The sequence below is a fragment of the Actinotignum timonense genome, from assembly GCF_030216305.1.
Lineage (GTDB): Bacteria > Actinomycetota > Actinomycetes > Actinomycetales > Actinomycetaceae > Actinotignum > Actinotignum timonense_A.
Map to the genome: position 1 here is coordinate 1 of NZ_JASOKT010000011.1, position 57671 is coordinate 57671.

The window sequence follows — 57671 nt, forward strand, 5'->3', positions numbered from 1 at the left end:
CGACCAGGCCAAGGTGAAGGTTGGCCAGCAGCCCTGGGCGACGGTTAATGAGGATGGGACAATTTCCCTTGCTCCGACCGCTGGAAATGCTGAAGTTGGCGAATACCTCATCCCGGTCAAGATGACTACCCCGACGGGTGAAAAGATTCTTCTTGCTCCGATTACGGTGCGTGATCCGAACGCCGATGGTGATAACGACGGCACTCCGGACCTGAAGGATCAGTGTCCTGCTGTTGCTGGGCCGGCTTCTAATAATGGTTGCCCCGCTTGGGGTGATGGTGATGGTAAGCCCGGCGCTGAAGTGACGCTGGAGAAGGACCCTGCTAATGGCAAGGTTCCGGATACTGCATCATGCGAGGCGACTGGTGGTGCCACCTGCGCCATTGGCCCCGATGGCAACGTCGTCGTCAAGATCCCTGGTGACGCCAAGGATAAGGACGAGATTACTGTCACGATCAAGGATGGCGATAAGACGTTTGATACGTCGAAGGTGACCGTCACTGATCCGGATACCGATGGCGATACTGTCCCAGATTCTTTGGATAAGTGCCCGGATGTTGCTGGGCCGGCTTCCAATAATGGTTGCCCTGCGTGGGGTGATGGTGATGGTAAGCCTGGCGCGGATGTGACCTTGGAGAAGGATCCGGCTAACGGCGATATCCCGAACACCGCTACCTGTGAAGCCGGCAATGGTGCTACCTGCACCATTGGCCCGGATGGCAACGTCGTCGTCAAGGTTCCGGAAGACGCTGCCCCCGGTACTGAGATTCCGGTGACCATTAAGGATGGCGACACGACTCTGGACACCTCCAAGGTGACCGTTGTTCCCGCGGACAACCCGATCTGGAATGACACGACCACCGAGCCTTCCGCACCGGTTAAGCTGCCTAATGAGGGTGGTCCTGTCCCGGCTGGCTCCACGGTTGAGGTGACCGGGCCGGGTACGGCAACCCTGAACGAAGACGGCTCGATCACCGTCACTCCGAACGCGAACGCCAAGGATAAGGACCAGATCGTCGTCAAGGTCAAGGACCCGAACGGTAAGGATCTTGACTCCGCTACCGTGACCATTGCTGACCCCGACACCGACGGCGACAATGTCCCCGATGGCAAGGATCAGTGCCCGACCATCGCTGGGCCGGCTTCCAATAACGGTTGCCCTGCGTGGGGTGATGGTGATGGTAAGCCCGGCACTGATGTGACGCTGGAGAAGGATCCTGCTAATGGTCCGATCCCGTCCTCGGCCACATGCGAAGCAACCGGTGGTGCCACCTGCACTATTGGCGGGGATGGCAACGTCGTCGTCAAGGTTCCTGGGGATGCTAAGGATAAGGACGAGATCACCGTGACCATCAAGGATGGTGACAAGGTCCTCGACACCTCCAAGGTGACCGTCACCGATCCGGATACTGATGGCGATACCGTCCCGGATGCGCTTGATCAGTGCCCGGATATTGCCGGTCCGGCTTCCAATAACGGTTGCCCTGCGTGGGGTGATGGTGATGGTAAGCCCGGCACTGATGTGACGCTGGAGAAGGATCCTGCTAATGGTCCGATTCCGTCCTCGGCCACATGCGAAGCAACCGGTGGTGCCACCTGCACTATTGGCGGGGATGGCAACGTCGTCGTCAAGGTTCCTGGTGACGCGACCCCTGGCACTGAAATCACAGTAACCATTAAGGACGGCGATAAGACACTCGATACCTCCAAGGTGACGGTTACCGAGCCGGAAAAGCCTGTGTGGAACGACGGAAACAGTAAGCCGGGTGTTCCAGTTGACCTTCCTAATACCGGCGGGCCGGTACCCGACGGCACAACGGTGGAAGTGAACGGTCCGGGTACCGCGACCCTCAATCCTGATGGTTCAATCACGGTTACCCCGAATCCGGATGCTAAGGACAAGGACGAAGTTGTCGTCACGGTCAAGGATCGCGATGGCAAGGAACTCGATACCGTAACCGTGACGGTCAATGATCCTGATACTGACGGCGATGGCCTGACCGATTCCGAAGAAGAAAAGATCGGAACCGACCCGAATAACCCCGATACCGACGGCGATGGCATCAATGACGGTGACGAGGTCAATGGCACCAAGAACCCGTTCAAGGACGATAAGTTCAATAAGGACGGTAAGCCTGGTAACACTGACCCGCTCAACCCCGACTCGGATGGCGATGGTGTGAATGACGGTGACGAAGTGACCGGTAAGCACAACAATGGCAATCCGACTAATCCGAATAAGGCCGACTCTGATGGTGACGGCGTGACGGATGGGGATGAGAAGAAGGACGGCACCGATCCGAATAACCCGGACACTGACGGTGATGGCATCAATGATGGTGACGAGAAGAAGATCGGGACTGATCCGAAGAACCCCGATACCGACGGCGATGGCATCAATGACGGTGACGAGGTCAATGGCACCAAGAACCCGTTCCAGGATGACAAGTCTGATCCGAATGGGAAGCCTGGTAACACTGACCCGCTCAACCCTGACTCGGATGGCGATGGTGTGAATGACGGTGACGAAGTGACCGGTAAGCACAACAATGGCAATCCGACTAATCCGAATAAGGCCGACTCTGATGGTGACGGCGTGACGGATGGGGATGAGAAGAAGGACGGCACCGATCCGAATAACCCGGACACTGACGGTGATGGCATCAATGATGGTGACGAGAAGAAGATTGGTACTGATCCGAAGAACCCCGATACCGACGGTGACGGGATCAATGACGGTGATGAGGTGAACGGCACCAAGAATCCGTTCCAGGATGACAAGTCTGATCCGAATGGGAAGCCTGGTAACACTGACCCGCTCAACCCTGACTCGGATGGCGATGGTGTGAATGACGGTGACGAAGTGACCGGTAAGCACAACAATGGCAATCCGACTAATCCGAATAAGGCCGACTCTGATGGTGACGGCGTGAACGACGGGGACGAGAAGAAGGACGGCACTGATCCGAATAACCCGGACACTGACGGTGACGGCGTGAACGACGGTGACGAGAAGAAGGACGGGACCGACCCGAAGAACCCGGACACTGACGGTGACGGTGTGACTGACGGTCGTGAAAAGGACCTGGGCACCGACCCGAAGAACCCGGATACTGATGGGGATGGCCTGACCGATGGTGAGGAAGCCGGTACGGATATCGACGAGAACGGCAAGCCTGCTCGCAACGAGGATGGCACCCCGAAGGTTGATGACTCCAAGGCCACCAAGACCGACCCGAAGAACCCTGACACCGACGGTGACGGTATCAACGACGGCGACGAAGTCAACGGCACCAAGAACCCGTTCAAGGACGACAAGTCCGATCCGAATGGGAAGCCTGGTAACACCGACCCGCTCAACCCTGACACTGATGGTGACGGCGTGAATGATGGTGACGAGGTGACGGGTGCGAAGAATGGTGGCAAGCCGACTAACCCGAACAAGGCCGATACCGATGGTGACGGCGTCACCGACGCTGACGAAATCAAGGACGGTACGGACCCGAATAAGGGTGATACCGATGGTGATGGCCTGACCGATGGTGACGAGAAGAAGATTGGTACTGATCCGAAGAACCCGGACACCGACGGTGACGGCATCACGGACGGTGATGAGGTGAACGGCACCAAGAACCCGTTCCAGGACGATAAGTTCAATAAGGACGGCAAGCCTGGTAACACTGACCCACTCAACCCTGACACCGACGGTGATGGGCTCACCGATGGTGACGAGGTAACCGGCGCGAAGAACGGTGGTAAGCCGACTAACCCGAATAAGGCCGACACGGATGGTGACGGTATTAACGATGGTGACGAGATTAAGAACGGCACCGACCCGTTGAACCCGAACGACCCGGGCAAGCCTGCACCGAAGACCAAGAAGGTCAAGAAGACTCTTCAGGTCACTGGTGCAACGAGCGTGGGTCTTGCTGGTACGGCGGCATTCTTGCTGCTTGCTGGCGGGCTCGTGGTGACGCGGCGCCGCAAGGCATAAGTGCTGAACTGATCGCGTAACGCAAGAGAGGGGCTGGCAGACGAACCTTCACAAGGACAGTCTGCCAGCCCCTCATCCATGTAGAAATACATTCAATCCACGGCTCTAAACGGTGGATTTACCCAGAAAACTTAGGCAGTCACGCGGATATGCGAGGTGCCGTCGTCCCGTGGGATAACTGCGATGCGTTCGCTGATCATCTGTTTCATTTCCGACACGTGGGAGACAACCCCTACGGTGCGCCCGTTTTTCCCTAGGCCGTGCAGCACTCCCATGACCTGATCAAGTGCTCCATCCGACAGCGAGCCGAAGCCTTCGTCAATGAGGAGGGTATCGAGGTGAATCCCTCCATTTTCCGCGCGCACTACTTCCGCTAAGGCGAGTGCCAGGGAGATAGATACGTAGAATGTTTCCCCACCCGAGAGCGTGCGAACGGAACGTTGGACCGGTTCGGGACCGGCGTGGTCAATAACAGCCAGCCCGAGGCCGGTTTTCGACTGGTGACTGCCCTTCTCCTTTTCGTCCGTCCGGATGAGCTCAAAACGCCCGAGGGAAATATCCGCGAGCTGCTCATTAGCAACATCAACAACCTGCTCAAAACGGTGTTGCAGCACGAAGGTTTCCAGGGGAACTTTCGTTACTGATTCGGGGCCCGCGGTAGCCAGGGAAGCTAAACGCACAACCGCTCCGGAATGCTCACGAACTTCCCGCCATGCCTGGAGATCCCGCTGTGCGGTGCGCAAGCGTTCCCCGCCGGAGCGGGCCTGGTTCTCCGCCCTCGTAGCCTGCGCCCGTGCTTCTTGAGCGGCGTGGCGTGCCAGCGCGCTGGCTTCCTCCGCCCTCGCGACATCAGCCTGAGCATCTTCGGGAAGTTCCGCGAGTTCCGGTTCTGCAAGTTCGCGCTTCACATCGCGGCATTCCTCATCAAAAGCGGTGATGGAATCCTGGAGCTGTGCCTCTTCCACTTTGTTGAGCATGGCAGCATTCACCGCCTGGGCATCCGCGAACTCAGTGCCGGCCAGAGCCGCAGCGAGCTCATCACCGTGGGCCTGTTCATCTTCGCGCGCAGCGAGTACCCCACTCGCGGCGGTGTTCCAGGCATCCTGGGCTTCGCGTAGTTCATCAAGAGCCGTGCGGCGCGCTGCGATAGAAGAAAAGCCGGCGTACTCGGCGCTGAGGCGGGTGAGCTGGGTACTGATCTCACGTGCGAGAGAGGTGTTTTCAGCCTCTAATTGCGCCACTTCGGTGCGCAATTGCTCTAGGGAGGTTTCCCGTGTGCGGGCTTTCTCGGCAAGTTGCGCGAGCCGCTTCTCCAAGTTTGTTACGCGCAAAGCTGCCTGCTGTGCCGCACTCAAATCAGCGCGGGCAGCAGCTAATTCCGTACTGGCCGCTTCCGTGGTGGCATCCCCGGCCACGGCCCGTTGCTCAGCAAGCTGGGCTTTTATTTTCTCCACATGAGCTAGGCAGGTGCTGTAGTGCTCGCGGGCGGTGCTGGCAGCCGCCTGGGCGGCCTTCACCTGCGCCGCAGTGGCACGCACATCTTCCGGTGGGGCAGGCGCCGGGTGGGTACAGGACCCACACACCGGACAGGGCTCATTCTCACGTAGCTGCCCCGCTAATTCACCTGCGGTGGACTGTACCCACGCGTCGGTGATTTCCCTGGCGGAGCTTTCCTTTTCCTGAACCTGGGCAAGAGCATCTGCAAGCTTGGCCCGGGCTTCTGCTTGCGCATTTTCACTGGTGGCTACCCGATCCAATACTTCAAGGAGCTCGGTGGCGCTGCGCACCCGCTGCCCGGCAGCAGCCTCACCGCTGGCGGTGGTGCGGGCAGTTTCGAGCTTTCCCTCCACTTCCTCGCGTTCAGTGGCCGCGGTAGTTGCTTCCTCACGCAGCTCTTCCACCGCGCTCTGGCGCTCGGCGAGCTGTTCGGTGGCGCGGGCAGCTTCCTGTTGTTTGCGCTCCACCTCCTGTTCTGAGCGCTCCAATTCGGTCAAGCGCCCGCTAGCTTCGCTCAGCTCGGTGACCAGACGGCGCCCGGATTCCACCCCGGCAGGGCTGAGATCAGTAACGGGACCGTGTTTGCCTCCGGTGCCCGTGCCGAATTCTGCAAAAACAGCCACGAGATGGGCGTGGGCTTCTGTGCAGGCGCCGGCACAGTCGCGGCTCTCTTGGCGAGCCCGGTCAAGGGCATGTACATGTGGCAGGAGTGGGGCTGCGGCGCGGTGGGCAGCGAGGCGTGCACGATCCACGGCGATCACGGCTTCGCGTTCCCGGAGCTGGCCGGCCCGGGCGTGCAGAACCCGGCGACGTTCAATGCGGGCAGCCAAAGCGCGTTGCGCGTTTTCGGCTTCGCGAGCCAGCTCTAACGCGGCCTCGGCTTTTTCAGCTTGGGCGAGTGCATCGCTAGCACACCCAACGGTGGTAGCGAGCGCCTGTTCGAGACTAGCGACTACAGCTTCGCCTTCAGCTGGTAGATCCACGCCTTGAGCGGCGGCGGTGAGGGACTCACTTTCCTCAGGGGGGAGCTCCAAGGCGGTTGCGGTGTTCGATACGGCCCGCACGAAAGTTTCCTGAGCGCTCGCAATAGCTCCGCGTGCCGCCCGGGCGTGATCCGTGAGCCACTGGGTGACCGAACCAAAAACCCGGGTATCGAAAATCTGGGTGAGCAGCTTGGTGCGCTCCTGGCTTTCCAGCCGCAGAAATTCAGCAAACTTTCCTTGCGGAAGCACGATAGTTTGCAAGAACTGTTCCGCATTGAGGCCGAGGAGGTTGCTGATATACACCCCGACATCGCGAGCTTTGGTAGCAATCGGGGTACCGCCATCTATATCTCCGAGGTCCACCGCAGTTTCGGAAAGCTTCCATAATTTTGCGGTAGCAGCGGTGGGGGAGGAATTGCCCGGTTTGGTGAAGCTAGGGGTGCGACGCACCCGGAATGTGCCCGCTTCGATGGTGAAAATAACGTTCGCGTAGCTGATGGTGGAGGGATCAACATACGTGGAGCGCAGGCGCTCGGTTGAGCTTTCTTTCCCGCCCGCGACCGTACCGAAAAGCCCGAAAACGACGGCGTCAATAATGGTTGATTTGCCAGCTCCGGTGGGCCCTTCCACCAGGAAAAGCCCAGAAGCTCCCAGGGCGTCAAAATCAATAACTTCCCGCCCCGCGAAGGAGCCGATACCTTGAAGTTCTAAGCGGCGCAGCTGCATGAGTCCCTACTCCTTCTCCCCGGTGCGGACGGCTTCCCATGCCGCCACCATGACCTGGTTTTCTTCTTCCGTGAGATCCCGGTGCCCACTTTCCGTCATGAATTGGCGTAGCACGCTCAGGGAATCAAGGCGGCGAGTATCCGCTGTGCTGTGGCGGGTGGCGGCCGGATCCACCACGTGGCGAATTTCCAAAGCGTGCGGGAAAGCGGCCCGCACCCGGGTGGTGAGATCCGCCGGGCGGGCCGGATCGGTTACCAGAATACGCGCGAATTTATCCCGATCGTCACGGTGTGCGGGGCTGAGTACCTCGGCTAGCGGTGCTTCGATGGTGACGATGGGGCGCCATACCGGAGCCGGAATGAGTTCTTCTTCCACCAGGGTCCCGCCTTCAAAGGTGAGAAGAACAGAAGATTTGGGCCGGGTTTCCGAGAAAGAAAAAGCGATAGGCGAACCCGAGTACCGCATAGGCGGCAGCCTGCTAGCTTCAGAAGTACCCGGTTCTGGCGCACCGCCCACCCGCTGTGGGGAATGCAGGTGGCCCAGTGCCACGTAGCTCAGGCCCGCCGTGGCGCTTGCCCCTGCGCTTCCCAGGGCGAAAAGCGCGGCGGGAACAACTTCCACTCCGCCCACCGAAATATCGCGTTCGGATTCGCTGGCCGCCCCGCCGGCAACGAAAGCGTGTGCCATAGCGATACGTGCCACCGGCTTGCCAGCGTGCGGGCCGTGCTGAATATCTGCGGCAATACGCTCCAAAGCTGCGTGCATGACCGCGGTGTGCGAGCGTTCCAACAGCTCTGCGCCATCGTTGCGATCAACGTGATCAGCGTGATCAACGTGATGAACATGATCGATACGATCCGCATTATCCGCACCTTCCAAGTGATCCGCGCCAGCGTAACCAGCGTGAGCAGCACCGCCTGCCAGGCGGCGGCGTTCCACATCGGGATCCAAATAGGGAATGGGGTAAACCAGTGCGCCAAGATTACCGGCGCGATCACGCACTTCTACCGGCTGGGCGCAGCGCAGCGGATCGGTGCGAATGACAATGCGCTCCTGGAAAAGTTCCGCCCCGAATCCTAGGCGCTGCGGGGAATCATGGTTCCCGGAAATCAAAATGACCGTGGTGAGTTGCGCGAGCCGGCGCAGGGTGCGCGAAAAAAGCTCAACCATGGGAGCGGGTGGGACGCTGCGATCATAGACATCCCCGCTAATCAGAAGGGCATCTACACCGCGTTCCCGCACGGTATCCACCACGTGATCCACCCACATTTCAAAGGCCGGCGTGAGATCCGCCCGGTGCAGGGTGCGCCCGAGGTGCCAATCGGAGGTGTGCAAGATCTTCATGGCTTCAGCCTACTGTGGGGCTACGACAAAAATTTTGGCCCGATGAGGTTCCGGCCCACGGAATGCACCGGCCCGCGAACGTCCAGCGCACCCCATTCTGCTTTAGGCTTCCGCCTGGCCTCCATTGACCGGGTCCTTATCCGACCACGGGAAGGCAATCCACGCGTCGGTGTGCAGATAGGCGTAATCGGGTTTGAGCACCGAGCGTGACTTTTCGTAGAGGACCGCCACCCGAATCTCGGTAGCGTACTCTTCGCAGAGTTCCTTCACGAAGCGTAAAGTCCGCCCTGAGTCAGCGACGTCGTCGACAATTAAAACCTTTTTGCCGGCCATTCCACGCACGTCACCGGACGGTTCCACCAGGCGCGGATCCTTGAGCGTGACCCCGATGCCGGTGTAAAACTCGACGTTGAGGACGAGCATGCTTTTGAGGTCTAAAGCGTAGGCAATTGCGCCGGCGGGAAGCAGCCCGCCGCGGGCCACGCTCACGATAATTTCCGGGCGGTAGCCGGAATCCCAGATGTCGCGGGCGAGTTCGCGGGTGACCTCGCCGAAACGGTCCCAGGTGAGGACCTCGCGCGCGGGCGTGTTGGCGGGCGCATGCGCGGGTGCGTTGACCGGCGCGTTTGTGGGCGCACTACCCGGTGTACCAGTGGGCGCACTAGCCGGCCCGCTGCCGGGAAGACCCTCGTTCTCGATCAACGGCTCGGCCTTATCACTGCTTCCCACGGCTCCTCCTTCGATTTAGTTCCGGCTACCCGGCTGGATCTGTTCCCGGCTGTGCGGGTAAGTCTCGTCCTCGCTATCCGGTCGGCTAGTCGCGGCTACCCGGCTGGACATGTGTCTCATTAATAATTGCTTGGGCGGCGGCGTGCAACTTTCCGTTGGTGACCAGTGCGCTTCCCCACCACGGCCCCGGTTTGCCCTCCATAGAGGTGAAGGTTCCCCCGGCCTCTTCCACGATCGGTACCAGCGCCGCCATATCGTAAACATCCAGGCCCGGCTGCGCGGCAATATCGAAGGCTCCCTCGGCCAGCAGCATATAGGGCCAGAAAGCCCCGTAGGCGCGGGTGCCCCAGGTGGCGCGGGCGAAGGCGATGAGGGTGGCCATGCGCCCGGTTTCGTCCCAGCTCGAGAGGGACGAAAAACCGAAAGCGGCCCGGTCCATCCGATCAATATCGGAGACGCGCAGGCGCTGGGGCTCGCCCCCGTTTTCACTCAGCCACGCCCCGCCGCCGCGACTCGCCCACCAGCGCCGCCCGAGCGCGGGCGCGGACGCCATACCGGCCACCATCTGGCCGTTTTCTTCCACGCCGATGAGCGTGGCCCACACCGGGTTGTGGCGCACGTAGTTGCGGGTGCCGTCAATCGGGTCGATAATCCAGCGCCGCGGGGCGTGCTCCAGGCTGCCGCCCTCCTCTTCCCCGTACACGGCATCCCCGGGGAAATCCCGCTCCAGGTACTCGCGGATAAGTCGTTCGGCCGCCCGATCCGCATCGGATACCGGCGAATTATCGGGCTTCGTATCCACGGTGAGGCGGCGGCGCTCATAACGCTCCAGGGTGAGGGCGTCCACGGCATCCGCAACGGTGTGCAGAAAAGCGATAGTGGAGCTGGCATCCATTTATTTCTCCCATTCTTCGAAGCCGCGCGAGGCGAGCACGCGGCGCAATGAACTCACCCGCTCGCGCAGGCGTGGATCGGTGAGGCTATCGAGGGCACATTCGGGTTCGGTGGCCTCATGGCTGCACCCGCGCGGGCATTCCAGCGCGGTTTCTTCTAGGTCGGGGAAGCCCCGGAGGATATCGGCGGCGTCCAGATGAGCCAGGCCGAAGCTGCGCACCCCCGGCGTATCAATGAGTTGCCCGCCGCCGGGCAGCGGAAATGCGATAGCGGAGGTGGAGGTGTGCCGGCCCTTTCCGGTCACCTCGTTGACGTGCCCGGTTTCGCGCGCCGCGGCCGGCACCAGCGCATTGAGCAGGGTGGATTTGCCCACCCCGGAATGCCCCACGAGCACCGTGGTGCGCCCGCGCAGCGCCGCGCGCACGGCCTCCAAGCCCGAGTGCGTGGTCGCTTCTCCGGGTGCGGGCACCGTGTCAGAACCCGCTTGCGTGGCTGCGTCCCCGGCTGCGGGAGCTGCGCCGTCGTACCCCAAAGCCGTTGCGAGAATCGGCACCCCGAGCGGTTCGTAATACGCGCGCAAGGCGTCCGGGCGCGCCAGGTCCGCTTTGGTGAGGATGAGGAGCGGATCCATGCCGGCGTCGCGCGCGGCCACCAGGCAGCGGTCAATCATGCCGCGCCGCGGTTCGGGTTGCGCGAGCGCCGCCACAATCGCCATCTGGTCCGCGTTCGCCACGATGGTGCGCTCGCGTTCGTTGCCTTCGTCCGTGGAACGCGTGAGTTGCGAACTGCGTTCCTCGATAAAAACGATGCGGGCCAGGGTGTCCTTACGCCCGGAAAGGTCACCGGTCAGGCGTACTTTATCTCCAACAACGACGGCGCCCCGGCCCAATTCCCGCGCTTTGACCGCAATCACGCGGGTGCCTTCGTTCATGAGCACGGTATAGCGCCCGCGGTCGATGGTGATGACCTGGCCGAGGGGCCGGTCGGAGTAATCGGGCCGAATCTTCGTGCGCGGCCGCGAGCCCTTTCCGGGCCGCACTCGCACGCGGGGATCGTCGGTGCCGATATCCCTCATCGGCCCACCAGGTCTGTCCACATCTGGGCGAAACGCGGCATGGTTTTCCCGGTGGTCGCAATATTTTCCACCCGCAGCCCGGGGATGCGCAGGCCGAGGATCGCCCCGAAGGTTGCCATGCGGTGATCCTCGTAGCTGCGGATAACCGGGGTGTTTAGCGCGGGCGCCGCGGGCTGTGCGCCTGCGGCCGCGCCGCCCGCCGCCGCACCCGAAACCGCCGCCGCGCCGCCCGCCGCCGCGCCCCGCCCAGCCGGCGGGGTGATGATAATGTCATCGCCTTCTTCGCGGGCGGGGATCCCCACGCCCCTCAGCTCCGCGGTGATGGCGGCCAGGCGGTTGGTTTCATGCCCGCGCAGCTGCCCGATATTGCGCAGCGCGCTCGGGCCGGTGGCGAAGGCCGCCACCGCGGCAACCGTGGGCGTGAGCTCCCCAACATCGCTGAGATCGGTATCGAGGGGGGCAATATCCCGCGGCCCGGTCAGCTCAAGGACGCCGTCATCGCGCAGCTGGGCGCGCGCCCCCATGGCCGTGAAAATATCGACGATTTGCGCGCCGGGCTGGGTGGTGCGTGCCGGCCAGCGCGGAATTTCCACCGTTCCGCCCGTCACCATAGCGGCGGCCAGGAAGGGGGAAGCGTTGGAAAGATCCGGTTCCAGCACCACTGTTCCCAGCTGCGGGGTGCCCGGATGCACATGCCATTCCACCGCCGGGTGTTCGCGATCCGCGGGCGCCCCGCCGGCCGCGAATTCTTCCACCTGAATACCGGCCCGGCGCAGCACGTCCACCGTCATGGCCAGGTGGAAAGCGGAAGGAACCTTCGGCCCCACCGAACGCAGCACCAGCCCGCCCTCGCAGCGCGGGCCGGCCAGCAGCAGCGCGGAAATGAATTGCGAGGAGGCGGAAGAATCAATCTCCACCGTTCCTCCGGCCAGGCGCCCCTGGCCGTGCACTCGCACCGGGAGGACCGCCCGCCCGGCGCTATCGCTGGCGGCATCAACCTCCACTCCCAGATCACGAAGAGCCCGCACCACCGGGTCCATGGGGCGCACGCGGGCGGCGTCGTCGCCATCAATAACGACCTCACCACGCGCGAACGCGGCCAACGGCGGCACGAAACGCATGACCGTGCCGGCGAGCCCCGCGTCAATGGTGGCGCCGTGGAGCGGGGCGGGGGAAATATCGAGGACGTCCTCAGCTTCGGTGGTGCCGCGCTGCCAGGCGACCCCCACGCCCATGCTCGCGAGGGCGCGGGCCATGAGCTCGGTATCGCGGGCGCGCAGGGGCGCGAGGATTCGGCCCGTGGTGCCGGGCCCGCCCAGCGCGGCGGTGATGAGGAAGCGTGCCATGAGCGATTTGGACCCGGGAACGGCCACGCTGCCGCGCACGGGGGAGGGGTGGAACGGTGCTGGCCACAGGTCAGTCATTTAGGAACGCTTCGCCTCTCTGATTTGTTCGCGTGCGTGAGCGCGCACATCCGCGAGCTCATTGCGCTGATCGCGCCATTCGGACACACGGTACCCCAGGGAGGGCTTGCCTTTGCGATCCGTCCACGCCAGGGCGGCGCCGCCGGCCAACCCGAGCGCGCCGAGCAGCCCGCCCAGCACCTCACGCCGCTCGCTCTTCTCCGCCGCCCAGACCGGGTGATTGGCCAGGGCCACCGGGATTTGGGTGAGGGCGAGAGCCGCGCCGGACAGGCGCTGGAATTTTCCGATGGAAAGGAAAGCCCCGCCGATGAGCTGGACGGTGCCCAGCGCGCGGGTGAGGGTGGTGGTGTCAACGGATTCAAGATCAACCCCGGCCATTCCGGCCAGCCCGGCGATGTTCTCAGCCCGTTCCTGGTGGTCCTCGGGGTGGCGTACCGCGGACAACCCCTGTGCAATAAAGGGCGCGGCAAGCAGGGGCCGCGCGAGGAATCGAATCATACCCATACCTATATTGTTACACTAAATCGGGGAATATACCCGCGTTTTCCGGGCGTTATACCCATGTCAGTCCTGCAGACGGACTAGGCTAGACCATGATGAGCACAGACCTAATGAGAAGCGCCCCCGATGAAACCGCAGCCGAACGCGCCGCGCGGTTTGAACGGGATGCTCTTCCGTATCTCGACCAGTTATACGGGGCCGCGATGCGCCTCACGCGCAATCCCACCGACGCCGAAGATTTGGTTCAGGAGGCCTACGCCAAAGCCTTTTCGGCCTTCCACCAGTACCGGCCGGGCACGAATTTGAAGGCGTGGCTCTACCGCATCCTCAATAACACCTTTATTTCTAATTACCGCAAGGCGCAGCGCCAGCCCAAGCAGGCTGACTCCTCGGAGGTGGAGGATTGGCAGGAGTATCGGGCGGCTTCGCATGCTTCCTCGGGGATGATGTCCGCGGAAGCGGAGGCCCTGGAGAATCTGCCGCAATCGGAAATTCGCGATGCTTTGAGCGCGCTGCCGGAAGACCGCCGCATGGCTGTCTACCTGGCGGATATTGAAGGCTTCTCCTACCAGGAGATCGCGGACATCATGGAAACGCCGATCGGAACGGTGATGTCCCGTCTGCATCGCGGGCGTAAACAGCTGCGGGAATTACTCGCGGATTACGCGCGTGAACTCGGCTATGGGAAGAAGGAGAAGAAGTGAGCGGTGAGGATAGGTTGCAGCGCGGGGTAGAAGACTCGTTCCGGAACCGCGGGATTGAATTGGATAGTGCCGCGGGGGAGTGTTCCTGCCGGGATATTACTGATTATCTTTTCGAGTATCTGGATCACCAGCTTTCCGCGGTGCAAAGCGAGCGCTTGCAGGCCCATATTTCGGGGTGCTCGCGGTGTACGGAACGGGCGGAAGCGGAAACCCACGTGCGCGATATTTTGCGAGCCTCGTGCCGGGAGGTCGCGCCGGCGACGCTGCGGGTGCGGATCGCCCAGCAGATTTCGGTGTACCGGCGTACCACTCGCGATTTCGGGTAGCGCGCGTGGCGCGTTGCGGCGTTGCCTACGATGTAGCGCGCGTTACGCTTCGCGCGGGTGCCGCGCCGGTTGTTGCACGCGCCGTTTCGGGTAGTTTCGCCACATTGTGCCGGTTTTATTTACCTGACCGGTCGCCCTTGGTAAGCTAATGTGGTTGCTCGTTTACGAGCTGAGAAAACGTTACGTGAGGAGAGAACATGAGCCAGCGTGGTCGTAAGCGCAAGGATCGCCGCAAGAAGAAGGCGAACCACGGCAAGCGCCCCAATTCCTAAAGTGGTGCGCTCGCTGTTGCGAGATGTGTAGAGGGTCCGGTTTTCCGGGCCCTTTATTTTTTACGACGACGCCGCCAGCTGGCGGGATGGGCTTTGGCGGGGTACGCCGCCGCTTCCGCGCCTGAGCTAAGTGACATGCATAGTGACAAAAATGTCACTATGCAGAAAGTATGCAGGCGGAGAAGGCGCGATTCGCGCGGCGATCTGCAAGCGGAAGCTGTGGGCTGCGGGGTGGGATCAGCCACCTCTGCCGAGAACTCCTGGCCGGTCATCTATATTTTCCTTATGGGGAAACGTGTATTGGAAACTAGTGGCGACCACGGCGTGCAGGGATCTTTGCATCGATATGGTTCTGGCCGGCACAGTGTCGCGTTTCCGGGCTACCGCATCTTCGACGAGGGGCAAACTGGCGTTACCTTCGATTTGCTATTTGCCTCTTATCTGCGGGGATGTACGGATGTTGAATTGCACGACCCGTTCATCAGCTATTCCTATCAGGGGCGTAACCTCGTTGAGTTCATGGCGGTTGTGGCTCTGGTGAAAAATCCTGAAAAGCGATGCCGCTTTCGGTTGTTCACACTCAGGGCGAAGAAGAATGAGCATCACGAAATTCAGGTTCGGATGCTCGATAAGATCACGAAAAATGCCTCTGAGCAGGGCATTGACCTCGACGTGATTTTCGATTCGCGTGCGCACGACCGCTGGTTGCGTACCGATACGGGATGGCTTATCTTCTTGGGCCGGGGCCTCGATATCTACCACAACTTCGAGGGTGGCCACTATGCCTTCCCTACCTCGCGTCAAGAATTCCGAAAGGTTCGGGGTTTTAGCATCGCCTATTCCCTGGATAAGAAGTAAGGGAATCCGTGGGAGAGTGGGTGGAAACGGGGGCTAGCCTCCAAACTCCTCCGCGGATAGAGGATCAGCCCACACCGAGGAACCTCGGGCGGGCTGAACTATTGACGCAATAATAGCAGAGAAACAACTGGATTTCTCATATCCTGAAAACTTGCTGCGCTACTGGGCTATCCCTACTACTATGTGATGCATACAAGCGGTGCAAACGTGCTCGCACGGCACCTGCACCGCGGTGACTAAAGGGGGGAGTGGTGGCTGATTCCCAGCTTCGTAAAGGCGTGCTTGAACTCATCGTGCTCGCCTCGCTTTCCAGGGCGCCGGCCTACGGCGGGGCGTTGCTCCAGCGCCTGGAAAATGCGGGTATGGCGGTATCGGCCGGTACTCTCTACCCGCTTCTTAACCGTCTCAAAAAGGCCGGCCACCTGGCCATTCATTGGGAGGAATCCCCGGCCGGGCCCCCGCGCAAGATCTACACGATCACCGCGGCTGGCCGCAGCTACGGGGAACGACTCGCCGGCGAATGGCGCAATCTTGCCGCCGTCGTCACATCCCATCTCACCGCTCTCACAACCGACCGAGGTGATAACAATGCCGGAGCCTAACTCGCCCACAACCCCCACAATCTTCGGAATCCCCGCTTCCCTGGAAGCCCTGCGCTCCCGCGAAGCTCGCTCGCGCTGGTTCGAACCGGAAAATCCCCGGGTTTTTGTGCCGCGTAGCTTCGGGATCGGCTGGGATATTAATATGGGCGCGCTCGCGGTACGCCTGGGAATGATTCGCCCGGATGATTCCCTCCCGGACCTGGAAGACTATATTCCTCCCCGAACCCGCAGCGCCCTCAGCATCGCGCCCGCACTTGGCGGAGCTCTTGCCGTGGGAGCGGCCGCCCTGGTGGCCCGTCGCCACCGGCTCCTTCCCTCCGGTTTTCGTGCCAATCTGCGCCCGCGCGGCATAGTTCCGGCGGCACGGGCCGTGGCGCCCGCCGCGCTCCTCGGAGCTGCCGGCACGGCGCTCGCGGCCTGGGGTAATCGCGAACGCGTGGATGTTCCGGCTACCGCGCTCGCCGCCGGATTACAGGCCACGGCCCTCCTCTCGCTTGCAGCACAGGACCGCTACGCCAGCCATCGCCAAGCCTCGGCATCCCTCCTGGCTGGATGTACCGCGGTGGCACTTCCCGCGGTGGCAGCTGGCGTCGTCGTCGCTACTACGCGCGGAGCGCTACGGAATCTGGACCGTTTGCTTAAACGCAAGCACTCGGAAAACTCGGACGCATCCGCAGGCGCCGCCGATGCCGCGCACGGCACCACAACCTCACCCGATACGAAAGAAACTGAATAACCATGGAAGATTTTCTTGCTTTGCCCGCGGCGGCGCAGATCGCCCTGGGAATCGTGGCACTGATTCAACTCGCCCTGCTCATCACGAGCCTGGTGCTGCTGTCGCGGTGGCCGGAGCGGCAGCTCGCCGGGGTGCCGCGCCTGGGATGGGTGGTGATTGTTCTGCTCGGCTCGCTAGTGGGGACCTTGCTGTTCCTCTTTATGTACGCGCGGGCGCGTAAGGCATTGGCGCAGCGGCAGGCCTGGGAAGAACGGCGGGCCGGCGGCGCTCCCGGGGTAACCGGTGCCGGCACGCAAGCACCCGGAACCCGCGCCGCCGCGGCGCAAGCACCCGCAACTCAAGCTGCCAACGCGAGTGGAACGGTGCGTGAGCTCTATGGATAAGACGTACGCGGTTCGCACCGAAAATCTTAGTAAGAATTTCGCGGGGCTCGCCGCCCTCACGGATGTCAATCTGCACGTGCCCGAGGGCTCGGTGTACGGGCTGATCGGCGGGAACGGCGCCGGGAAAACTACCACAATTAAAATTTTGCTGGGGCTTATCGCCGCCAGTTCTGGCACGGCGCGAGTGCTTGGGTATGAGCGGGGCACGCTGCCGGCTGCCCCGGTGCCCGGCATCGCCTACCTGCCGGACGTACCCAGCCTGCCGGGATGGATGAGCGCGCCGCAGGCCCTCGAATTTTTCGGCGAGGTGTCCGGGGTGCAGCGCGCGGTGGCTCGCCGCCGGGCCGCCAATCTGCTCGAGCTGGTGGGCCTGACCCGCGCCCCGGGGAATATTGGCGGGTTTTCCCGCGGCATGGCGCAGCGCCTGGGAATTGCCCTGGCGCTGGTGGGTGCCCCGCGGCTCCTGGTGCTGGATGAACCGACGAGCGCCCTCGATCCGCTCGGCCGCGCCGATGTGCTGAATATTATTCGCGAGCTGGCCGGGCGTACCACGGTGCTTCTCACCTCGCATCTGCTCGCGGATGTGCAGCAGGTATGCGACCACGTGGGGATGCTGCACGAGGGCACGCTCCTCGCCGAAGGGACCCTCGATGAGGTGCTCGCGCTCTACCGGCCCGAACGCGCAACGGTGCAGGTCAGCGTGGCGCACGCGGATACCGAAGTGGCGCGCAGCGCCATCGCGGCGGCGTGCGGGGAGGCGGGTGTGGATGCGCAGCTCGATGTCGCCCCGCCCTCGCTCCAGCATGTATACGAATACCTCTCGCGCGGAAAGGTAAGCCAATGAGTTCTGCTGATACTCGCGTTACGGGCAGTCGCGCTACGGATCGCCCCGCCGCGCGCACTAACGCCACGCACATCCGCACCGGCAACCGCGCGATGCTGCGCTACGACCTGCGCCGCCTGCTGCGGGTGCCCAGCACCTGGGTGGTCCTCGGCCTGGCGCTGCTGCTCGCGGTGGTCTCCCCGCTGACGGCGCTCTACGCCCCCGATATTATTGCCGCGCTGGCCGGGCCGGATACCGCGGCGGCGCTCGGCGCGGCCATGCCCGAGCCCACCTGGATCCAGGCGCACGCGCAATGGGTGAAAAACCTCCACCAGATTTTCGGGATGCTTTTCGTGATGCTCGGCGCCTACCAGATCGTCACCGGGATGCTCGGCGGCCCGGTGGTATTGATCGTGACGCGCTCGGTGAGCCGCACGGCCGTTTTCGCCGGGAAAATGCTGAGCACGGTGCTCTTGGTGGCAGCGGTGGCTTTCGGCGGCAGCACAGTGGCCGGCATCCTCACCCGCATTCTTTTCGACGACGGCGCCGTGCTCGCGCTCCTGGGAGCCGCGGCACTCTGGCTGCTCGCGATTATTTTCTTGCTTTCCGTGGTGGTGCTGGCCGCGGTGGCAACGGGAAATATGCTAGCCAGCGCCGGTATCGGTTTCGTTGCCTACCTCGTGCTGGCTTTCGGTGGCATGTGGGAGGCGGGCGCGCGCTACAGCCCGCTCGGTTTGAATGATGCGGTGGGCGCCGTGGCGAGTGGTGCTGAGGTTCCGGGTCTGTGGTGGATAGGTACGACGACGGCGCTCGCGGCCTGCGCGCTCCTCTGGCTCGCACTGCGCCTCTACCAGCGCCGCCCGCTCGGGTGAGTTGGCGCGACCGGGGTGAGCTCGGTTGTGGGAATCGGCTACTGCCCTCGCCCCGGCTTATTCCTTTGCGTAGACTCGCGGTATGGACGTTATCTCCGCCACCGCAGCGCAGGAAAATCTGCCGGAGCTCATCGAGGCCGTGAATGAACGCAGCGCGCCGGTTATTATTGCCGGCCGGGCAGTTAACGCCGTTTTGGTGAGCGAGGATAACTGGCTGGCCCTCCACGAAACTCTGCGCTTAGTGAGCACTCCCGGCTTCGCTGAATCCGTTAAGGCGACCCGTCACGAGGGCGGCACAAGCGATCCGCTTGAATGGTAGGAACTAAGCGGCTCCCGCATTATGTTCAGTGCGGGAGCTGCTTTGCTGCCGGCTAGTCCCGGTGCTCGTTACCGTACAAAAGCACCGCTTCGCTCACCCGAGCTTGGGAATCCGGGCTGAGCCGCAAGAGGCTGAATTCTTTGAGAATACGGCGCACGAAATCCTCATCAGGATATTCGCCCCACCGGTATTCTCCCGGATACTTGTCAACCAATACGCGTGCCATATTATAGATTTCGCGCAGTGGAATCTCGTTGATGCCTCGGCCGGGATATGGCCGGTAGTAATGCCAATTTTCCGGATAGACATCCTCAGGCCATACAAATTCTTGGCCATCGGAATCATCAACGAAAATCTGATCCTGAGGGATGAACGTATCGAGGATTTTATTGACCTTTTCAGAGGTCCGTTGCCGCCCAAACCTCTTAACAATCGCTACCCGCAAGGACTGCAAAGGAAGAGGTGCACTCTCTTCGATCATCTCTCGCACAGCTTCGCGAACTTCGGCTGTTCGCGCGGTAGACATGGGAAATTCCAGCTCCTCCCGACTCCCCAAGGGCGACGTGTCCGGGAGAGTTAACGGTGCTGGGCATGGCGGAATATCGGTACCCCAGTCATCAACGCTCTCGCTTATGTGACGGACGGATTCTCCGGGTTTCGTGCCGTGTTTTTCCCAGGCTTCCCCAAAACGCCAGCGTCCCTCAGAAGTATCACTGGGATTTTCCGGGGTGGCTGGTTTGAGAGCGACCCGAATTGTACTTCGCTTCGGTTGCGGAGCAGATTGCGGGCTTGGCTGCGGATCCTCCGGGGTTCCGTGTTGCGCTGGCTCAGCCGCACGTTTTGCTTTCGTGTGCGTATTGCGCTGCGCCGAGGGGACTTCGCGCCAGGTGAGGGCCGGTTCGGCATCCGGGGCCCGGTGGTTGCTTACCGGGGCGCGGCTGCTTTCCGAGGCCGGGGTGAGCTCCTCGCCAGCCGCGGCATCGCTATCCGCTGTTGCCTTGCGGGCAAGTTTGGCTTTGCGGCCGGCCAGCTTTTTCGCGGCCCGTTCCTGGCGTTTTTCGGCCTTCCGTTCCTCTGCCGCATACCGTTCCTTGGCTGCCCGCGCCGAAGCATCAATGCGGTCAATGACCCCAGCCGGATCGCGCCGCAGCTCCGGAAGCCACACCCGTTCCACCGCGAGCCACCCCATCATGGAGGTCAGCAGCTGCGGAGTAATATCACGATCAGTCACGGTGGGGAGCGAACTCCATTTTTCGTCGTCGAACATGACAGCCAGAAGCCACACCTTGCTACCCGGCTCGCGCACCACGATATCGAGGGTGTAACTAGAGAGGCCGTAATCGCCCTGCACTTCCCAGCCACGCTCGCGCAGCTCACGCATGAGTCGGTCACGCACCGGGTTGTCATTAATGCTCAGGGCGCGGGGAAGTGCAGAACTGGCTTCCGCAGCCGAATCGGCCGGTGCGGGAGCTGCGCCGTCGTTCTGAGTACGCGCGCGGGCCCGCAACATATATTCACGTAAGTCCTGCATTCCGCGCGAGCGGGTGCGATTGAGGTCGATGTCCTCCGGATCAAAGGAGGTGACCACCAGCACCTCGCTGCGGGCGCGGGTAATGGCGACGTTGAAGCGGCGTTCACCGCCCTCGCGGCTGAGTGGCCCGAAATTGAGGGGAAGCGGGCCACCGGGTTCGCGCGGTGAAAATGCGGTGGAGAAAATAATGACATCGCGTTCGTCGCCCTGGACGTTTTCGAGGTTCTTGACGAAAAGCGGATCTTTTTCCTGTTCCATCGCGGCGCGGATGAGGGGATCGCGCGAGTCTTCCAGCAGGTCAAGGATGAGGTTGCGCTGCTGGATATTGAAGGTGACAACACCGATTGATTGGTGCGCTAATGCCGGCGAATTGAGGCGCCGGTGAATATCGCGCACGATTTCTTCGGCTTCCACCCGATTCGTGCGGAAGGTAGCCCCGCGGCTGCGGTCGAACGTTCCAGAAACACGCCGCATACTCACGCCCGCACCGCCGAAAAGCGCCGCGTTACCCGGCGAGGGGAAACTGGAAAGTTTGCCTTCGTAATAGGCTTCGTTGGAGAAGGCAATGAGGGATTCATCCCGGGAACGGTAGTGCCAGGAGAGCCACAGGCGCGGCAGGCCCGATTCGACCGCCTCGGAAAGAATCGACTCCAGATCGCTGACCACCGTCTCCACGAGCGGGCGATCCGGATCGTCAAGATCCTCATCATCACCGCTGAACGGCCCGGTTTTCCCGAACCGCGTAGGCGGCATCTGCCGGCTATCCCCGGAAATGATCACCGCTTTGGCGCGGCCGATGGCACCCATCGCCTGATCAACGGTAATCTGGCTCGCCTCATCAAAAATGACGACGTCGAAAACTACGGCAGTGGGATCTACGAACGTGGCAAGCGATGCCGGGCTAGCGAAGAAACAGGGCGTGGCTTCCAGGATCTCCTCGGTGAATTCTTCCAGCAAGGAGCGGAAACTGCGTGCCCCGCGTTTGCGATCCAGGTTGCGCCGCAGGGTTCCCACTTTTCCGTGGAGCTCCCCGGGGCGGAAGGACCGCCGCGCCATAAGGGTTGCCGGTAGCGCCTGGGTGGCTTCACCCTGGATCGTGGCGAAAGCTTCCTGGAGGCGGGTGAGATCCGAACTATTTTGTTCCGAGAGGGAAATGTGGCCGCTGAAAGCGCGCATGCGTTCTTCCGCGCTGGTGGAGGCCACCCCGCGGCGGAAGGCCAGCGAAATATCACGGTCGGGCACCTCACCCATTTCGATTTGGTGCTGGAATTCTTCCAGGCCGTTCTTGCGCAAGATCGCGGTGGCGCGGTGCCATTCGACCGCGGCAGCCAGGGAATCGCGCCCGGCTGCTGACCAGCGCGGATACCATTCTTGGAAAACGCTCATCCACCGATTCTCCGAGGGGAGTTGCAGATCGGCGGCGCTCACCCAGGCATCCCAGGTGGAGCTAATGATGTCGAGCGCAGCGCGAGCATCATCCAGGCTGCCGGCGCGGCGGGTGAGCTCCACCAGGGCGGGGAAACGGGTGGAAAGCTCCAAAGAACGCTGGAGAGAATCCGCGGCCTCCGCGAGCGCTGCCGGAGCGCTCGGGTCGCTGAGGGCCACACTCACGCGCTGGCGAGCTCCCGGGATGTTTTCTAGTTCTGTTTCCAGATCAGCTAGGGCGCGGCGCATATAGCTCAGCCGGCCGAGCGCGGCCCGGACTGTATCAGGGGAGTGCTCGCCCTCAATATCCGGTTCCCGCCCGGCGGGCAGCGCCGGAATAAGGGCCGAACGGTAGGCCGCTAAGCGCTTCTTCTTCCCGAAGAAGCCGCCCTCCGCGAGCTCATCGAGCGCGCGGCTGAGCGCGGAGGTATCGCCGTACGCGAAGAACGCGGGAGAGAAAATGTCGGTGAAAAACTCCAGTTCGGGAGCCAGCCGGGCAAGCTTATCGGCAACCGTCGCGATTTTCCAGGTGGAGGAGGCCAGCTGCCGGGCCTCATCCGGATCCAGTAGCGGTGAGGTGCCATCGAGTGCCTTGCGTACGTCCGCAAGCGGAACGCTCCCCAGGGTATCGACCAGCTCCGGGTATTTCTCGCATTGCGCGGCCATAGCCGCGAGCCCGTCGAAAGCATGGATGAGTTCGGGGAGCGGTGCGTGATACGGGCCCACCAGCTGCCAGGCGGACATGGCGGCCAGATCGGTACTGCGTGCACGCACCGCGATATTGGGCAGCGCTTCATCGATAGTGGCGATAGTTGCCCGCGCATTCGGATCGGTGACGAAGCGTTGCGGAACTACCGCGACCGCTCCCTCGCCAAGATCGAGGGAAGCAGTGACGGCCGACCAGAGCGAATGCCCGGCCGCATTCATTCCGTGCACAAGCGCCGGGTAGGCCGCGAGGGGTTCCAGGCGGGAACGCAGCAGTGCCCGGGCATTATCCCAGCGGTGCATATCGTAATGAACACTCGCGTCAATCGCGCCGCGCAATTGATCCCGAATCGCCTGGGGGCGTTGCTCCCCGCCGTGTAGATCGAGAATAAAAGGTGCCAGGCCAATGCGTTCCATGCGTGTTTTGACGACGTCGAGCGCGGCCTGCTTCTCCGCTACGAACAGTACTCGTTTCCCCTGTTCCAGAAGGTGGGCCAGGATATTCGTGATGGTTTGGGATTTTCCGGTTCCCGGAGGTCCTTCCACCACGAAGCTGTATCCCTGACCGGCCGCGGATACCACTCGCATCTGCGCGCCATCGGCGGGAATAGGAAGATTAAGTTCCGCCTCATTCGGGGTAATCTGCTCAATCGGCGGGAGGTCACTCGGCTCCACAAAGCTTTCCCCGGGGCGTAGCGTCAGGTGTTCGAATACCGGAGATTCCATGAAAATATCCCAGTGATCGCGCAGATCACGCCACATTCCGAACGTGGAGAACTTGGCGATACCCAGGTAGACATCCCGAGTCACCGTAAAGGGAAGATTCTCGCGCACCAGCGCGGCGGAAATCTCACGAAGCGCGTAGTCAATATCGAGACCGGAAGCATCAAGTTTCGGTTCGGAAAGCGCGGTGATATGCACGCCGTGTTCCTGGTGGAGCCATTCCACCAGAGAGTGGTTGGGGGTGGCCTCAGCGCTGTTATCGGCTTGGATTGTGAAACGGGAACGGCCCGAACCGCCCCCTAGCCGTACCGGGAGGAGGAAAAGCGGTGCGCTGGCATCTTTCCCGTTTTTGCTGGTGTAGCGCATCGTTCCGAGCATGAGATAAAGATTGGCTGATCCGGTTTCCTCCGCCAGCGTTTTCGTGGTGCGAGCCAAGTTTTTGAAGAACTCGGCGTAGCGGTACTCCGTTACATGCCCGAAGAGGATGCCGCGCTCGCTCAGTTCATCGCTCACCTCAGCATCGGATAAATCACTCACGTCCGTGGTTCCGCGCAGGAAACGATTATCGGAAAGATCATCCTGGGCGCGCATCGTAATGCGATCGCCGCGGGAAATACGATCATCAATATCCGCCAGCATTCCGGCTCGAACTTCGAATTCCAGGACTTCCTTGGCCGGTTTGATATTGAGGAGGCGGTTGCGCAAGGTGAGGTCGAGGAGCTCACGCTTCCAGCGCTGCACCCGGGCCGGGGCCGCATCGCTGGTATCCAAAGTGAGATAGTCCGCGGAATCCTCCCCGGCCAACTGCTGCGCCAGTTTCCCGGCCGCTCGAATAGCCGCCGCGGGGGAGTGCGCATGAGGCGCGGACCCGGCCGCCTCGGCTGTGGCTGAGGCCGAGGCATCCGGTAGGGCGGCAGCCGGAGGGGCTTGAGTGGGAAGCGGGCGCAATCCATCTCTATGCGATTCCGCCAATCCAATAAGGGCAAGAACAGTACCGTCTGTCAGCTTCGCCTTGGTGCGATTGAGGTTATCTGGGAAGCTGAGCGCGGCGTCGTAAAAAGCAGCATCCAAAGCAAGAACTGCACCGGAACGTAAATAATTATTGATGGAGGCCGGTTCGGTAATAACCGGTTCGCGCAGGCCGTCCTCCGTGCTTGCAATGCCGACGAGGGCGTGCCCCGGCACCAAAATAATCACCGGGAGCAGCCCGCAGGACTGCGCCAGGGCCGCGTAGGTAAGGACCAGGTCGATGCAGGTGCCGGCTTTTGCGGCGAGAACTTCCTCCGTGGTGCGGATGCGCTGGCCGGTATTTTCGAAAGAAGCAGGTGGGGTGACGTAACGGATATCCTCCGCGGCTAAAACCGCGTAGGCAGCCGACATGATTTGAAGCACCCGTTCGATACCGGCCTGGTAGCCCTGCACCGAGGCATCGCCGGTGGCTTCCTTGAGCAAATCGGAAACCTTGCGCACCAGCGCGGGAATCTGCGGGGCGTTGGGCTGCGCAAAAGCCGCCAGCGACTCAAAATATGCCGGAGCGTGGAACCACTCATTCGGAGCGAGGATACGTATATCGGCTCGGGCATACCCGGCCGCGGAACTCCCCTCGGTGCGCAGATGTGCTTCCAGGGTTCCGGGTTGGGATTCGGTTGCCTGTAATAGGGGATTATTCGGGTCGAGGCGGGTGTGCGCGAGGAAACGCGGTGCTACCGGGGCGGCTTTTCCGGGCCGGAGTTCAGGAAGGGGAACCGTGAGGTCGAAAAGTGAAGCCGCGCCAATGCGAGCGCTCAGGTCCAGATGCGCCTGTTCGCTCGCCTCGCTATCCGACGTATTGGTAGCGAGGATATTTTTGATAACTGGAACCTGGTTATGGGCAAGTGCCCAGCCGGTTTTCCCTGCATAGGAGATCTCAACGCGGAGGATTCCGGATTCCACAACAAGAACGTCGATTCCCTCAGATCCCACTCCGCTCATTCCCGCTAGTGCCCTTCCGTAGGTGTGTGCCCTGCCGTGTCCTCATTGGCAATCGGCGATATTTTCGACAATCCACCCGATATGTTACTCCGTATCCTTCCCGGGCAGGCGGGTATTTTAGTCCGCGGAACGATGCGCGCGCGTCCAATATGTGAACATTTCGTCTCAGAATCTGGAATTTACATTAGTCTCCAGAGTGCGCGGTTTCCCGGCGCGGCACGCGCCGGGCGGCGTCGTACTAGAAACGACCACCGCGCGTACGTTTCTCGAGGAAACGGAACCACCCACGGTAGAAGAGAAGGAGGCCCGCGTGGCTGAAGGATATGTGCACTGGAATGGCGAACTGAATACGGAAGCCACCCAGCTGCTTCGCGCGGGCGGCGCCATGTGCGTGGTCCCCACCAAGGTCGGCTATATTATCGCCACCACCGATTCGGCCGGGCTGGAACGCAAATTTGCCGTGAAGAACCGCAAACGCAATAAGCCCGCCGTGGTGCTGTGCGGCTCCATGGAAGAACTGGAAACCCTGGCGCAACTCACCCCGGAAATTCGCGATTTTTACCAGAAGAACTGGGACGAAGACATCCTCATGGGCTGCATCCTGCCCTGGCGTGCCGAGGCTGCCGAACACTACATTCCGGAAGAAGGCGAAGCGCGCAACCTGGTGCGCGACGGGCGCGGAACTTCCTGCTTCGTGATCCGCTACGGCAAGGCCGCCGAGCAGATCGCCGCGGACCTGTGGGAGAAGGATAGGAAGCTGGTCTTCGCTTCCTCGGCGAACCCCTCCGGGCGCGGAAACCGCGGCAAGGTGGAAGGAATCGGCACCGATATTGCCACCGAAGCGGACCTGGTGATCGAAGCCGATGATTACGTGACGTCCATCCAGCCCGATGCGTCCGAAGCCACCCGCTGGGAGCAGGGCGTGATGGTGTCCTTCGTGGATGAATCCGGGAAACTGGTGCCCGAACAGAACGGGCAGCGCATGGTCACCCCCGCGCCGGTGCTCATCCGCAAGGGCGTGTACCTGGATCGGATTCTCCAGCTGCTTTCCGAATCCTTCCTCAGCTGGGATTTCCGGCAGGGGGCGTACTACTAAGTCGCTAAAAAGTTTTGCTTGCGAGTAGTGAGCTGCGCGGCGGTCGATCTGGTGGTCGGCCGCCGCGTTGTAGTGCCGGGGCTATGTAGTTGGTTGCTAGTTGGCCGCCGCGCGAATCCCGAGCCACTGGTTCCACCCGTGGTGGAGCACCAGCCAGGCCATAAGCCCGTAACCGGCCTGGCGCGGCGCATACCCCCCGCTCAGGTCCATATCGGTATTCCACTGTTCGTGATCAACCAGCGGGCTAAAGGTATCCACGAAGGGAAAACGCCGCCGCTCGGTCACATCCCGGTAGGCATTGGATAAATTGAGCTGCACATCGCGGGGTAGATCCGGGCGCGGGGGCGGGCCCACCACGAAGGGGCGCATGCGCATCCGGTCCGCGGAATCCAGTAGATTCGCCAGGTGCAGGCGCGCCCGCGCCATGGTGCCGCCGCGTTCCAGATCGTGACTTCCCAGGCCGATAACCAGGCGCGACTCAATATCCGGGCCGGTACGCAGGGCAACTTCCCGCTCCCAGCGCTCCGCCATCTCCGAAATTGTTTCCCCGGGAACAGCCAAAGTGAGGGGGAGGAGCGGAGGGTCGGTGAGGGTGCGGGCCATCACGCGGCCCGTCCACCCGAGTGCCCGCGCATCGCCGTACCCGGCCACCAGCTCATCGCCAATAAAGATGACACGTAAAGAATCCACGGCTGCCTCCCTTGCTACTAGGTAAATCCTAGCGTGCTCAGCGCGCGCCACCCCCGCGAATCGCTAGACTGCAAGAAGCACCTACCCTGGAGTTTATGTGACCAACGCTCTTCTTTTACTTCTTGGCATTCTCCTCACGCTGGGAACCGCGCTTTTCGTGGCCGCGGAATTCTCCCTGGTGGCCCTGGACCCGGCCGCGGTGGAATCGCGCGCCGCTGAGGACCCGGCCGCTGCCAGCGTGGCCGGCCGCCTCCACCACCTCTCCCTCTTCCTATCCGCCTGCCAGGTGGGCATTACCATCACCACGATCCTGCTCGGATACGTGGCCCAACAACCCCTCACGGAAATATTGACGGGCTGGCTGGGTGCGGCCGGGGTGGCGCGTGCCGCCGCGGTTGCTATTGCCGCCGCCGCGGCCTTCCTCCTCGTCAACCTCTTCTCCATGCTCTTCGGGGAACTGGTCCCCAAGAATATGGCACTGGCCGAACCCCTGCGCACCGCCGCCCGGGTGGGCGGTCCGCTGCACGCCTTCAGCGTGGTGTTCAAACCCGTGATCGTCTCCTTCAACGCCACCGCGAACTGGCTGCTGCGCCGCATGGGCGTAGAACCGGCCGATGAAATCTCCGGGGCGCGCTCGGGCCCGGAACTGGGTGCCCTGGTGCGCCAATCCGCGGCGGCCGGCACCCTGGAGCCCTCCACCGCGCGCCTGCTCACCGCCTCCATCGGCGCGGGCGGACTCACGGCCATCGATATTATGACCGACCGCGGCCGGGTGGAATACCTGGAAGAAACCGCCTCCGCCGCGGACGTGATCACCGCGGCCCGCACCACCGGCTTCTCGCGTTTCCCCGTGGTGGGTGAGGGTGGCCTCGACGATATCCGCGGATTCGCGCACCTGCGCCCCGCCGTGGCCATTCCCGCCGAGCGGCGCGCGGACGTGCCCGTCACCTCCTCCTCGGTGATGCGCGAAGCATTCGCGGTACCCGAAACGATGGAATTGCCCGAGCTCCTCGTGGTGCTGCGAGACATCGGTGGCCAAACGGCCGTCGTCGTCGATGAATACGGCGGAACCTCCGGAATCGTGACGCTCGAGGACGCCGTGGAAGAAATCGTCGGCAATATCGCGGACGAACACGACCGCCGCGGCACCGGCGCGCGCCGCACCGCCCCGGGAACCTGGGTGGTGCCCGGCTTGCTGCGCCCGGACGAAGCCTTCCGCATTTGCGGGGTGCGCCTGCCCGAAGACGGCCCCTATGAAACCCTCGGCGGGCTGATTATGGCCGAACTTGGCCGCATTCCCGTGGTGGGGGATACGGTGGAGGTCGACGACGCCCAGCTGACAGTGCGTGCTATGGACGAGCGGCGCGTGGAAACGGTAGAGGTGAAAATCCATGAGTAATACCCTCGCCCTCATCCTCACCGTGCTGTTGCTCGCCGGAAACGCCTATTTCGTGGCCTGCGAATTCGCGCTCACCGCCTCGCGGCCCTCCCGCCTGGAACCCCTGGCGGAAAGCAACCCGCGCGCCGCGAAAACCCTGGCGGCTTCCCGCAACCTCAACGAAATGCTGGCTGCCTGCCAGCTCGGCGTAACCCTGTGCTCGGTGGCCCTCGGGGCGCTCGCGGAACCGGCGCTCGCGGCGCTGCTGCTGGTGCCGCTGGCCGCGGTGGGTGCCGGGGCAGTCCTCGCCCACACCATCGCTTTTGTGCTGGCTTTGCTCCTGGTGACCGCCCTGCACGTGATCCTGGGGGAAATGGTGCCGAAGAACCTGGCGGTCACCCACCCGGAACGCCTCGGCATGCTTTTCGTGCCTTCGCTGCTGGTTTTTGACCGGGTCTTCCGCCCGATCACCGGATCGCTTAACTGGCTCGCGGTGCATATCGTTTCCTGGATGGGGATGAAACCGAAAGACGAGGTTATCTCCGCGTTTACCGCTTCCGAAGTCGCGGCGATTGTGCATGCCTCCCAGGCGGCTGGGGTGCTCCAAGATACCCAGGGGCTTATCACCGGGGCGCTGGAATTTTCCGAACACCAGGTGGGGGACACCATGCTGCCCCTCGATAAGGTGGTGACCTGCCCGCGCACCGCCACGCCCGCGCAGGTGGAGCGGCTGGTGGCCGACCACGGGTATTCGCGGTTCCCACTCGTGAGCGACGGGAATATCGTCGGGTACATTCACGTGAAGGATATTCTCGACGCCGCCCAGCGCGAACTGCCCATTTCCGCCCGCTTGGTGCGGCCGGTCCGCAGCCTTGATGCCGGAACCAGCGTGGAGGACGCGCTGCGAACTATGCAAACCTCGGGGACGCATATGGCCATCGTGGAAGATAACGGAAAGGTAACGGGTGTGATCTTCCTCGAAGACGTTATTGAAGACCTCGTCGGGGACGTGCGCGATTCCATGCAGCGCCGTTCCTAAAACCGCGAGATAGCGCGGATTGCGCGAGGTGTGATTGCTGCGGGGAGGGAGCGGGACGATTCGGGGTGGGGCCGGTAGGGCGCGATGCGATACGGCTCATGTGGTGAAAACTCTTTGCCTTTCCGGCGCTGACCGTTATCATTTTGTAATAGTGACGGGCCGGTGGATGCGCCGGCCATCTGGCAGGGAAAATGAGGAGAGCAGTGAGCGCGGTACACCACACCTCTCGCGGCGGGCGCAGAGCCGCCCGGGCGCATGAGGCTCCGCAGGAGCGCGTTGGGAAACGCGCCGCGCGCGCCGCTGCTGTGAGCGTGGAGGGCTCGCGCCCGGTGGCATCTCGGCCTGCGGGTTCCCGGGCGGCGGCTTCGCATGCTGTGTCCGATTCGCACTCCGTGCCTGTTTCGCACTCGGTGCCTGTTTCGCATTCTGCACGCGCGGCGCACGTTGCGCGCGCTTCGCATGCGCGTCCCGCTGCTCCCACCGCTCAGGTAACGTCTGCAACTCCGGCGGCTCCTGTAACTCAGGCGACTCCTGCGCCTCCCGCCGGGCGTGCCCGCCGCGCTGCCGCGCCGGCATTCCCTTCACCTTCCCGCACGGTGGCTGCTGTTGAAAGTGCTAGCCAGGTGCGTACCTCCGGCAAACGAGCCGAAGTTGCGCAACCCGAGCGGCGCGGGCGCCGCGCCGCCGCCGTCGCCCCGGCCGCAACCGTAGAAACGGCCGCAACTGCGGCATCGCTAGACTCGGTTGCAGCGGCAGAAACGCCCGCAACGGTTGCTGCGCCCGCCACGGCCGCACCGCTCGCAACGGTGAGTGAACTTCCCACGCGCGGCAAACGGGCCCGCGCAGTGGCGCCCGCGAGTACCGAAGCGGTTACCGCTGCGCTTCCCACCCCGGAACTGAAACCGCAGGTGAACGTGGGGCGCGGGGCCGCTTTCGGCGTCGTTCTTCCTTCTTCTTTGACCATCGCAGCCTGCGAAGTCGCGCCCACCGGTGGAATCGGCACCGCGGGAATCACCACCGATACCGAGGGCACCGAAGTCCTCTCCGAATCGGATATTGACGCGGCGGTGCGCGCGGGTGAAGCCTGTGGGCGCGCGCAGAACCGGGAGCGCTCGGACCGCATTCTGGCCGGGGCGGCCGCGCACTGGGCGGTAGCGCGTTCCGTTTCTCCCTACCGCAATATTCTTATTGGCGCGGTGGCTTGCTTGGGCATGGTGCTTCCCGTTATGTCCACCTTGCAGGGCAATGCGGCGCAGGCCGCGAACCCGGCTTTCGTGGCGCCCATGGCTGAAGAATTCACCACCCCGGCCCAGCTCACCGGGGAAGTCGGTGCGATTCAGCGCGCCCAGGCCCGCACCGCGGCGGAGAATCCGCGCCGCGCCTGCCCCACCTCTGCAGGGGCTTCCGGCACCCGCGCCGCTTTTGATATCCCCACGGATCGCCTCATCGTCAAGCCGCTGCCCGAGGGAAGCTACCGCCTCACCTCGCCTTTCGGCACCCGCGTGGACCCGATCTCCGGGGAAGTTTCCTCCCACGCCGGGCAGGATTTCGGCGCCCCGGCCGGCACCCCGATCCACGCCATCGCCGACGGCGTGGTCAAGCACGCCGGTGAAGGCATCCAGGGCCGCTCAAATAATCTCATTATTATCGAGCACACTATTAACGGGGAAAAGTTCAGCTCCTGGTACATCCACATGTACGACGACGGGGTTTTCGTCAAGGCAGGTGACAAAGTCAAGGCCGGTGATGTGATCGGAGCGGTGGGCTCGAATGGCTACTCCACCGGCCCGCATCTCCATCTGGAGATCCACGCCGCCAACGACGAACTCCTCGACCCGCTCGCCTTCCTGGAAGAACGCCAAGCCCAGCCCCTCGAGGCGGATTGCAAGTAATGGGGCGACTCTACGATATTGATGGGCCCGCGCTCATCATCGCCCACCGCGGCGGCGGTAACGAATACCCGGAAAACTCCCTGCGCGCTTTTGAGGCTCTCTACCGCGCGGGATTTCGGCATATCGAATCGGACGTGCATGCCACTGCCGATGGCGTGGCGGTCATCCTCCACGATCCGCTCCTGGATCGCACCACGGACGGCGTTGGCCCGATCAGCGCACACACCTGGGCGGAAGTAGCTCAGGTTCGTAACGAGGCCGGAGAACGCCCGCCGCGCCTGGATGAAGTCCTCGATGCCTTCCCGGACGCTGTTTTTAACCTGGACGCGAAATCCGATGCGGCCGTAGAACCGCTGGTGGCTGCGGTGCGACGTACCGGAGCCGCGGGGCGGGTGTGCCTGGCCAGTTTCTCCCAGGCACGCGTGGAGCGTATGCGCAGTCGGCTGCCGGGAGCCACATTTTCGCTGGGCCGCTCAGCGGTGGCCTGGCTCATGGCGCTCTCCCACCTGCCCGGTGTGCAGGGAGTACGCATCGCCAAATTCCCCGGTTCGCAGCGCGGCTTCCAGGCCGTTCAGGTGCCGGTAGATATCGCGCTGCCGCGCCCGCGCTCGCTACCCGGCCTTCGCTCGTTACCCGGCCTTCGCTCGCTGCCCCGCCCGTGGCCGCTTTCGCGCTCAAGCCGCTCGCTCCAGAGCGGGGATGCGGCTGGCGGCGGCACGCTCGGCCACCCGGTTCCCGTTCTCACCGCGCGGTTTGTGCAGCTCGCCCACGCGCAAGGGCTGGCGGTGCACGCCTGGACGATTAATTCCGCCGCGGAAGCGGAAGGACTGCTCGACCTGGGCGTTGATGGCATTATTACCGACGAACCCAGCGCGATGCGCAGCTATTTCGATAACTCGCAGTACTCGGTGCGGATCTAAACACCGGTAGCGGGAGGGGAGCGCGGCCGGGAGCGGCGTCGTCGTACCACATTCTGGACCACGCCGGCGCGCCACGCTCTCAGCGCAACTTCCGCGCAAATCGTGATGAAACAAACAAAAAATGCTAGGCTTAAAGTCCCTTGCAGCGCATAGATGCGCCGCACCGCCACACAGAAGGAGTTGTGATGAAGGCCTGGCAATTTACGAATACCAATGAACCGCTTGTTCTCAACGAGGTTCCGGATCCCACGGCCGGCCCGGGCGAGGTTGTTCTGGAGATGAAGGCGGCTGGTATTTGCCATTCGGATGTTGGTCTACTCACGGATGAGGGCTGGCTGTCCATGCTCGCCAAGCGCCCCATCACCATTGGGCACGAAAATTCGGGCGTGGTGGCCGAAGTGGGCGAAGGCGTCACGGAGTACAAGGTCGGGGATCGTGTGGGCGTGTGCCCCACCACCGCGGCCGGTGCGCCCGGTTACAGTTTCGACGGCGGTTTCGCGCCGAAGATGGCGGTTCCGGCCGAAGCGCTCGTTCCGCTTCCGGACGGCGTTGATTTTATTTTGGGCGCGGCGGCAACCGATGCCGGGATGACCTCCCACGCGGCGGTCGTGACCCAGGGCGGCCTGCAGAAGGGCCAAACCGTGGGGATTATTGGCCTGGGCGGTCTCGGGCAGATCGGTGCGCGAGTGGCGGTGCTCGCCGGCGCGGATGTATACGTGGCTGAAATTAATGAAAAGGTGTGGCCGCTTGCCGAAAAGATTGGCGCCAAGGGCGTGAAGAAGGATATTAAGGACTTCTCCGATATTACTTTCGACCTCATCGTGGACTTCGCCGGTTTCGGCACCACCACCGCGGACGCCGTGGATATTATTCGCCGCGATGGCACCGTGGTGGTTGTGGGCATGGGCAAACTGGAATCGCTTATTTCCACGAAGAGCCTCATCCTCAACCAGTGCCGCCTCGTCGGCTCCAACGGCGGCACCAAGGAAGATATTGCCGGGATTTACGAGTTTATGGCCACCGGGAAACTCACCCCGCAGGTCACCACCATCCCCTTCGAGGAGATTCCCGAAGGCATCGAGAAGCTCAAGAATCACGAGGTCGTGGGGCGCCTGGTGGTTGAGTACTAAGCGCCGGTAGCGTTCCCGCGGCGCGCGTTTTAGTACGACGGCGCAGCTGGGGCCACCAGTGCAGCGATGGGCCCGCATATCTTTCGATACGCGGGCCCATCTTTGTGCGATTTGTGCCCCGAACAGGATTCGAACCTGCGGCCTTTCGCTCCGGAGGCGAACGCTCTATCCCCTGAGCTATCGGGGCGCACTGCGCTACTTTACCACGTTGGCGGGTGGCGGTGTAATTCTGTCGTAGATAGCACGTACACTTAGATGCGTGACTCCGGAAGAACTCAGTGCATGTATCGCGGCGGAAATCAGCGCCGCACGTAATGAAGGTCAGCTCCACCTCGATGGTGATATTCCCACGGTGAAAATCGAGCGCCCGCGTTCGCGCGAGCACGGGGATTGGGCCACGAATGTGGCTATGCAACTCGCCAAGCGCGCGGGGATGCCCCCGCGTGACCTGGCCACCCTGCTGGCCGGGCGCCTCGAAGGTGTGTCCGGTATCGCTCAGGTGGAGGTTGCCGGCCCCGGTTTTATTAATATTCGCCTCTCCGCGGGCGCGGCCGGGGAACTGGCTCGCAGCATCGTGGAACAGGGGGAGCGCTACGGTTCCTCCCAGGCGGGTGCCGGAACCACCGTCAATTTGGAATATGTTTCCGCGAATCCCACCGGCCCCATCCATATCGGGGGAGCGCGCTGGGCCGCGGTGGGGGATACCCTCGCCCGGATTCTCAGCTTCACCGGCGCGAACGTGGTGCGCGAATACTATTTCAATGATCACGGCAACCAGATCAACCATTTCTCGGAAAGCCTGCTGGCCGCCGCGCTGGGCCGCGAAACTCCGGAAGATGGCTACGGCGGAACATATATTTCCGATATTGCCGATCAGGTTATCGCCCAGGAGCTAGCCGCCGGGCGCCCCGATCCGCGCACCCTCCCGGAAACCGAAGCGCAGGAAGTATTCCGCGCCGGCGGTGTTGAGCTCATGTTCGCGGAGATCAAGAGTTCCTTGGCTGATTTCCGGGCCGAATTTGATGTGTTCTTCCACGAACAATCCCTCCACGATTCCGGAGCGGTTGCCGCCGCTATTGAAAAGCTGCGCGAACGCGGTGTTATTTACGAAGAAGATAACGCGGTATGGCTGCGCTCCACCGATTTCGGTGATGATAAAGACCGCGTCATCGTGAAATCGGACGGGGAAACCGCCTACTTCGCCGGTGACATCGCCTACTACCTCGATAAGCGCCACCGCGGTGCCGATCACGCCGTCTATATGCTCGGCGCGGATCACCACGGCTATATCGGGCGCATGTACGCCATGGCTCGCGCTTTCGGGGATACCGCCGGCAAGGGCGGCAATATGGAAATCCTCATCGGCCAGCTGGTCAATCTCAAGCGCGATGGTGTTCCGGTGCGCATGTCCAAGCGCGCGGGCACCGTGGTCACCCTGGAGGATCTGGTGGAAGCCGTGGGCGTGGATGCGGCACGCTACTCGCTGGTGCGCGCCTCGGTGGATACCACCCTGGAGCTGGACCTCAATGTGCTGGCTTCGCACACCAATGACAACCCGGTTTACTACGTGCAATACGCGCACGCCCGCACTGCGAATGTGGCCCGCAATGCCGCTGAACACGGGGTGCAGCGCGCGGATGCCTTCACCCCGGAACTCCTGGAGCAAGCCGATTCCGATCTGATCGGGCAGCTCGCCCGCTTCCCCGAAGTGATCTCCCTGGCCGCGGCCAATCGCGAACCGCACCGGGTGGCCCGCTACCTGGAAGAACTGGCCGGCGCCTACCACACCTGGTACGGCAAGGCCCGGGTCACCCCGCGCGCGGATGAAGAAGTCAGCGATCTGCACCGCACCCGCCTCTGGGTGAACGACGCCACCCGCCAGGTCCTCGCCAATGGCTTGCACCTGCTCGGGGTGAGCGCCCCGGAGAAAATGTGAGCGACTCGGTGAACACCCCGGTAAGTAATCTCGAGCAGCTGCCCGCGCCCCTTCCCGAGGGTTCGCCTACCGGGGTGTGGTCCACCACGGTACGCCGCCTTCCCGGTGACCTGGAGGTGGGCGGCTGTTCAGTGCGCGCCCTGGCGGAACGCTTCGGCACCCCGCTCTACATCCTGGATGAAGCCGATGCCCGCTCCCGGGCCGCCGCCTGGGTGAGCGCGATGCGGGAGGCTTTTGCCGAGTTGGCGGGAGCGGATGTCTACTACGCCTGCAAGGCTTTTGCCAGCGTGGGCGTGGCCCGGTGGATGCTGGAGGAAGGCCTCCACCTGGATACCTGTTCCGAAGGGGAGCTGCGCATCGCCCTGGCGGCCGGAGCGCGCGGGCACCAGCTCGGCTTGCACGGCAATAATAAATCCGCGGCGGAAATTGAGCTGGCCCTGGAACATGCGGTTGCCCACCTGGTGGTTGATTCCTTAGCGGAAGTGGAGCTGGTGGCCGCCGCGGCCGCGCGGCGCGGGCAGGTTGCCGCGGTTGTGGTACGGGTGACGTCCGGTATTCACGCGGGCGGCCACGATTTCATTGCCACGGCCCACGAGGATCAAAAATTCGGTCTTTCGCTCGCCAGCGGCGCGGCCTGGGAGGCGGTTGAGCGCATCGAGGCCAATCCGTGGCTACGCCTGGTGGGATTACATTCGCATATCGGCTCCCAAATTGTGGCGACGGAAGCTTTCGTGGCCGCGGCACGCGCCATCCTGGATCTGCGGGCCCGGGTGGCCCGCGAGCTGGGAACCGTGATCCCCGAAATTGACCTGGGCGGTGGCTACGGGGTGCGTTACACCGGCGCGGACCCGATTCCGCCTACCCCGCGTGACTTCGCCGCGGTGCTCGCCGCGGAAGTGGCCCGGCACAGCGCCCACAGCGGCATCCCCGCCCCGCGCATCTCCGTGGAACCGGGCCGCTCCATTATTGCCCCGGCCGGCATGACGCTCTACACCGTGGGAACCGTCAAGAACGTCCACGTGGATGCCACCCGCACCCGCACCTACGTTTCGGTGGACGGAGGCATGTCCGATAACATCCGCCCCGCCCTCTACGGCGCCGATTACACCGCGGCCCTCGTGGACCGCGTGCCGGCCAGCACCTGCACGGGCACCATTGTTGAGGCCGACGACGCCGCCGCGGCAAGCGCGGCGGATCCCGCTGCCGGTGCGGCGGCCACCCAGGGGAATCCCGGAGGCACGCGCGTCTGCCGAGTTGTCGGTAAGCATTGCGAATCGGGCGATATTGTGGTGCGCGCCGTCGCCCTCCCGGAGGATATTCACGCCGGTGACCTGCTTGTCACGCCGGCCACCGGCGCCTACGGGCGAGTCATGGCCTCGCATTACAATATGCTGCCCAGCCCGGGAGTTATTGCGGTGCGCGGCGGCCGGGCCCGCTGGCTTATTCGCGGGGAAACCGTGGCGGACCTCCTCGCGCTAGACGCGGATTACCCGGCTGCCGAGTAATCGCCCGGCCACCGCAGCCAAAAACTAGGGCTGCCCGCGCGCCGGCGCACTAACAGCTAAGCGCCGGCGCGTGCGGCACCTAATCCTCCGGCAGCACGGCCTCGCTCACCCGAGCGGGTTTTTCCCAGGTATCCGGGGCGCTGCTCCACGCCGAGATCGCGTCCACCACCGGGCGCAGCTCGGCCAGCGCGATCTGCCCGGCCGCGGTGGCCTGCCCGGCCTGACCCCAGGTGCCAGCGGAGCCGAAAATAGCGGAAGTAATGCGGCTCATGGTGCCCAGCGCGCCCATGGCGATGGTGATGAGCGGAACGTGCAGCTCCTGGCTGGCCCGATAGGTCGCGTTGAGCACCGTCACCACATCACCCGGATGTGCGGGCGTCACCGCAATTTTCGCGATAGACGCCCCGTGCACCTGCAAGAGCCGCAGGCGATTCACGATTTCATCTTCGGGCGGGGTAGAACGGAAATCATGGTAGGAGCCGATCACCGGAATCTGAGCCCGGGCCGCTTCCTGAATAATGCGTTCGGTCCAGGCTCCGGTGCGGAACAGCTCCGCATCCACCGCATCCACCAGCCCGGATTGGATGAGCCGGATCACCAGCGGCCCGTAATCATCGGGCATAATCGCTTTCTGGCCGCCCTCCGCCGCGGAACGGAACGTGCCCAGAATCGGTAGGTTCGTGGACTTACGCAAAAGGGTTCCCACCGCGGTGAGGGTGGCAAGATCCTCGAGGAAATCCACTCGCCATTCCAGAACGTCAATGTCCTGTTCGGGAAGCTTCGCTACCTGCGTCCGCAGCTCGTCACCATTGGCGGGCGTAATGGACACGAGGATTTTCGTCGGCCCGGAGCCGAAGGTGACGTCCTTGATTTTCACAGTGGGCATCGCGCACCTCGCTTTCTCTTCGTGCATCGGTCGATGCATTTTCCATGGGGATATTGTACCCATCCGCGTGGCGGGCGCCACACCCAGTTTTCGCCGCATACCAAGCCCATACGCTCGTGGCGGGCGGGCCGGTGGCGCGCCCCGGCCCTACCTTCGCTAGGCTAGGACACGCGAGGACAGAGAGGCCGGCGCAACGCCCGGACCGAGCCGGCATCCGCGCGGCGCGTTCGTCAAGATAAGGAGTAGGCGTGAAGGAAGTCAAGGTTGCCCTGCTGGGGGCGGGGACGGTGGGAAGCGCCGTCGTCCGCCTGCTGCAAGCCAATGCGGAAGAATTTAACCTGCGAGCCGGGGCGCGCCTGCGCGTGATCGGAATTGCGGTGCGCAACCTGGAGGCCCCGCGCGATCCGGCCATTGATCGCACGCTGCTCACAACCGATGCCCACGCCATTATTGCCCAGGCGGATATTGTTATTGAACTCATGGGCGGCATCGAACCGGCGCGCGAATATATTTTGGCCGCTTTTGCCGCCGGTGCCTCGGTGGTCACCGGAAATAAGGCGCTGCTGGCCGAACACGGTCCAGAATTGTACGACGCCGCGGCGCGTGCCGGCGTCGACCTCTATTACGAAGCCGCGGTGGGCGGGGCCGTCCCGGTGGTTTACGGGCTGCGCGAATCCCTCGCCGGGGACCGCGTTACCCATATCCTCGGAATCGTCAACGGCACCACCAATTACATCCTTGACGAAATGACCACCAACGGGGAAAGTTTCGATGCCGCGGTGAAGAAGGCGCAGGAGCTCGGCTACGCCGAAGCTGATCCGAGCGCCGATGTGGACGGGTACGACGCCGCGGCGAAATGCGCCATCCTGGCTTCTCTCGCTTTCCACACCCGCGTCCAGCTTTCGGATGTGCACACCCACGGAATCCGCGATATCACCCCGGATATGATTGCCTCGGCCGGGCGTGGCGGCTACGTGGTCAAGCTGGTGGCCTCCGCCAAGCGGCGCGCGGACGGCATTGAATTGTACGTGGGCCCCACCCTCATTCCCGCCCAGCATCCGCTCGCTACCGTACACGGCGCCTATAACGCCATTGTGGTGGAGGGCGAAGCCGCGGATCGGCTCATGTTCTACGGGCCGGGTGCCGGCGGGAACCCCACCGCCACCGCGGTGCTTTCCGATCTGGTGGCCGCCGCGCATCACCGCGTGCACGGTGGGCTGGCTCCGCGCGAACTGGCGTACGGCGAGCTGCCGATTCTGCCCCCTTCCCAGGCGCGTTCGCGCTTCCAGTTGAGCATGGACGTGGCCGATCACGTGGGTGTTCTCAGCGAAGTTACCGGGACTTTTGCCCGCCATAATGTTTCCATTAGCGGGGTGAGCCAAGAATCGCCCACCGCGGATCACCTGTGCCGCCTCACGGTTACCACCCACGAAGCCCTCCAAGCCGATGTGGAAGCAACCATTGCGGATCTCTCCGCCGCCGCGGGTCTGGCAACCGTACGCACCGCGAGCTTCGTGCGGGTGGAGGTGGCCTAATGCGTATCGCCACCTCCGAAGCGCGGGTGCGGGTCCCGGCGACCTCCGGCAATCTCGGTCCCGGCTTCGACTGCATGGGCATGGCGCATAACCTCTGGGACGAGGTGAGCGTGCGCCTCACCACCGGCGCTACCCGGGTGAGTATCGAAGGGGAAGGCGCGGATGTTCTTCCCACCGGTGAAGATCACCTCATCGTACGGGCTCTGCGCCGCGGTTTTGAGGCGGCGGCCCTGCCCGGCGTCGGTTTTGAACTGCACTGCGTTAACGCAATTCCGCAGGGGCGCGGCCTCGGTTCTTCCGCGGCGGCCGTGGTGGCCGGCTTACTGTTAGTGCGCGGCCTGGTAGATCGCCCCGATATATTCGACGACGGCGTGCTCCTCTCCCTCGCCACCGAATTTGAAGGGCACCCCGATAATGCCGCACCGGCGATTTTCGGGGGCGCCGTCGTTACATGGATGGAAGGAACGCAGGCCCGGGCGGCGCGTATCCCCACCGCGGTGGACACCACCCTCCTTATTCCCGGTGAACAGCTCCTGACCGAAAAGGCGCGGGCCGCGTTGCCGGATACCGTTCCGCACGCAGATGCCGCTTTTAATGCGTCGCGCACCGCCATGCTCACCCTTGCCCTGGAGCACTACCCCGATTTGCTGTGGCAGGCCACCGAGGATCGCCTCCACCAGGACTATCGCGCCGGGGCGATGCCGGCCTCCGCGGACGCGGTGCGGGCACTGCGCGCGGCCGGGTTCCCGGCCGTTATTTCCGGTGCGGGCCCATCCGTGCTAGTATTTTCACGCCTTGACGCTGACACAGTTTCTATGATGCAGCGGCGTGGATTTACGGTGAATACCGCTGGAATGTCCACACGGGGCGCCTATCTGGTGTAGACTAAGGTCTAACCGACGTTCTTATACCGGTTATTTCCCACGTACTTGAAATTGTCATAAGTGCGTTAACAACCCCTGAATTCCGAGGAAGGAACCTCGTGACGGAAACCCCAACATCAGGCGCAATCTCAACGATGCGGGTGCCGCAGCTGCGCGCGCTCGCCGAAGAACTCGGCCTGGACATTGACCCGAAAGCTAAGAAGGCGGACCTGCTCGCGGCCATTCGCGAAGTTCGCCCCGCGCGGCGCGGGCGGCCCCGCAAGGAAGATAGCCTCGCTAATATCAAGAAGACACGCGAAAAGCCCGCTGCTGCCACCACGGCAAAGCCCGCAGCGAAGAAGGAAAGCGCGGATGAAGCCGCATCGGTGTCCACCGCCGCGGAAGCAGCCACCCGCACCCACGCGGTAAGTGCCGCCAGTGCTGATGCCGCACCGGTGGCGGCGCCCAGTACCGCCGGCCACGATGATCGTGAGGAACGTAAAGTGCGGCGCCGGGTGCGCCGGGATCACCGCGAACCGGTGCATATCGATCTGCCCGAACCGAAGCAGGAAGCTGCCTCGACTGCCCGCCGTTCCGATTCCCTCAGTGATGAAAACACCCTCGCGGCCCTGGATGCCATTGGCGATGCCGCGGAACGCCGCGCTGGTGACCACCATGACACCACCTCGGAGCGCCGCCGTCGCAAGCGCAACCGGCGCGGTGAGGAACACGAAGAAGCCCGCCGCTCCCGGCGCACCTCGGAACGCGCCGAACGTACTGATCGCGCGGATCACGAGGTGGAGGATGCCGCCCCGGCTGCGAAGCCCGAACGTGAAGAACGCCAGGAGATCCCGGCCGGTAAGCGCCAGGCGGAGGATACCCTCGTTCCCGTCGCTGGCATTGTGGATACCCAGGGTAACCAGATGGTGCTGCGCACCGGCGGCTACCTGCCCGGCCCCAATGACGCGCAGATTTCCACCGCGCTGGTGCGCCAGTACGGTCTGCGCCGCGGGGATGCCGTGGTGGGTGCTATTCGCCAGCACGATGAGGATAATTCCTCGCATAATAACCGCAATAACAAGCGTAATCCGCGCCGTCGTTACAATAATCAAAACAATAACCGGTCCGGTAACCAGCTCGTCCAGGTGGATACTATTAACTCCCTGCCCGCAGCTGAAGCAGCGCGCCGCCCGGACTTTAATAAGCTCACCCCGGTCTACCCGGATGAGATTTTGCGCCTGGAAACCGAACGCAAGGGCCTGTCTACCCGCGCCATCGATTTGGTTGCCCCCATTGGCAAGGGCCAGCGCGGCCTCATTGTTTCCCCGCCGAAGGCCGGGAAAACCATGATTATGCAGCAGATCGCCAAGGCGATTGCCGCGAATGATCCCGAGGTTCATATCATGGTGGTTCTCGTGGATGAACGCCCCGAAGAAGTGACGGATATGCGTCGCATCGTCAAGGGCGAAGTGATTGCTTCCACCTTTGACCGCCCGGCTTCGGATCACACTATCGTCTCCGAACTGGCTATTGAGCGCGCCAAGCGCCTGGTGGAACTCGGTCAGGATGTGGTGGTTCTTCTCGATTCCCTCACCCGCCTTTCGCGTGCCTACAACCTCGCGGCACCGGCTTCGGGGCGTATCCTTTCCGGTGGTGTGGATGCCGCGGCGCTCTACCCGCCCAAGAAGTTCTTCGGTGCGGCGCGCAATATCGAAAATGGTGGCTCGCTCACGATTATCGCTTCCGCGCTGGTGGAAACCGGATCGAAGATGGACGAAGTTATTTTCGAAGAATTCAAGGGCACCGGCAATATGGAGCTGCGCCTCTCGCGCCAGCTCGCGGATCGGCGTATCTTCCCGGCGATCGATATCAACGCCTCGGGTACCCGCCGCGAAGAAATGCTCTACAAGCCCGAAGAACTCAAGGTCATCTGGCAGCTGCGCCGGGCCCTGGGAACTCTCGGAGTGGATGAAGCGGCGGACTTCGTGCTCAAGCGGATGCGGAATACCGAAAATAACGCGGAATTCCTCGTGTCGATTATGCGTTCCATGCAAGGATCGCGCGGCGAATAAGCCGAATAAAAACGGCGGGAGGAACCGGCCGGGTGGCCGGGTACCGAGCGCGTGGCGCACAATAGTGATGTGATACGCGCACGGTACCTTGTCTCGGCCGGCCCGCCCGTGCCATAATTTTCTGTCGGCTCCCGGTTCACCGTGATATGGAGAACCGTGCTCGGACCCGGGGGCAGCTACGAACCAAGGAGAGATAATGAAGCAGGGAATCCATCCCGATTACCACGAGGTCTCCGTGACCTGCACCTGCGGTAATGAGTTCACCACCCGTTCCACCTACAACGGTGACCATATGCGCGTGGAAGTGTGCAATAACTGCCACCCGTTCTACACCGGCAAGCAGAAGATCCTGGATACCGGTGGGCGCGTGGCTCGCTTCGAGGCACGCTACGGCAAGCGCAAGAAGTAAGCGCCACGGAAAGGAGCGTCACCGCAAGGGCGCTCCTTTTCTTTTTGCACTATTGTCGGTAGGGTCGCCACTCTCCGGTGGCGGCAGGGCACGCGCTGGGCGCGCGTGAAGAAAGGTCCTCGTTATGGCTGATACACGTCGTGAGGTTGCCGAGCACCATCTCGCTGAATTTGAAAAAATCGAAGCGGATATGGCTAGCCCGGAAGTTCTCTCCTCCCCGGATAAATTGCGTTCACTCGGGCGGCGCTATGCCGAACTCGGGCGGGTGGTACGCGTGTACCGGCGTTTCCTGCAGGCCGAACAGGACCTCACCGAAGCTAAGGAAATCATCTCCCAGGGCGGGGAAGATGCTGAACTCTTCCGCCCCGAACTTCCCGGAATGGAAGAACGCTACGAAGCTGCCTCCCAGGAACTCACGGAAGTCCTTATTCCCCGCGATGAAGACGACGCCCGCGATGTCATTATGGAGATCAAAGGTGGGGCCGGCGGGGAAGAATCCGCCCTCTTCGCGGGGGACCTGGCCCGCATGTACGAACGCTACGCCACCTCTAAGGGATGGAGTTGGGAAGTGCTGGGTGCCAACCAAACCGAGCTGGGTGGCTATAAGGACCTCGAGGTTGCCATCCGTTCCCGTGGGCAGCTTGAGGATCCTTCCGAAGGCGTCTGGGCCCACCTCAAGTACGAAGGCGGGGTCCACCGGGTGCAGCGCGTACCCGTAACCGAATCCCAAGGGCGCATCCAGACCTCCACCGCAGGGGTGCTTGTTTTCGCGGAAGTGGATGACCCGGGCGAAGTGGAAATCGCCGCGAATGACCTGCGGATTGACGTGTACCGTTCCTCGGGGCCGGGCGGGCAGTCCGTGAACACCACCGATTCGGCGGTGCGTATTACCCACCTTCCCACCGGGATTGTGGTCTCCATGCAGGATGAAAAATCGCAGATCCAAAATCGTGAATCCGCTATGCGGGTGCTGCGTGCCCGGTTGCGTCAGCTCCAGCTGGATCAACAGGCCGCTGAAAACGCGGAATTGCGCCATTCTCAGGTGCGTACCCTGGACCGCTCCGAGCGCATCCGCACCTATAATTTCCCGGAAAATCGTATTTCCGATCACCGCACCGGCTACAAGGCCCATAATCTCGACGCGGTTCTCGATGGGGACTTGGATGCCGTCATCGATTCGGCCCGGATTATGGATGAAGCGGCTCGTATGGAAGCCGCGGAAGAAAAGTAGAAGGTAGCCGAGCGCTATGACCACCTGGGCGGAATTGCTGGCAGGTGCCACCGCGCAGCTCACCGCGGCCGGGGTAGATTCGCCGGCCGCCGATGCCCGCTGGCTGGCCGAAGCGGCCGCCGGGAAGCGCCCCGATCCGCGCACCACCCCGCCTCCGGCGCAGCGCGAACTTTTCACCCGGTATCTGGCCCGCCGCGCCGCGCGCGAGCCACTTCAGCATATTACCGGGCGGATGTATTTCCGCTACCTCGAGCTGGTATCCACCCCCGATGCGCTTATTGTGCGCCCGGAAACTGAGATCGTAGCCGAACGCGCCATCGCGGCCGCGCGGGCGTGCGTAGCCGCGCATACCCGCGGGAACGGTACCGCCAGGGGGAACGACGGCGCAGCGGCGGCGCGGAACGGCGCCGCCGGGCAGCAGGCAGGCCCCCTTGTTGTCGATCTTGGCACCGGCAGCGGGGCCATTGCCTTGAGTATCGCTACCGAAGTCCCCGCTGTCCGGGTGATCGGCGTCGATACAGATCCCCGGGCCTTGCACCTGGCCACCACCAATAATGCCCGCTACGGCTCGCCCGTTACTTTTCTGCACCACGATGTGACTGAGCCGCTTCCCGAACTGGACCACGCGGTCGACGTCGTCGTCGCTAATCCTCCCTATATTCCACCCGATACGCCCGTGAGCGCAGAAGTGCGGGCCGATCCGGCGCGGGCCCTGTGGGGTGGGGGAGCGGACGGCCTGGACCTGCCCAGGCTTTTCGTGGCGCGCGCGGCGCAGCTACTGCGGGGCGGGGGTATCCTCGTTCTCGAACACGCCGAGACGCAGAGCGCGCCCCTGCGCGAATACGCTCGGACGCAGGGTTTCACCCGGGTGGCAACCGGCCGGGACCTGGCTGGGCGAGAACGTTTTTTGGAGGCAGAATATGGACACCTGTGATGCCGCGGTAGCCGCCCTCGCGCGCGGCGAGCTCGTGGTTCTCCCAACCGATACCGTTTACGGCCTGGGCGCGGATGCGTTTTCGCGCGCGGCTGTCACCCGGCTCCTCACCGCGAAAGGCCGCGGGCGCGATAAGCCTTCCCCGGTGCTCGTCGCTTCGATGGACGACGCCGCCCGTTTGACTTCCGCCATCCCGGCCGGCGCCCGCGCACTCGCCGCGGCGTACTGGCCCGGGGCTCTCACCCTCATCCTCCCCGCGAATAACAGCATCGGCTGGGACCTGGGCGAAACCCACGGAACCGTGGCGCTGCGCATGCCCGATCATCCGCTCGCTCTGGAGCTGCTGCGCCGCACCGGCCCGCTAGCCGTTTCCTCCGCGAATCTTACCGAGCACGCCCCGGCCCGCACCGCCGCGCAGGCCCGCGCGCAGCTGGGAGAGAAAGTCGCGGTGTACCTGGACGGGGGCACCGCACCGGGCGGGGTGCCGTCCACCATTGTGAGCTTCGCGGGGGAGCGGGCGCAGATTCTGCGCCACGGCGCTATTGCTGATGAGGATATCGCCGCCATCGTGCCGCTGGGCTGAAGCGATGCGGCGGCGCCGCACGGAAGCACGGTGCGGGCCGGCTAGACTGAACGGCAACAGCACTAGGAAGGAGAGAGCATGCGCGTCTACCTGCTCATGATGGTGCTCAGCTGCGCCATCACTTACTTCCTGGTTCCCGCGATTCTGCGCCTGGCGCTGCGCGTGGGCGCCATGACGCAGGTGCGCGAACGCGATATCCACACCGTGCCCATCCCGCGATTGGGCGGGGTGGCGATGTTCTTGGGATTTTCGGCCTCGTTCGCCATTGCCTCGCAGATCCCCTACCTGCACCGGGTGCTCGGGCCCGCCTCCCAAGCCTGGGCGATTTGGCTGGGCGCCGGGCTTATGTGCCTGGTGGGTGCCATCGACGATATCTGGGAACTCGATTGGATGACGAAACTGGCCGGCGAAGTGCTGGCCGCTGGGGTCATGGCCTGGCAGGGCGTCCAATTCGTCACGCTGCCCTTTATGGGGCTGACCGTGGGCTCCACCCGCCTATCGATTTTCTTCACCATCCTTATGGTGGTCATCACGGTGAACGCCGTGAATTTTATGGACGGGCTGGACGGGCTGGCCGCCGGGATCGTGGGGATTGCCTCCCTGGCTTTCTTTATTTATTCCTATATTCTTACCCGCAATGCCACCCCGGGGGATTACACCTCGGTGGCCTGCGCCGCCGCGGCGGCCACGGTGGGGATGTGCGCCGGGATTCTGCCGCATAATTTCCACCCGGCTCGTATCTTTATGGGTGATTCGGGCGCGCTTATGCTCGGCATGGTGCTGGCCGCCTCGGCTATCCAGGTCACCGGGCAGATCGATCCGCAATCCACCTCCCTCGGCTACGCGCTCCCGGCGTATTTGCCGCTGCTGCTGGCCCTCGCCGTGGTGGTGCTGCCCCTCTCTGATTTCATCTGGGCCGTCACCCGGCGCTTGGCCCGCGGGCAGTCCCCTTTCCACGCCGACGCCGGCCACCTCCACCACCGCCTGCTACGCCTGGGCCATTCGCATACCGGCACCGTGCTCATTCTCTATCTGTGGACGGCTATTTTCTCCTTCAGCTGCATGTTGCTTATTGTGCTACCCGCCCGGCACGTCGCCCTGATCGGTGCGGCGGGGGTGGTGCTTGGTTGCGTGGTCACCTTCGGGATGTTTGGCCGACGGCGCAGCTCGGCGGCGCGCGGGGAGCGAATCCCGGAGGAGAATGCCGGAGATGCGCCTGTTTCCATGATTGAGCAGGCGCGGGAAACAGAGCCGGTGCAGGAAGCGGAGGAGCATCAATGAGGGCCCAATCCGGGTGGGGGGCCGCCCCGAGCGGAGGCGCCGCGCGCGTGCTGCGCCGTGCCCAGCTGAGCGCAACGCTCGGATGCGTCGTCGTCGGAATAATCGGGATAGCGATGTGCCTGCTTGCCGGTCAAGGTGAGCACGCCTGCGCCGTGGGATGGGCCACCCTCATTGCGTTTATCCTCCAGGTGGTGACCTGGGGCAGTGCGCGTTACCTGCCCGGCGGGAGCGGATGGGCCCTGGCTAGCTACGCGGTCAAACTTGTGGTGGTGTTAGGCGGTCTCGGGGCGGTGCGGGCTTTGACCGCCGCGCCGGTGGGAACCGCGGCGCTGGCGCTTGCCGGGCTCATTATCTGTGCGCTCGCGGTGCAATCGTGGGTGGTAGTGCGCGCGGATCTTCGTGCGACCGCATCGTGAGCCACCCGGGATGCCAGGCCGCGTTTCGCGGGTATATTCGGGAACAGGGCGCTTAGTCCTAGCCGCGCAGAGGCGGTAAGAGTAACGTAGACCACTGTTCACGGCGGCAAAGTTCAAGGCCGCGCGGTGATGACAATTGTGATTTCCACGCTAAGATAGGTTAGCAGTGCCGTTCAGGCGGGGTTCCCGCCGCGGAAAGATTCGATGGAGAGGGTGAGCGCATGGCAGTCGGTTCGTTCGCGAATCTGAGCATGCTCGGCCTGCCGATGGAGAACGACGGGTTCCACGCCCCGGGAGTTGAGGAATTCTTCCCCGCCCCCATCTTCTTCGCCGGCACGCCATTTGAGATGAATCGCGTGATGGTGATTCGTCTTCTTGCGGCTTTAGTTCTTCTGGTTTTCTGCGTTATCTATGCCAAGCGCGCCAAGCTCATTCCGGGTCGTGCGCAGGCTGCGATGGAATCCCTGCTGGACTTCTCGCGGGTGCAGATCGGTGAAGAAATTCTTGAAGGGCAGGCACGGAAGTACCAGCCCCTGCTCGCCACCATTTTCCTCGGTACTCTCTTTATGAACCTGACCGGCGTTATCCCGGGCTTGCAGCTCGCGGGTACGTCGGTTATTGGTATGCCGCTCATTTACGCCGTGGTGGCGTACGTGGCTTTCATTATTGCGGGTATGAAAGAACGCGGGGCGGGTACCTTCTTCAAGGAACAACTCTTCCCGCCCGGGGTGCCCTGGCCGATTTACATCATCATGACGCCCATTGAGTTGCTTTCTACCTTCATTATTCGGCCCGTCACCCTGACGGTTCGTCTCTTGGCCAATATGCTTTCCGGGCATATGCTGCTCGTGCTCTGCTTCCTGGGCACCCACGCGCTCTACTTCTCCATGGGCGGGGGCCTCGGTATCGGCCTGGGTACGGTCACCCTGGTGGCAGGTATCCTCTTCACCGTCTTTGAACTTTTCGTGGCGTGCCTGCAGGCGTATATCTTCGCCCTGCTCACCGCCGCGTATATCCAACTTTCTATTTCCGCCCACTAAAACAACAAGAAAAGGACAATCCCATGACTGGATCTGCAGCAGTTCTCGCGACCATCGGTTACGGTCTCGCGGCTATCGGCCCCGGCATCGGCGTCGGCCTCATCGGTGCGAAGAACCAGGAAGCTACCGCACGCCAGCCCGAGATCCGCGGCTACCTGCGTGTCAATATGTTCCTGTCCATCGCCTTTACCGAAGCACTCGGCCTGATCGGCTTCGCCGCGGGCTTCGTGTTCGGAGCTTAAGCAATGTATCTCGCTGAAGAACACAGTGTTATCATTCCGGCCATTCCGGATCTGCTGTGGGGCACGGTATCTTTCCTCATCGTCGCCATCGCGGTGTATAAATTCGCCTGGCCGACGCTGACGAAGATGCTTGATGAGCGGCGGGAGAAAATCGAAGAAGGTTTGCTCGCTGCCGAGCGCGCCCGCGAGGAAGTGGCTCAAGAACGTGCCACCATCCAGTCCGAAAAGGACGCCGCGGTGCGCGAAGCCGCGGATATCCGCGCCCAGGCACAGTCCAATGCCTCCGATATTATCGAGCGTGCACGCCGGGAAGCCGGCGAAGAAGCGCGGCGCATTTCCGCCGCGGCTCAGGTTCAGATTAAGGCTGATACCGACGCCGCCGCGCGGATTCTCCGCGCGGATCTGGGCACTATGGCTTCGCAGCTGGCCGGTCGTATCGTGGGTGAGCAGATTCGCCTCGATCCGAGTGTGAATCAGGGCGTCGTCGATTCGTTCCTCGATAATCTCGAGGAGCAGGCGCGAACGGGGGCGTAATGCGGTCCACGAGTAAGCAATCCGCCGCCGCGGTCACCGCCGAGTGGGACGCCCTGCTTCAGGAATATCCCGGCCAGGAAATTGACTTGGCGCGCGAACTTTTCGCCGCTGCAGACGCCATCAATGCCTCCCCTTCCCTGCGTGGAACCCTCGCGGATACCACCCGGGCTGGTGTGGCACGGGAAAGCCTGGCAGGTGCCATTTTCGCCGCCCACGTGAGCGCACCGGTTCTTACGGTGCTGCGCGCGGTAGCGGGGCGGACGTGGACGGAGGACGCTGATCTCGTCACGACCGTGGATACCCTCGGCGCACACGCTGTATTGGTCCGGGCGCGTGGCGCCGGGGTGCTCTCCGGCGTCGAAGATGAGCTCTACCAGCTTATGCGTACCCTTAAAGAAACTCCCGATCTGCGCATCACGCTCTCCCGCGAGGAGTACTCCGCGGAGGAACGCGCGGCGCTCTTTGATCGGGTGGTTCCGAATATTCGGGAGGAAACCCGGGTACTCGCGCACCGCGCCCTCGCGCGAGTGCGGGAGATGACCCTGGCCGCCTCGCTCATGGAGTACGCGGTCCAGGCAGCGGATTTGGGCGATGTTTCCGGAGTATCGGTGCTGGTGGCCCAGCCGCTCACGGCGAACCAAGAGGAACGCCTCCAGCGCGCCCTGACCGCGATGTACGGAACCGAAGTTTCGATCCACGTGTCGGTAGATCCGACTGTAGTGGGCGGCATGCGTATCCAGCACGGTTCGGATGTTATTGACGCGACGCTGCAGTCCAGAATTAAAGATGTACGCGATAAAGTCGCGGCCATGCCGGCGGCACCGGCGAGCAACAGGTAAGGAAAAAGAATGGCTGATCTGACAATCCAGCCCGAAGAGATTCGGGCAGCGCTCGATAACTTCGTGCGTAGCTACACGCCGGAGCAGTCCGAGAGTGAGCAAGTTGGTCACGTCACCATGACGGCGGACGGCATCGCCCGCGTGGCCGGCCTGCCCGGTGCGATGGCCAATGAACTTCTCGTTTTTGAGGATGGCACCCGCGGACTGGCGATGAACCTGGAAGAGCGGGAAATCGGCGTTGTGGTTCTCGGTGACTTCTCCAATATTGAAGAAGGCCAGGAAGTGCGCCGCAGCGGTGAGGTGCTCTCCGTCCCGGTGGGCGACGGATACCTCGGCCGCACGGTGGATCCGCTCGGTAAGCCGATTGACGGCCTGGGTGAAATTGAGAATCTCAGCGGCCGGCGTGCCCTGGAGCTGCAGGCTCCCGGCGTGATGATGCGTAAATCGGTGCACGAACCGCTAGAAACCGGTATCAAGGCTATTGACTCGATGACCCCGATTGGGCGCGGCCAGCGCCAGCTCATCATCGGGGACCGCCAGACGGGTAAAACCGCCCTCGCGATTGACACCATCCTCAACCAGCGCAAGAACTGGGAAACCGGGGATCCTTCCAAGCAGGTGCGCTGCATTTACGTGGCCATCGGCCAGAAGGGCTCCACCATCGCTTCGGTGCGCGGCACCCTGGCGCGCTACGGCGCGTTGGAGTACACCACCATCGTGGCCTCCCCGGCATCCGATCCGGCGGGCTTTAAGTACCTGGCCCCCTACACCGGTTCGGCTATCGGCCAGCACTGGATGTACGAAGGTAAGCACGTGCTTATCGTCTTTGACGATCTTTCTAAGCAGGCGGAAGCCTACCGAGCCGTGTCCTTGCTGCTGCGCCGCCCGCCGGGGCGTGAAGCCTACCCGGGCGACGTTTTCTACCTGCATTCGCGCCTGCTGGAACGCTGCGCCAAGCTCTCCGATGAGCTGGGTGGAGGTTCCATGACCGGCCTTCCGATTGTGGAAACCAAGGCGAATGACGTCTCGGCCTATATTCCGACCAACGTTATTTCCATTACCGACGGTCAGATCTTCTTGCAGTCCGACCTCTTCAACTCCAATCAGCGCCCGGCCGTGGACGTGGGCATCTCGGTGTCCCGCGTGGGTGGCGATGCGCAGATCAAGGCGATGAAGAAGGTTGCCGGTACCCTGAAGATCACCCTGGCCCAGTACCGCTCCCAGGCGGCCTTCGCGATGTTTGCCTCGGATCTTGATCCGGCCACCCGCCAGCAGCTCACCCGCGGTGAGCGCCTCATGGAGCTGCTCAAACAACCGCAGTACACCCCGTACCCCATTGAGGAACAGGTAGTTTCGGTCTGGGCCGGCTCGAAGGGCTATCTCGATGATGTCCCGGTGGAGAAGGTGCACGATTGGGAAGCACGCATGCTCGACTACGTACGGCACAACTCCTCGGTGCTGGAAACCATTGCCACTACCGGTGAGATGGATAAGGATCTCGAAGCCGAACTCGAAGCCACGGTAAGCGCCTTTACGGAGTCCTACCGCACCGCCGAAAACCTGCCCGCGGGTGGGGAAGAGGATGTCCCGGCCGAGCAGGCCCGTGAAACTCTCGCGCGGCCGACGAAGGGTTAATCGATGGCCGGCGAACAGAGGATTTACAAGAGCAAAATTCGTGCGACGAGCACCTTGCAAAAGGTGTTCCGCGCGATGGAGCTCATTGCGGCCTCGCGTATCGGCTCGGCGCGCCGGGAGGCGCAGGAACTGGACCCCTACGCGCGGGCGGTAACCCGCGCGCTCGGGCTGGTGGGGCGCCACGACTTTGACGCCCAGCACCCGCTGATGCGCGAGCGTACCGATACCAATCGGGTAGCGGTACTTGTGGTGACTTCCGACCGCGGCATGGCGGGAGCCTATTCGGCCAATGTACTGCGCGAAGCGGAACGCACCGTGGAGAATCTGCGTGCCGAAGGTAAGGATCCGGTGCTCTACGTGACCGGTCGGCGCGGCCTGCAGTACTTCAAATTCCGCGGCGTGAATATCGCTGGGGAGTGGAGCGGCACCTCGGATAAGCCCGATCCGGAGCAATCCGATGAAATCGCGCGCACTCTCCTCGAGGCTTTCACCGCCGCGCCGGAAGAAGGCGGCGTTGCCGAAGTCCACGTGGTCTACACCCGTTTCCAATCGATGGTGAGCCAGGTGGTGCAGGTGCGCCACATGCTTCCGCTCGCCATTGTGGACTACGGGGAAGGCGATCTGGAGGATACCGGATCGGAATTCTCGGGCGGCGGCACGGAAGAAACCGAACCGCTCTACGATTTCGAACCCTCAGCGCACGACGTTTTCGAAGCGCTCGTGCCCATGTATGTTCGCAAACGTATCTCCTCGATTCTTCTCATGGCTGCGGCCTCCGAACTCGCTTCGCGCCAGCAGGCGATGCACGCGGCTACCGACAACGCTGCTGAACTTATTGAGAAGTACACCCGGCTCGCCAATAACGCGCGCCAGGCTGAGATCACCACCGAGATCACTGAAATCGTCTCCGGTGCCGATGCACTAAGTAACGGATAACGCGCTTCGTAACGGATAAGGAACACACTATGACTGCACAACTAGAGGAGCAGACCGCGGACCTGGCCACAACCGGCCGGATTACGCAGGTCATTGGCGCCGTCGTCGACGTCGAATTTCCGTCCGACGCGCTTCCCGATATCAATAACGCCCTGAAAACCACGGCAACCCTCCCCTCCGGTGACGGAAGCGTCATCGAGCAGGAGATGGTCTTGGAAGTGGCCCAGCACCTGGGTGATAACGTGGTGCGCACCATCGCGATGAAGCCGACTGACGGCCTGGTGCGCGGCGCCGTCGTTATCGATACCGGTGCCCCCATCACCGTTCCAGTCGGTGACGTGACCCGCGGGCACGTCTTCAACGTCGTGGGCGAACCGCTTAACGTTTCCCCTGATGAGATCGAGGTGAAGGAACGCTGGTCGATTCACCGCCAGGCTCCCGCCTTCGACGAACTCGAGCCGGAAACCCAAATGTTCCAGACCGGCCTCAAGGTCATCGACCTGCTCACCCCTTACGTGCAGGGTGGCAAGATCGGCCTCTTCGGTGGCGCGGGCGTGGGTAAAACGGTCCTCATCCAGGAAATGATTCAGCGCGTGGCCCTCGACCACGATGGCGTTTCCGTATTCGCCGGGGTGGGTGAACGTACCCGCGAGGGTAACGACCTCATCCACGAAATGGACGAAGCCGGGGTGCTCGATAAGACGGCCCTCGTTTTCGGCCAGATGGACGAGCCGCCGGGGGTGCGCCTGCGCATCGCCCTGTCCGGCTTGACGATGGCGGAGTACTTCCGCGACGTCGCCAACCAGGACGTGCTGCTCTTTATCGATAACATCTTCCGCTTCACCCAGGCCGGTTCGGAAGTATCCACCCTGCTCGGGCGCATGCCTTCCGCGGTGGGCTACCAGCCCACCCTGGCTGATGAAATGGGTGCGCTCCAGGAACGTATTACCTCCACGCGCGGGCATTCCATTACCTCGCTACAGGCTATTTACGTTCCCGCGGACGATTACACCGACCCGGCACCGGCAACCACCTTCGCCCATCTGGATGCAACCACCGAACTCTCGCGTGATATTGCCTCCATGGGCATTTACCCGGCCGTGGATCCCCTCGCCTCAACCTCGCGTATTCTGGACCCGCAGATCGTGGGCCAGCAGCATTACGAGGTCGCGACCCGCGTCAAGGCGATCCTCCAGAAGAACCGCGAACTTCAGGACATCATCTCCATCCTCGGTGTGGATGAACTCTCCGAAGAAGACCGCCTGACCGTCGCCCGCGCGCGCCGGATCCAGCAGTTCCTCTCGCAGAATATGTACACCGCGGTGAAGTTCACCGGCGTGGAAGGCTCCACCGTTCCGGTTGCGGAAACCGTTGAAGCGTTCCGCCGTATTTGCGACGGCGAATACGACCACGTCCCCGAGCAGGCCTTCTTCAATATTGGCGGCATCGAGGATCTGGAACGCAAGTACCACGAACTGCGGAGCGAATAATGCTGGACGTTGAGATCGTTTCCCAGCGGGAGCTGGCGTGGCGCGGGAATGCCGAATCGGTGACCGCGCCCGGCACCGAAGGCTCGGTGGGTATCCTCACGGACCACACCCCGCTCGTCGCCCTCCTCACGGAAGGCAATGTCGAGGTGCGCGGCTGCGAGGACGGACGCGATCGCAGCTTCACGATGTCCGGCTCCGGCTTCCTCACGGTGACCGCTAACCAGGTTATCGTGGTGGCCGATTCGGTCACCGAGCAGTCGGTTAGCGGGCAGTAGGCGGAGAGCGCGAATGAGCTGGCAAAGCGTAGCACTGATCGTCGTGCTGGTTCTCCTCGCGCTCCTCATCTACTTCCTGGCGCGGGTGCGGTACCTCTTCAACCAGTGGGGGTCCTCCCAGGCTGCGGTACGCCGGCAGCACCGCTGGCACACCGGCGTGGTGTTTTTCCGCACCGATGCGCTGGAATGGTTTAGGGTCGCTTCCCTATCCTGGCGTCCGGCGCTGCGCCTCGACCGGCGTTCCCTGAGCATCAACCTGGTTAAAGTCCGTGACGATATCGCCACCGCCCGCGTGGGGGATGCTCATACAGAAATTGATATGGCCATGAGCTGCCAAGCGCATACGGCGCTGGTGGCGTGGGCGGATTCGGCCCCGCCCCGGGGAGATTGGGTGTTGTTCTAGATGCGCGTTGTTTTTGCTACCTGTTCGGTGGATTATTCCGGACGCCTGGACGCGCATCTCGAACCGGCCACTCGGCTCCTCATGGTCAAGGCGGATGGCTCGGTGCTGGTTCATGCAGATACCGGCTCCTACAAGCCCCTCAACTGGATGATGGGCCCAACCCTCTTCACCGAAGAAGAACCGAGCGCAGCCGAGCGCGAGGCGGGCGTGCGCACCATCTGGAACGTGGAGCACAAGAAAACCGATGACCGGCTGGTTATTCGGATCTACGAGGTCTTTTCCGATTACGAGCAAGACCTCGGGGTGGATCCCGGACTCGTCAAGGACGGGGTGGAAGCGCACCTGCAAAAACTGCTGGCCGAACAGGTGGAACGCATCGCCCCGCAGGCCAGCTTGGTGCGCCGGGAGTACCCCACCGCCATCGGTCCGGTAGATCTTATGGTGCGCGACGGCGAGGGCGGCTATATCGCCGTCGAAATTAAACGCCGCGGCGAAATCGACGGGGTCGAACAGCTCACCCGCTACCTTGACCTCTTGCGCCGCGATCCCCTCCTCACCCCGCTGCGCGGTATTTTCGCAGCCCAGGAAATCAAACCTCAGGCCCGTGTGCTGGCCGAAGACCGCGGCATTGACTGTATGATCTTGAACTACGACGATATGCGTGGCATAGACCACCCGGAGGATCGACTGTTTTAGGACGGGATAATGGGGTTCTTATACGGCCGGGCAGCGTTGCCCGGCGGCGTACGTGAATGTGAAATCGCGTGGGACAAGGGAGTTCTCACGCGGGTAGATACGGTATCGAGCGATGTGACAGCAGAGCTCCCGGAGGGGTGGCTCATCCTCCCCGGGCTCGTTGATGAACACTGCCACGGCGGGGGAGGGGCTTCCTTCCCTGATGCGAAAGATAGCACGGAAGTGGCGCAGGCGGCCGGGGAACATCTGGCGCACGGGACCACTTCGATAGCCGCGGCTCTCACCACCCTGAGCGTGGAGCGCATGGAGGCCGGGGCAAGCTTGCTCGCCGATGCGGTCGAGGACGGGACCCTGGCCGCCATTCTTATTGAGGGACCTTTCCTTTCTAGCGAGCGAGCGGGGGCACAAAACCCCGCCTATTTGGAAACCCCGAGCGTGGAGATTGCTAACCGGCTCCTCACCGCTGCCCGCGGGCATGCCTGGGGGATGACGCTCGCCCCCGAGCTATCGGGGGCGAGCGAGGTGGTGGACCTGCTGCTTGAGCACGGTGTGGTGCCCACCTGGGGGCATACCCACGCGGAGGCCGGCCCGGCGCGGGAGCTCCAGGAGCGGGCGGTGGCCGGCGGGGCAACCCCGGTGGCCACCCACCTCTTTAATGCCATGCGCGAATTGCGTCACCGGGCGCCCGGTCCGGTAGCCGAGTATTTGGCTGCCGCGCGGCGCGGCAGCTGCGTCGTCGAACTTATTGGAGACGGCGTGCATATTAGCTCCGAGCTGGTGCGCAACGTGGTCGAAATCGTGGGCCCGGAAAATATCGCGCTCATCACCGATGCCATGGCGGCTGCCGGTATGGCGGATGGCACCTACGAGCTGGGCGGGCTGCGGGTGCATGTGACCGACGGGCAGGCACGGCTGCGCGGGGGCAATCTCGCGGGCGGCACCTCTCATCTTCTCGATATTGTGCGCACCGTGGTCGGCGCGGGAGTCGATATGAACGACGCCGTTACCATGGCGAGCGCCACCCCGGCCCGCGTAATGGGTTTGACCGATCGCGGATCCCTCGAAGTGGGCAAGCGCGCGGATCTGCTGGTCGTGGATGAGGAACTGCGCCCGCGGCGGGTCTACCGCGCCGGGCAGTTGGTTGCGCAGGACGGCAAGTTGGTGGCGTAGCCGGGAGACTGCGGCGTCGTACGCGATGCTAGTGGACTCCGCGCGCTCAGGGGCTACCATGGAAGAATGCGCCGGTCGAAAAAGTATTCCCGTCCCGTTCACCCGCTGAATATCAGCGCGGCGATGGGTGGGCTCACCTATGAAAACGGACGCGATGGCGCCACGTATAAAGTGCGGCGCATCGCCAGCGCCGCGAAGGATTATGTGTGCCCCGGTTGCGGCGGGATGATCCGGGTTGGTGAAAGCAATATCGTTGCCTGGACGGAGGACACCATCTGGGGTGCCCAGTACGGGGTGGATTCGCGCCGCCACTGGCATCCGGGTTGCTGGCAGCACCGCGGTCGCGCCTAGACTACAACTAATTGTGTACGGTGTGTACACAATGTAAAGTGTGTGATATGACTATTGCAGAAAATCAGGTTAGTACTAGGGAATTACGTGAAGAACTCTCCTATGTGCTCGGGGAAACGCTTCATGCCGGTAGGAGATTCACCGTTACTCGCAACGGCAAACCCGCTGCTGCCATTGTCACGATTGATGATCTTCACGCCTTAGAAGAATTCGAGATGGCTCAGGATATCGCTGCCTATGAGCATGCCAAGCGTACTGATGACGGTGTACGCATTACCCTGGAAGATTTCAAGGCCAGTCTCGATTAAATGTATCGCGTTATTCTGTCAAATTTAGCCGGTAGGCAGCTTCGCAAGTTAGAAAAGCCGATTCGGGACCGAATCCTTGGTGAAATAGAAAAGCTTGCGGTCCAGCCTCGTCCGGTAGGGGTAAAGAAACTAACGAATTATCCTGCCTGGCGTATTCGTGTGGGTAACTATCGTGTCATCTATGAAATAGAAGACGATAAGCTCCTCGTTACGGTTTTGCGTGCTGCGCACCGACGCGAAGTGTATGCCTGATAACTAGTCGCCAGGGTCGCCGTACCCGGGGTAAGTTCCGGTAGCGGCGTTACAATCGAGTTATGAAACTTGCCACACATATTAACGAAGGTGCGGGTATTCCGCTTGTTCTGCTCCACGCTATGCCGATGACGTCCCGGATGTGGGAGGGCGTGCGCGCTGAGCTTTCGGATCTGCACACGATTGCTATTGATGCCCCCGGTTTCGGGGACTCGCCTTCCGGTAGTGAGGTCGACGGCGCCGCGGGCGCCACCACGCCACATATCAATTCCTACCTGGCCGCCCTC

The 57671-nt window shown here is 62.8% G+C and carries 53 protein-coding genes and 1 tRNA gene (1 of these 54 running past the window's edge); 43 read left to right on the top strand and 11 right to left on the bottom strand.

Annotation, left to right across the window (positions count from 1 at the left end; all coding sequences use genetic code 11):
* Positions 1–3994, top strand: a 3994-nt coding sequence (locus tag QP305_RS06365) for an Ig-like domain-containing protein (RefSeq protein WP_284904621.1), incomplete at its 5' end; no start/stop codon positions are given.
* A gap of 131 nt (positions 3995–4125) precedes the next feature.
* Here the strand turns inward: QP305_RS06365 and QP305_RS06370 are convergent.
* The 7 genes from QP305_RS06370 to QP305_RS06400 form a co-directional block, all read right to left on the bottom strand.
* On the bottom strand, positions 4126–7200 hold the full coding sequence (locus tag QP305_RS06370; RefSeq protein WP_284904622.1) for an AAA family ATPase: 3075 nt from the start codon (positions 7198–7200) through the stop codon (positions 4126–4128).
* A 6-nt stretch (positions 7201–7206) separates the two neighbouring features.
* Complete coding sequence (locus tag QP305_RS06375) at positions 7207–8544, bottom strand: exonuclease SbcCD subunit D (protein ID WP_284904623.1); 1338 nt, start codon at positions 8542–8544, stop codon at positions 7207–7209.
* Positions 8545–8646: 102 nt separating this feature from the next.
* Positions 8647–9273 (bottom strand): phosphoribosyltransferase family protein, encoded by a 627-nt coding sequence (locus QP305_RS06380; protein ID WP_284904624.1) that lies wholly within the window; start codon positions 9271–9273, stop codon positions 8647–8649.
* An 85-nt stretch (positions 9274–9358) separates the two neighbouring features.
* The gene (locus QP305_RS06385; RefSeq protein WP_284904625.1) at positions 9359–10168 is read right to left on the bottom strand and encodes an inositol monophosphatase family protein; all 810 of its coding nucleotides are present in this window, start codon (positions 10166–10168) and stop codon (positions 9359–9361) included.
* Positions 10169–11242 carry a ribosome small subunit-dependent GTPase A gene (gene rsgA / locus QP305_RS06390; protein WP_284904626.1) on the bottom strand — a complete coding sequence of 358 codons (1074 nt, stop codon included), beginning with the start codon at positions 11240–11242 and terminating at the stop codon, positions 10169–10171.
* Entirely contained in the window at positions 11239–12666 is a 1428-nt protein-coding gene (aroA, locus tag QP305_RS06395; protein WP_284904627.1) for a 3-phosphoshikimate 1-carboxyvinyltransferase, read from the bottom strand. Before aroA ends, rsgA begins: the two co-directional genes overlap by 4 nt.
* Positions 12667–13170, bottom strand: coding sequence for a DoxX family protein (locus tag QP305_RS06400; RefSeq protein WP_284904628.1), 504 nt, complete (start codon positions 13168–13170; stop codon positions 12667–12669).
* Between the two features lie 89 nt (positions 13171–13259).
* Between QP305_RS06400 and QP305_RS06405 the strand changes: the two genes are divergently transcribed.
* The 10 genes from QP305_RS06405 to QP305_RS06445 all read left to right on the top strand — a co-directional run bounded on the left by QP305_RS06405 (position 13260) and on the right by QP305_RS06445 (position 19062).
* On the top strand, positions 13260–13871 hold the full coding sequence (locus QP305_RS06405) for a sigma-70 family RNA polymerase sigma factor (RefSeq protein ID WP_087069898.1): 612 nt from the start codon (positions 13260–13262) through the stop codon (positions 13869–13871).
* Positions 13868–14197 carry a mycothiol system anti-sigma-R factor gene (gene rsrA / locus QP305_RS06410; protein ID WP_026429087.1) on the top strand — a complete coding sequence of 110 codons (330 nt, stop codon included), beginning with the start codon at positions 13868–13870 and terminating at the stop codon, positions 14195–14197. Before QP305_RS06405 ends, rsrA begins: the two co-directional genes overlap by 4 nt.
* Positions 14198–14394: 197 nt before the next feature.
* Positions 14395–14469, top strand: a complete 75-nt coding sequence (locus QP305_RS08730) for a 50S ribosomal protein bL37 (protein WP_096334972.1) — start codon at positions 14395–14397, stop codon at positions 14467–14469.
* A gap of 159 nt (positions 14470–14628) precedes the next feature.
* On the top strand, positions 14629–15327 hold the full coding sequence (locus QP305_RS06415; RefSeq protein WP_284904629.1) for an MIT C-terminal domain-containing protein: 699 nt from the start codon (positions 14629–14631) through the stop codon (positions 15325–15327).
* A gap of 251 nt (positions 15328–15578) precedes the next feature.
* Complete coding sequence (locus QP305_RS06420) at positions 15579–15929, top strand: PadR family transcriptional regulator (RefSeq protein ID WP_016441758.1); 351 nt, start codon at positions 15579–15581, stop codon at positions 15927–15929.
* Positions 15916–16665, top strand: a complete 750-nt coding sequence (locus QP305_RS06425) for a DUF5808 domain-containing protein (RefSeq protein WP_284904630.1) — start codon at positions 15916–15918, stop codon at positions 16663–16665. Before QP305_RS06420 ends, QP305_RS06425 begins: the two co-directional genes overlap by 14 nt.
* 2 nt (positions 16666–16667) lie before the next feature.
* A complete protein-coding gene (locus tag QP305_RS06430; RefSeq protein ID WP_284904631.1) occupies positions 16668–17048 on the top strand; it encodes a hypothetical protein in 381 nt (126 codons plus the stop codon).
* A complete protein-coding gene (locus tag QP305_RS06435) occupies positions 17041–17892 on the top strand; it encodes an ABC transporter ATP-binding protein (RefSeq protein WP_284904632.1) in 852 nt (283 codons plus the stop codon). The genes QP305_RS06430 and QP305_RS06435 overlap by 8 nt, the downstream gene beginning before the upstream one ends.
* Positions 17889–18743 (top strand): hypothetical protein, encoded by an 855-nt coding sequence (locus QP305_RS06440; RefSeq protein ID WP_284904633.1) that lies wholly within the window; start codon positions 17889–17891, stop codon positions 18741–18743. The genes QP305_RS06435 and QP305_RS06440 overlap by 4 nt, the downstream gene beginning before the upstream one ends.
* An 82-nt stretch (positions 18744–18825) precedes the next feature.
* The gene (locus QP305_RS06445; RefSeq protein ID WP_284904634.1) at positions 18826–19062 is read left to right on the top strand and encodes a type II toxin-antitoxin system Phd/YefM family antitoxin; all 237 of its coding nucleotides are present in this window, start codon (positions 18826–18828) and stop codon (positions 19060–19062) included.
* 52 nt (positions 19063–19114) lie between these two features.
* Here the strand turns inward: QP305_RS06445 and QP305_RS06450 are convergent, their stop codons facing one another.
* Positions 19115–25408, bottom strand: a complete 6294-nt coding sequence (locus QP305_RS06450) for a DUF4011 domain-containing protein (protein WP_284904635.1) — start codon at positions 25406–25408, stop codon at positions 19115–19117.
* 319 nt (positions 25409–25727) lie between these two features.
* Between QP305_RS06450 and QP305_RS06455 the strand changes: the two genes are divergently transcribed.
* On the top strand, positions 25728–26513 hold the full coding sequence (locus tag QP305_RS06455) for an L-threonylcarbamoyladenylate synthase (protein ID WP_284904636.1): 786 nt from the start codon (positions 25728–25730) through the stop codon (positions 26511–26513).
* Positions 26514–26609: 96 nt separating this feature from the next.
* On the opposite strand, the gene QP305_RS06460 is transcribed toward QP305_RS06455, so the two are convergent.
* Entirely contained in the window at positions 26610–27203 is a 594-nt protein-coding gene (locus QP305_RS06460; RefSeq protein WP_087069889.1) for a GDSL-type esterase/lipase family protein, read from the bottom strand.
* A gap of 97 nt (positions 27204–27300) precedes the next feature.
* Here QP305_RS06460 and QP305_RS06465 point away from each other — a divergent pair, with 97 nt between their 5' ends.
* The 5 genes from QP305_RS06465 (at position 27301) to QP305_RS06485 (ending at position 33562) form a co-directional block, all read left to right on the top strand.
* Positions 27301–28602: a hemolysin family protein gene (locus QP305_RS06465; protein ID WP_026429093.1), complete on the top strand. Its 1302-nt coding sequence runs from the start codon at positions 27301–27303 to the stop codon at positions 28600–28602.
* Positions 28595–29620, top strand: coding sequence for a hemolysin family protein (locus tag QP305_RS06470; RefSeq protein ID WP_284904637.1), 1026 nt, complete (start codon positions 28595–28597; stop codon positions 29618–29620). The genes QP305_RS06465 and QP305_RS06470 overlap by 8 nt, the downstream gene beginning before the upstream one ends.
* 596 nt (positions 29621–30216) lie before the next feature.
* Positions 30217–31512 (top strand): M23 family metallopeptidase, encoded by a 1296-nt coding sequence (locus QP305_RS06475; RefSeq protein WP_284904638.1) that lies wholly within the window; start codon positions 30217–30219, stop codon positions 31510–31512.
* Positions 31512–32432 carry a glycerophosphodiester phosphodiesterase family protein gene (locus QP305_RS06480; RefSeq protein WP_284904639.1) on the top strand — a complete coding sequence of 307 codons (921 nt, stop codon included), beginning with the start codon at positions 31512–31514 and terminating at the stop codon, positions 32430–32432. The genes QP305_RS06475 and QP305_RS06480 overlap by 1 nt, the downstream gene beginning before the upstream one ends.
* A 185-nt stretch (positions 32433–32617) precedes the next feature.
* Positions 32618–33562 (top strand): zinc-binding dehydrogenase, encoded by a 945-nt coding sequence (locus QP305_RS06485; RefSeq protein ID WP_284904640.1) that lies wholly within the window; start codon positions 32618–32620, stop codon positions 33560–33562.
* Positions 33563–33676: 114 nt separating this feature from the next.
* Here QP305_RS06485 and QP305_RS06490 read toward each other — a convergent pair.
* Positions 33677–33749: transfer RNA gene (locus QP305_RS06490), tRNA-Arg, on the bottom strand.
* A gap of 72 nt (positions 33750–33821) precedes the next feature.
* Here QP305_RS06490 and argS point away from each other — a divergent pair.
* Positions 33822–35498 carry an arginine--tRNA ligase gene (gene argS / locus QP305_RS06495; protein ID WP_284904641.1) on the top strand — a complete coding sequence of 559 codons (1677 nt, stop codon included), beginning with the start codon at positions 33822–33824 and terminating at the stop codon, positions 35496–35498.
* On the top strand, positions 35495–37003 hold the full coding sequence (gene lysA / locus QP305_RS06500; RefSeq protein ID WP_284904642.1) for a diaminopimelate decarboxylase: 1509 nt from the start codon (positions 35495–35497) through the stop codon (positions 37001–37003). Before argS ends, lysA begins: the two co-directional genes overlap by 4 nt.
* Positions 37004–37082: 79 nt before the next feature.
* Here the strand turns inward: lysA and aroD are convergent, their stop codons facing one another.
* Positions 37083–37889 (bottom strand): type I 3-dehydroquinate dehydratase, encoded by an 807-nt coding sequence (aroD, locus tag QP305_RS06505; RefSeq protein ID WP_284904643.1) that lies wholly within the window; start codon positions 37887–37889, stop codon positions 37083–37085.
* A gap of 248 nt (positions 37890–38137) precedes the next feature.
* Between aroD and QP305_RS06510 the strand changes: the two genes are divergently transcribed.
* The 24 genes from QP305_RS06510 to QP305_RS06625 all read left to right on the top strand — a co-directional run.
* Positions 38138–39424, top strand: a complete 1287-nt coding sequence (locus tag QP305_RS06510; protein WP_274732429.1) for a homoserine dehydrogenase — start codon at positions 38138–38140, stop codon at positions 39422–39424.
* Complete coding sequence (thrB, locus tag QP305_RS06515) at positions 39424–40308, top strand: homoserine kinase (RefSeq protein ID WP_274732430.1); 885 nt, start codon at positions 39424–39426, stop codon at positions 40306–40308. The genes QP305_RS06510 and thrB overlap by 1 nt, the downstream gene beginning before the upstream one ends.
* 98 nt (positions 40309–40406) lie before the next feature.
* Positions 40407–42359 carry a transcription termination factor Rho gene (rho, locus tag QP305_RS06520; RefSeq protein WP_274732431.1) on the top strand — a complete coding sequence of 651 codons (1953 nt, stop codon included), beginning with the start codon at positions 40407–40409 and terminating at the stop codon, positions 42357–42359.
* A 196-nt stretch (positions 42360–42555) separates the two neighbouring features.
* On the top strand, positions 42556–42768 hold the full coding sequence (gene rpmE / locus QP305_RS06525; protein WP_016441737.1) for a 50S ribosomal protein L31: 213 nt from the start codon (positions 42556–42558) through the stop codon (positions 42766–42768).
* A 124-nt stretch (positions 42769–42892) separates the two neighbouring features.
* Entirely contained in the window at positions 42893–43999 is a 1107-nt protein-coding gene (gene prfA, locus QP305_RS06530) for a peptide chain release factor 1 (protein WP_087069881.1), read from the top strand.
* Between the two features lie 16 nt (positions 44000–44015).
* Positions 44016–44933, top strand: a complete 918-nt coding sequence (prmC, locus tag QP305_RS06535; RefSeq protein ID WP_274732432.1) for a peptide chain release factor N(5)-glutamine methyltransferase — start codon at positions 44016–44018, stop codon at positions 44931–44933.
* Positions 44920–45516, top strand: coding sequence for an L-threonylcarbamoyladenylate synthase (locus tag QP305_RS06540; protein WP_274732433.1), 597 nt, complete (start codon positions 44920–44922; stop codon positions 45514–45516). Before prmC ends, QP305_RS06540 begins: the two co-directional genes overlap by 14 nt.
* A 78-nt stretch (positions 45517–45594) precedes the next feature.
* Entirely contained in the window at positions 45595–46797 is a 1203-nt protein-coding gene (locus QP305_RS06545) for a glycosyltransferase family 4 protein (protein WP_126134866.1), read from the top strand.
* Positions 46794–47213 (top strand): hypothetical protein, encoded by a 420-nt coding sequence (locus tag QP305_RS06550; RefSeq protein ID WP_274732434.1) that lies wholly within the window; start codon positions 46794–46796, stop codon positions 47211–47213. Before QP305_RS06545 ends, QP305_RS06550 begins: the two co-directional genes overlap by 4 nt.
* A 221-nt stretch (positions 47214–47434) precedes the next feature.
* Positions 47435–48253, top strand: a complete 819-nt coding sequence (gene atpB, locus QP305_RS06555; protein ID WP_016441731.1) for a F0F1 ATP synthase subunit A — start codon at positions 47435–47437, stop codon at positions 48251–48253.
* Positions 48254–48276: 23 nt separating this feature from the next.
* Complete coding sequence (atpE, locus tag QP305_RS06560; RefSeq protein ID WP_016441730.1) at positions 48277–48495, top strand: ATP synthase F0 subunit C; 219 nt, start codon at positions 48277–48279, stop codon at positions 48493–48495.
* 3 nt (positions 48496–48498) lie between these two features.
* The gene (atpF, locus tag QP305_RS06565; RefSeq protein ID WP_016441729.1) at positions 48499–49029 is read left to right on the top strand and encodes a F0F1 ATP synthase subunit B; all 531 of its coding nucleotides are present in this window, start codon (positions 48499–48501) and stop codon (positions 49027–49029) included.
* Positions 49029–49868 carry a F0F1 ATP synthase subunit delta gene (locus tag QP305_RS06570; protein WP_274732435.1) on the top strand — a complete coding sequence of 280 codons (840 nt, stop codon included), beginning with the start codon at positions 49029–49031 and terminating at the stop codon, positions 49866–49868. The genes atpF and QP305_RS06570 overlap by 1 nt, the downstream gene beginning before the upstream one ends.
* Positions 49869–49877: 9 nt before the next feature.
* Positions 49878–51503 (top strand): F0F1 ATP synthase subunit alpha, encoded by a 1626-nt coding sequence (atpA, locus tag QP305_RS06575; RefSeq protein WP_126134869.1) that lies wholly within the window; start codon positions 49878–49880, stop codon positions 51501–51503.
* 3 nt (positions 51504–51506) lie between these two features.
* Positions 51507–52439 carry a F0F1 ATP synthase subunit gamma gene (locus QP305_RS06580; RefSeq protein ID WP_126134870.1) on the top strand — a complete coding sequence of 311 codons (933 nt, stop codon included), beginning with the start codon at positions 51507–51509 and terminating at the stop codon, positions 52437–52439.
* Between the two features lie 29 nt (positions 52440–52468).
* Complete coding sequence (atpD, locus tag QP305_RS06585) at positions 52469–53929, top strand: F0F1 ATP synthase subunit beta (RefSeq protein WP_274732436.1); 1461 nt, start codon at positions 52469–52471, stop codon at positions 53927–53929.
* Entirely contained in the window at positions 53929–54204 is a 276-nt protein-coding gene (locus QP305_RS06590) for a F0F1 ATP synthase subunit epsilon (RefSeq protein WP_126134871.1), read from the top strand. Before atpD ends, QP305_RS06590 begins: the two co-directional genes overlap by 1 nt.
* A gap of 13 nt (positions 54205–54217) precedes the next feature.
* Complete coding sequence (locus QP305_RS06595; RefSeq protein ID WP_026429109.1) at positions 54218–54607, top strand: DUF2550 family protein; 390 nt, start codon at positions 54218–54220, stop codon at positions 54605–54607.
* A complete protein-coding gene (gene nucS / locus QP305_RS06600) occupies positions 54608–55303 on the top strand; it encodes an endonuclease NucS (RefSeq protein WP_126134872.1) in 696 nt (231 codons plus the stop codon).
* 9 nt (positions 55304–55312) lie between these two features.
* The gene (locus tag QP305_RS06605; RefSeq protein ID WP_274732437.1) at positions 55313–56473 is read left to right on the top strand and encodes an N-acetylglucosamine-6-phosphate deacetylase; all 1161 of its coding nucleotides are present in this window, start codon (positions 55313–55315) and stop codon (positions 56471–56473) included.
* Positions 56474–56539: 66 nt separating this feature from the next.
* Positions 56540–56824: an ATP/GTP-binding protein gene (locus QP305_RS06610; protein WP_274732438.1), complete on the top strand. Its 285-nt coding sequence runs from the start codon at positions 56540–56542 to the stop codon at positions 56822–56824.
* A 47-nt stretch (positions 56825–56871) separates the two neighbouring features.
* Positions 56872–57132 (top strand): type II toxin-antitoxin system Phd/YefM family antitoxin, encoded by a 261-nt coding sequence (locus QP305_RS06615; protein ID WP_126134875.1) that lies wholly within the window; start codon positions 56872–56874, stop codon positions 57130–57132.
* Entirely contained in the window at positions 57133–57384 is a 252-nt protein-coding gene (locus QP305_RS06620) for a type II toxin-antitoxin system RelE family toxin (RefSeq protein WP_126134876.1), read from the top strand.
* A 62-nt stretch (positions 57385–57446) separates the two neighbouring features.
* Positions 57447–57671, top strand: the 5' end (the start) of a protein-coding gene (locus QP305_RS06625) for an alpha/beta fold hydrolase (RefSeq protein ID WP_274732439.1). It continues 552 nt past the right edge of the window; 225 of the gene's 777 nt are visible here — the first part of the coding sequence; its start codon is at positions 57447–57449; its stop codon lies off the right edge, out of view.

Coding starts and splice junctions, on each gene's coding strand:
- QP305_RS06430 (WP_284904631.1), top strand. CDS start 16,668: ATGGAAGATTTTCTTGCTTTGCCCGCGGCGGCGCAGATCGCCCTGGGA.
- QP305_RS06580 (WP_126134870.1), top strand. CDS start 51,507: ATGGCCGGCGAACAGAGGATTTACAAGAGCAAAATTCGTGCGACGAGC.
- atpB (WP_016441731.1), top strand. CDS start 47,435: ATGGCAGTCGGTTCGTTCGCGAATCTGAGCATGCTCGGCCTGCCGATG.
- QP305_RS06435 (WP_284904632.1), top strand. CDS start 17,041: ATGGATAAGACGTACGCGGTTCGCACCGAAAATCTTAGTAAGAATTTC.
- rpmE (WP_016441737.1), top strand. CDS start 42,556: ATGAAGCAGGGAATCCATCCCGATTACCACGAGGTCTCCGTGACCTGC.
- prfA (WP_087069881.1), top strand. CDS start 42,893: ATGGCTGATACACGTCGTGAGGTTGCCGAGCACCATCTCGCTGAATTT.
- QP305_RS06605 (WP_274732437.1), top strand. CDS start 55,313: ATGGGGTTCTTATACGGCCGGGCAGCGTTGCCCGGCGGCGTACGTGAA.
- rsgA (WP_284904626.1), bottom strand. CDS start 11,242: ATGAGGGATATCGGCACCGACGATCCCCGCGTGCGAGTGCGGCCCGGA.
- QP305_RS06595 (WP_026429109.1), top strand. CDS start 54,218: ATGAGCTGGCAAAGCGTAGCACTGATCGTCGTGCTGGTTCTCCTCGCG.
- QP305_RS06470 (WP_284904637.1), top strand. CDS start 28,595: ATGAGTAATACCCTCGCCCTCATCCTCACCGTGCTGTTGCTCGCCGGA.
- nucS (WP_126134872.1), top strand. CDS start 54,608: ATGCGCGTTGTTTTTGCTACCTGTTCGGTGGATTATTCCGGACGCCTG.
- QP305_RS06370 (WP_284904622.1), bottom strand. CDS start 7,200: ATGCAGCTGCGCCGCTTAGAACTTCAAGGTATCGGCTCCTTCGCGGGG.
- QP305_RS06440 (WP_284904633.1), top strand. CDS start 17,889: ATGAGTTCTGCTGATACTCGCGTTACGGGCAGTCGCGCTACGGATCGC.
- QP305_RS06445 (WP_284904634.1), top strand. CDS start 18,826: ATGGACGTTATCTCCGCCACCGCAGCGCAGGAAAATCTGCCGGAGCTC.
- QP305_RS06375 (WP_284904623.1), bottom strand. CDS start 8,544: ATGAAGATCTTGCACACCTCCGATTGGCACCTCGGGCGCACCCTGCAC.
- QP305_RS06550 (WP_274732434.1), top strand. CDS start 46,794: ATGAGGGCCCAATCCGGGTGGGGGGCCGCCCCGAGCGGAGGCGCCGCG.
- aroA (WP_284904627.1), bottom strand. CDS start 12,666: ATGACTGACCTGTGGCCAGCACCGTTCCACCCCTCCCCCGTGCGCGGC.
- QP305_RS06540 (WP_274732433.1), top strand. CDS start 44,920: ATGGACACCTGTGATGCCGCGGTAGCCGCCCTCGCGCGCGGCGAGCTC.
- atpD (WP_274732436.1), top strand. CDS start 52,469: ATGACTGCACAACTAGAGGAGCAGACCGCGGACCTGGCCACAACCGGC.
- QP305_RS06480 (WP_284904639.1), top strand. CDS start 31,512: ATGGGGCGACTCTACGATATTGATGGGCCCGCGCTCATCATCGCCCAC.
- QP305_RS06405 (WP_087069898.1), top strand. CDS start 13,260: ATGATGAGCACAGACCTAATGAGAAGCGCCCCCGATGAAACCGCAGCC.
- prmC (WP_274732432.1), top strand. CDS start 44,016: ATGACCACCTGGGCGGAATTGCTGGCAGGTGCCACCGCGCAGCTCACC.
- thrB (WP_274732430.1), top strand. CDS start 39,424: ATGCGTATCGCCACCTCCGAAGCGCGGGTGCGGGTCCCGGCGACCTCC.
- QP305_RS06385 (WP_284904625.1), bottom strand. CDS start 10,168: ATGGATGCCAGCTCCACTATCGCTTTTCTGCACACCGTTGCGGATGCC.
- QP305_RS06415 (WP_284904629.1), top strand. CDS start 14,629: ATGCAGAAAGTATGCAGGCGGAGAAGGCGCGATTCGCGCGGCGATCTG.
- QP305_RS06425 (WP_284904630.1), top strand. CDS start 15,916: ATGCCGGAGCCTAACTCGCCCACAACCCCCACAATCTTCGGAATCCCC.
- QP305_RS06590 (WP_126134871.1), top strand. CDS start 53,929: ATGCTGGACGTTGAGATCGTTTCCCAGCGGGAGCTGGCGTGGCGCGGG.
- atpE (WP_016441730.1), top strand. CDS start 48,277: ATGACTGGATCTGCAGCAGTTCTCGCGACCATCGGTTACGGTCTCGCG.
- aroD (WP_284904643.1), bottom strand. CDS start 37,889: ATGCCCACTGTGAAAATCAAGGACGTCACCTTCGGCTCCGGGCCGACG.
- QP305_RS06610 (WP_274732438.1), top strand. CDS start 56,540: ATGCGCCGGTCGAAAAAGTATTCCCGTCCCGTTCACCCGCTGAATATC.
- QP305_RS06545 (WP_126134866.1), top strand. CDS start 45,595: ATGCGCGTCTACCTGCTCATGATGGTGCTCAGCTGCGCCATCACTTAC.
- QP305_RS06485 (WP_284904640.1), top strand. CDS start 32,618: ATGAAGGCCTGGCAATTTACGAATACCAATGAACCGCTTGTTCTCAAC.
- QP305_RS06400 (WP_284904628.1), bottom strand. CDS start 13,170: ATGGGTATGATTCGATTCCTCGCGCGGCCCCTGCTTGCCGCGCCCTTT.
- QP305_RS06620 (WP_126134876.1), top strand. CDS start 57,133: ATGTATCGCGTTATTCTGTCAAATTTAGCCGGTAGGCAGCTTCGCAAG.
- QP305_RS06570 (WP_274732435.1), top strand. CDS start 49,029: ATGCGGTCCACGAGTAAGCAATCCGCCGCCGCGGTCACCGCCGAGTGG.
- QP305_RS06615 (WP_126134875.1), top strand. CDS start 56,872: ATGACTATTGCAGAAAATCAGGTTAGTACTAGGGAATTACGTGAAGAA.
- atpF (WP_016441729.1), top strand. CDS start 48,499: ATGTATCTCGCTGAAGAACACAGTGTTATCATTCCGGCCATTCCGGAT.
- atpA (WP_126134869.1), top strand. CDS start 49,878: ATGGCTGATCTGACAATCCAGCCCGAAGAGATTCGGGCAGCGCTCGAT.